Genomic DNA, 57671 nt, shown 5'->3' with positions numbered 1-57671 from the left:
GGGGCGACACAGGTCCCAGTGCATCTCGGGCACCAGGATGATGTCCAGGCTCTCCATGTTGCGGCGCAGCTGGGCGGCATTGGCCGCTTCGCGGACGAGATCGAGCTCGTCGTGCAGATACATGTCGAACTCGGCGACCACCTCGCGCGGCTTCAGGCGCCGGCCATCGGCGGAGAAGCGCTCGATCCACGCAGCGAGCTTGCGCATCAGTGCCAGGTCGTCGTCGATGACGTCCAGCATGCCCGGGCGAAGCACCTTGACGGCCACCTCGCGGCCGTCCTTCAGCGTCGCGAAGTGCACCTGCGCGATGCTGGCGCTGGCCACGGGCTCGGCGTCGAACGTGGCGAACAGCTCCTCCAGCGGGCGGCCGAAGGCGCGCTCCACCATCTCGCGCGACAGCGCCGCCGGAAACGGCGGCACACGGTCCTGCAGCCGGGCCAGCTCCAGCGCCACGTCGTGCGGCAGCAGGTCGCTTCGTGTCGACAGCACCTGGCCGAACTTCACAAAGATGGGGCCCAGGCGCTCCAAAGCGAGGCGAAGGCGCACGCCGCGCGAGTCCTGCCAGCGCCGGCCCAGCCGCGTCAAGCGGCGGATCAGCGCGAAGCGGCGCCGCCGCAGGCCCGACAGGGCCAGGTCATCGAGGCCGAAGCGCCAGACCGTCCAGAGAATGAACAGCAGCCGTGAGACAAACCTCATGCCGCGCCGCCAGCGCCTGCGGAGCCCATGCGTCGTGCCAGGCCAGCCAGCGTCATGCGCAACGCGCGCCCGAACTGGGCCAGTTGCCGCGCCGCCAGCGGGCCGGCCAGGCTGGCAAGATCGTCCTCGATGTCCCAGCGCAGGTTGTCCATCAGCCAGTGCATCTCGCCGGCAAAGGCCGCATCGCCCTGAACATTGACGGCGGGCGGCTGGCCGCTGACCGCGCCCAGCGCCAGGCGCGCCGGATTGGACGCATCGATCTCGATGCGCAGGTGGCCCGTGCCGCTCGGCGCGGCCTCCAGCCGCTCGAACAGTCCGGCAGGCGTGACGCCCAGTACCAGGTCGGGCAGTGCCGGCAGCAGCGAAGGCCAACCGGCCAGGTGCACGACCAGCCCCCGCCCGGCCAAGGGCCGCAGGCGCTGCGCTGCAATCGGTTCACGCGAGAGCACGTGGTTGATCAGCAGCACGATGCGGTCCTGCAAGGCGGGCACCAGCAGGGGCGACAGGGAGGGCAAAGGCCGAAAGGCAGACATGCAAAGGATTGTAGGCAGGGGACCATGAACAGGGGACGCCGCCGCCAGGACTGTCATTTTTGTTGGTGGACAATCCTGGATCGCTTTTTGCGTGCCTGCCCTGCACCCTGGGATGGCCAAAGTCAAGACCAAGATGTTTGAGGACCGCAGCTACAAAAGAACCTTCTACAGCGCACCGCAGTCGGTCGAGTCGCTGATCGCCGCGTTCCTGGAGCCCGGCATCATCGTGCTGACGTTCGTGCTCGTGAACGGGCACTTCGACGAACCTGTCATGCGTCCGGCGCTGACGCTGTGCCTGCTGATCTTTGCGCTGACCTTCCCGGGCCGCAACCGCTTCGGCGACCACCCGGCCAGCGCCTTCGTCGACGTGGTGTCGTCCTGGCTGGTGCTGCTGGGCATCCTGCTGCTGTGCGGCTACGCCACCAGCAGCCTGCACTATTTCGAGAACGAGGTGCTGATCTGGTGGGCCACGGTGACGCCAGTGCTGCAGATCATCGCCATCGAGGTGGGCCGACGCATCCAGAAATGGCGCGCCAGCGACCCCAGCGCCCGGCGCACCGCGGTCATCGTGGGCGCGGGCCCCCTGGGCCACAAGGTGGCGCGGGCGCTGCGCGACTCGCAGGGCGTCGTCTGCCTGGGCTATTTCGACGACCGCACGCCCGAGCGCCTGCACCCCGATGCGGGCAACGAACTGCTGGGACCGCTGTCCACGCTGGCCGGTTTCGTGCGCGAGAAGGGCGTGCGCGATGTCTACATCACGCTGCCGCTGGGCTCGCAGCCGCGCATCGTGCAACTGCTGGAACAGGTGCAGGGCACGACGGCCTCCCTCTTCTTCGTGCCCGACGTGTTCGGCATCAGCATCATTCAGGGCCGGCTGCAGGACATCAGCGGCGTGCCCGTGGTGGGCATCTGCGAGACGCCGTTCACTGGCACCAACCAGCTGATCAAGCGCATCAGCGACATCGTGCTGGCTTCCATCATCCTGGTGCTGATCTCGCCCATCCTGCTGTTGCTGGCCATCGGCGTGAAGATGAGCTCGCCGGGCCCCGTGATCTTCAAGCAGCGCCGCAACGGGCTGGATGGCGAGGAGATCATCGTCTACAAGTTCCGCTCGATGCGCGCGCAGGACAACGGCACCGTGGTGAAGCAGGCCACCAAGGGCGACTCGCGCATCACGCCTTTCGGCGCCTTCATCCGCAAGACCTCGCTGGACGAGCTGCCTCAGTTCATCAACGTGCTGCAGGGCCGCATGAGCATCGTTGGGCCGCGCCCGCATGCCGTCGCCCACAACGAGCAGTACCGCGAACTGATCAAGGCCTACATGGTGCGCCACAAGGTCAAGCCGGGCATCACCGGGTGGGCCCAGGTCAACGGCCTGCGCGGCGAGACGGACACCATCGACAAGATGGTCGCGCGCGTTGAATACGATCTGGAATACCTGCGCAACTGGTCGCTGGCCCTCGATCTGCAGATCATCCTGCGCACGGTGCGGCTGGTGGTGTTTGACCGTCATGCCTATTAAGAAGCCCCTCCCCCGCCTCCGCCCTGTGCGGGCCACCTTGCTGCTCGCCGCGGCGGCAGCGGGGCTGCCCTGCGCCCAGGCGCAGACCGACGACACCGCGCCGTTCTACGCCGGCGCGTCGCTGGGCGCCTCGCGCGTGTCCAACATCTACCGGCAGCCCAACGCCACGAACGACGACACCGTCGTCAGCACCGGCCTGCTGGGCGGCATCGACCAGCGGCTGGGTCGCCAGCATGTGACGCTCGACGGAACGTTGCAGGACAACCGCTATTCGTCCAACAAGGACCTGAACAACCGCTCCTACAACCTGCGCGGCGCGCTGAACTGGCAGACCATCGGCAACCTGTCGGGCACGCTCAGCGCCAAGTCTTCGCGGTCGCTGGCCGACTTCAACATCGGCAACGGCATCGACCCGATCTTCAGGAAGAACATCGAGCGCAACGACGAGTACCAGGCCAAAGCCCGGTTGGGTGTTCTGACCCGCTACACCGTCGAGGCGGGCTGGACGCACCGCGAGCGCGAGTTCAGCGCCGAGGAGTACGCCCGCTTCGTCTACCGGCAGGACACCGGCTCGCTGGGCGTGTATGCCACCCCCGGCGCCAACGTGCGGCTGGGCTTGGTGGGCCGCCACACCAAGGGGCTGAATCCGCGCTATCCCGTGGGCATCGCCGTGGACCCCGGCACGCAGCAACCCGTCATCGTCAGCGCCGCCAACGACTACACGCGTGACGACATCGACTTCACGACGAACTGGGCCACAGGCGGCAGCAGCACGCTGAACACCCGCATCAGCCGCAGCAAGACGAACAACAGCCTCGACGGCCTGCGCGACATCAGCGGCACGACCGGCGCGGTCGGCTGGAACTGGCGCCCCACCGGCAAGCTGCAACTCAACGTTCAGTATTCCCGGGACACCGGGCAGGAGTCCACGATCCAGGCGGCGGACCTGAACCGCGTCTACACCTCGTGGCAGTTGGGCGGCGACTACGCGCTCACGGGCAAGATCAGCCTCAGCGCCAAGGCCAGCAGCAGCCGCAGCCGCCGGGCCAGCGAATCTGGTGTCGTGGTGAGCGACGCGATGGACGACAGCAAGTTCTACAACCTCGGACTGCGCTGGACGATCTCGCGCGGTTTGAGCCTCGCCTGCCAGTACGACCGCGCCAGCCGCGACAGCAGCATCGCCCAGTACGTCTACACCGCCAGCAGCTATGGCTGCACCGGCCAGGCCATCCTTTACTGAACCCGATCCTATGACCACGACCGTCCTGCTGACCGGTGCAGCCGGCTACATCGCCTCCCACACCTGGCTGGCCCTGCAACAGGCCGGCTACCGCGTGGTGGGCGTGGACAACTTCTCCAACAGCTCTCCGCGGGTGCTGGAGCGGCTGGCCGAACTGGCCGCGGCGCCCATCGAGTTCGAGAAGGCCGACGTCTGCGACGGCGCGGCGCTCGATGAGATCTTCGACCGCTACCGCCCCGGTGCCGTCGTGCACTTCGCGGCCTTCAAGGCCGTGGGCGAGTCGGTCAGCCAGCCGCTGGCGTACTACCGCAACAACATTGGCGGCCTGGTCAACACTTGCGAAGCCATGCAGCGCCACGGCTGCACCCGCATCGTGTTCAGCTCCAGCGCGACCGTCTACGGTGCGCCCGAGCAGCTGCCGCTGCGCGAGGACGCGCCGACATCGGCCACCAACCCCTACGGTGCGACCAAGCTGATGGGCGAGCAGATCCTGCGCGACGTCGGCGTGGCCGACCCGGCGTGGCAGACCGCCTGCCTGCGCTACTTCAACCCGGTGGGCGCCCACGAGAGCGGTCGCATCGGCGAGGACCCGCGCGGCACGCCCAACAACCTGATGCCGTATGTCGCCCAGGTCGCCGTGGGCCGGCGCGAACGGCTGTCCGTGTTCGGCGACGACTACCCGACACCCGACGGCACTGGCGTGCGTGACTACATCCATGTGACCGACCTCGCCGAGGGCCATGCGGCCGCGCTGCGCTGGCTGCTGGACAATAGCGGCTCGCTCACCGTCAATCTCGGCACCGGTCGCGGCTACAGCGTGCTGGACCTGGTCCGCGCCTACGAAGCCGCCAGCGGCCGCAGCGTGCCGTATGAGGTCGCACCTCGCCGCCCCGGCGACATCGCCGCCTGCTGGGCCGACCCGGCCCAGGCGCGCGACACGCTGGGCTGGCAGGCCAAGCTCGATCTGGACCGCATGTGCCAGGACAGCTGGCGCTGGCAACAACTCAACCCCCAGGGATTCAATACATGACCCAAGTCCTGCCCGTCATCATGGCCGGCGGTTCCGGCACCCGGCTGTGGCCGCTGTCGCGCGCCGGCTATCCCAAGCAGTTCCTCGTGCTCTCGGGCAACGAGAGCCTGTTCCAACTCGCAGCCAAGCGTCTGGCGGCGCTCGCCGCGCCCGGCATCGAGCTGGGCGCGCCTTGCATCGTCGGCAACGATGAGCATCGCTTCCTGGTGCTGGACCAGCTGCGCGAGATCCGCCAGACACCCAGCAGCGTGCTGCTGGAGCCCACCGGCCGCAACACCGCGCCCGCGTTGACGCTGGCTGCGCTGGCGGCTCTCGAAGGCGGCCAGGACCCGGTGCTCGTCGTCACGCCCGCCGACCAGACGGTCACGCAGCCGGCCGCGTTCACTGCAGCGCTGCAGGAGGCCATCCAGATCGCCTCCGAAGGCGCCATCGCGCTGCTGGGCATCACGCCCGACCGTCCGGAGACGGGCTACGGCTACGTTCGCACAACAGCCGACGCAGGCGGCCTGGCCGTGGCGCAGTTCGTCGAAAAGCCCGACCTCGCCACCGCCGAGAAGTACCTCGCCGCGGGCGGCTACTTCTGGAACAGCGGCATGTTCGTGCTGCGCGCCAGCGTCTGGATGAAGGCCCTGGAGCGCTTCCGCCCCGACATCGCCGAAGCGACACGGGCGGCCTGGGCCGTGCGCAAGACCGACGACAAGTTCGTGCGGCCGGGCAAGGCCGAGTTCGCCGCCGTGCCCAGCGAATCCGTGGACTATGCGGTCATGGAACGCTGCCCCGGCACCGACATCCCGCTGCGCATGGTCGCGCTGGACGCCGGCTGGAACGACCTCGGCGCCTGGGAAGCCGTGTGGCAGGTCGCCGAGAAGGACGAAGCCGGCAACGCCTTCGTCGGTGACGCACTGATCGCCGACAGCCAGAACACGCTGGTGCACGCCACCAGCCGCCTGGTGGGCGTCGTGGGCCTGAAGGACATCGTGGTCGTCGAGACCGCCGATGCCGTGCTGGTCAGCGACCGTGCGCGCAGCCAGGAGGTCAAGCAGATCGTCAACCGCCTGGGCGCCGAGCAGCGCGGCGAGCACGCGCTGCACCGCAAGGTCCACCGTCCCTGGGGCTGGTACGACAGCATCGACAACGGCCCGCGCCACCAGGTCAAGCGCATCATGGTCAAGCCTGGTGCCTCGTTGAGCCTGCAGATGCACCACCACCGCGCCGAACACTGGATCGTCGTCAGCGGCACCGCCGAGATCGTCAACGGCGACAAGACCATCCTGCTGAGCGAGAACCAGTCGACCTACATCCCGCTGGGCCAGACCCACCGCCTGGCCAACCCCGGCAAGGTGCCGCTGGAAATCATCGAGGTCCAGTCCGGCTCCTACCTGGGCGAGGACGACATCGTCCGCTTCGAAGATACCTACGGCAGGGCCTGACATGACCATCCTCGTCACCGGCGGCGCCGGCTTCATCGGCAGCAACTTCGTGCTCGACTGGCTGCGCCAGTCCGACGAGCCCGTCGTCAACCTCGACGCGCTGACCTACGCCGGCAACCCGGAGAATCTGGCGTCGCTGGATGGCGACGCCCGCCACACCTTCGTCAAGGGCGACATCTGCGACCGCGCACTGGTGGATCAGCTGCTGATCACGCACCAGCCGCGCGCCATCGTGCACTTCGCGGCCGAGAGCCATGTGGACCGCTCCATCAGCGGCCCCGGCGCGTTCATGAGGACCAACGTCGACGGCACGTTCACGCTGCTCGAAGCTGCCCGCGCTTACTGGGGCGCGCTCGACGGCGAGGCCAAGGCGGGCTTTCGCTTTCACCACGTGTCAACCGACGAGGTCTACGGCTCACTGAAGCCCACGGACCCGCCCTTCGCCGAGACCAACCCCTACGAGCCCAACAGCCCGTACTCCGCCAGCAAGGCCGCCAGCGACCATCTGGTGCGCTCCTGGCACCACACCTACGGGCTGCCGGTCGTCACGACCAACTGCTCGAACAACTACGGCCCCTATCACTTCCCCGAGAAGCTGATCCCGCTGATGATCGTCAACGCGCTGGCAGGCAAGCCGCTGCCCGTCTACGGCGATGGCCAGCAGATCCGCGACTGGCTCTACGTGACCGACCACTGCAGCGGCATCCGCGCGGTGTTGGCAGGCGGCAAGCTGGGCGAGACCTACAACATCGGCGGCTGGAACGAGCAGGCCAACATCGACATCGTCAAGATCGTCTGCAAGTTGCTTGACGGAATGCGCCCCGACCCGGCCGGCCCCTACGAGCGCCTCATCACCTACGTGAAGGACCGTCCCGGCCACGACCGCCGCTACGCCATCGACGCACGCAAGATCGAGCGCGAGCTGGGCTGGCGCCCGGCCGAGACCTTCGAGACCGGCATCCGCAAGACGGTGCAGTGGTACCTCGACAACCCCGAGTGGGTTGCTCGCGTGCAGAGCGGCGCCTACCGCGACTGGATCAGCCAGCAGTACACGGCGGCGGCATGAAGATCCTTCTTCTCGGCAAGGGCGGCCAGGTCGGCTGGGAACTGCAACGCTCGCTGGCCGTGGCCGGTGAGGTCACGGCGCTGGATTTCGACGACGGCGGCGACTTCACCCAGCCCGACCAACTGCTGGCCCGCGTGCAGGCGCTGGCTCCTCAGGTCATCGTCAATTCGGCAGCCCACACCGCCGTCGACAAGGCCGAGAGCGAGCCTGATCTCGCCCGCCAGATCAACGCCACCACACCTGCGCTGCTGGCCATCGAGGCCCAGCGCCTGGGCGCGCTGCTGGTGCACTACTCGACCGACTACGTGTTCGACGGCAGCGGCGATCAGCCGCGTGACGAAGAGGCCCCCATTGCGCCGCTGAGCGTCTACGGCGCCACCAAGGCCGAAGGGGAGGATGCCATCCGTGCCAGCGGCTGCCAGCACCTGATCCTGCGCACCAGCTGGGTCTATGCCGCACGCGGCGGCAACTTCGCCAAGACCATGCTGCGACTGGCAGCCGAACGCGAGCAGCTCAAGGTCATCGCCGACCAGATCGGCGCGCCGACCGGCGCTGACTTGCTGGCGGACCTGACCACCCACATGCTGCGTGCCACGCGTGCCAATCCGGCGCTGAGCGGCACTTACCACGCGGTGGCCGGTGGCGAGACGAACTGGCACGACTACGCCCGCTTCGTCATCGAGTTCGCACGCCGGCAAGGCAAGCCCATCAAGGTCGCGCCGGACCAGATCCTGCCGATCCCGACCAGCGACTACGCGACGCCCGCCCAACGCCCGCTGAACTCGCGCCTGTCCACGGCCAAGCTGCAGCAGCGCTTTGGCCTGCGCCTGCCGCACTGGCAGCAAGGCGTGGAACGCATGCTCACTGAAATCCTCTGAGGCCATTCATGACCAATCGCAAAGGCATCATCCTCGCTGGCGGGTCCGGCACGCGGCTGCATCCGGCCACGCTGGCCATCAGCAAGCAACTGCTGCCGGTCTACGACAAGCCCATGATCTATTACCCGCTCAGCACGCTGATGCTGGCGGGCATCCGCGACATCCTGATCATCAGCACGCCGCAGGACACGCCGCGTTTCGAGGCACTGCTGGGCGACGGCGCCCGCTGGGGTCTGAACATCAGCTACTGCGTGCAGCCCTCCCCCGATGGCCTGGCCCAGGCCTTCATCCTGGGCCGCGACTTCGTCGACGGCCACCCCAGCGCGCTGGTGCTGGGCGACAACATCTACTACGGCCACGACTTCGCCGGTCTGCTCAGCAGCGCGACGAGCCGCACCGCCGGGGCCAGCGTGTTCGCGTACCACGTGCACGATCCCGAGCGCTACGGCGTCGTCGACTTCGATGCCGACAAGCGCGCGCTGTCCATCGAAGAAAAGCCCAAGGCCCCGAAGAGCAACTACGCGGTCACCGGCCTGTACTTCTACGACGAGCAGGTCTGCGACATCGCCGCCAACATCAAGCCCAGCCCGCGTGGCGAGCTGGAGATCACCGACGTCAACGCCGAGTACCTCAAGCGCGGCCAGCTCAATGTCGAGATCATGGGGCGCGGCTATGCGTGGCTGGACACCGGCACACACGACAGCCTGATGGAAGCCGGCCAGTTCATCGCCACGCTGGAAAAGCGCCAGGGCTTGAAGGTCGCCTGCCCGGAAGAGATCGCCTTCCGCTCCGGCTGGATCAACGCTGCGCAGCTCGAAGCGCTGGCCAAGCCCCTGGCCAAGAACGGCTACGGCCAGTACCTGCAGAAGCTGCTGGTCGAGAAAGCGTTCTGATGAGCCTGCTGCAGGTCACCCCTACCGCTTTGCCAGAGGTCCTGATCGTCGAGCCCAAGGTCTTCGGCGACGCCCGGGGCTTCTTCACCGAGAGCTGGAACGAGACCCGTTTCAATGAGGCACTGGGGCAGCAGGTCCACTTCGTGCAGGACAACCACTCCCGCTCGTCCCGCGGCGTGCTGCGCGGCCTGCACTACCAGCTCCATCCTCACGCGCAGGGCAAGCTGGTGCGCTGCGTCGCCGGCAGCGTCTTCGACGTGGCCGTGGACATGCGCGCGTCCAGCCCCAACTTCGGCAAATGGGTCGGCGTGGAGCTGACGGCCGAGAACCACCGACAGCTGTGGATTCCGCCGGGCTTTGCGCACGGCTTCGTCGTGCTCAGCGAGACGGCCGACTTCCTCTACAAGACCAGCGGCCGCTACGCGCCGGAGTGCGAGGGTTCCGTGCGCTGGGACGATCCGGCCATCGGCATCCAATGGCCGCTGGACGGCATCACGCCGCAGCTCTCGCCGAAAGACGTGAACGCTCCGTTGTTGAAGGCGGCCCGAACGTTTGACTGACCACAGCTGAGCACCGCTCAGCCATGAGTTGCTCGCGACGGTCCTGCTGACGGGACGGTTCGCACTACGTCCTGCCGCCTCGGCCTGTAGGTGCCTCAAGCGCCGCAGCAGTGAGCGCCGGGGGCCGCGTCCGCGGTGCCCGGACGACAGAACGCCGGCCGTTGCTTTCGCAGGCGGCCGGCGTTCTTCAAGACCCCGCGGGGTCAGCGGTGGCGTCAGCGGGTGTAGAAGCCGAGATCCCCAAGGTCGATTCGATAGCCGCTCTTGAGCTTGTCGTTCTCACCGGCGAAGTAATCGTCCAGGTAGGAATGGCCAAGGATGTATCGGTTCGGGTTCATCGTTCCGTAGTAGCCCGCATTGGCATTGCTGTTGCCGTCGAACAGCACATAGCTCCCCTGCCATCCTGAGCCGGCCACACCCCAGCTCAGCACATGATGGATGTACGGCGCGAACTTGGTGAACATCTTGTACATCAGCGCGTACTGATACCCGAGGGCGTCGGACTGCCGGATGTTGAGCGCCGCGGGAGCGGTCGCGCCGCCACCGGGCGCGCTGGTCGGCATCTGCAGGTCGAACTCCGAGAAGTCGATGCCGGACAGCAGGCGGTCGTCCACGAGCTTGGCGAACAGCGCCGTGGAGTACTGGGTGTCGCTGGCCTGGGTGCGGCCCACCGCATCGTGCGCCTGATTGCCAATGATCTCGATCAGAGGCCGTCCGTCGTACAGCGGATCTGTCAGCCACGCGGTGTTCAGCGCGCGAACCATGTTGTAGACGGTTCTCGCCTTGCTCCGAGCGGTGAAGCCGTAGTCGTTGTAGACCACCTTGGTGGGGTTGCTCGTGACGTAGGCATCGATGCTGCCGCTGTCGTCATGCCCATCGAGCTTCATGTAGCCGGGAAGCGAGGCGTAGTTGGCCTTGAACGCTGCGGCCATCTGGGCATTGGGAGCCGCGATATGGGCGTACTTGAACAGCAGGTAGACGTAGTGCTCCTTGAGGTCGCCGCCAATCAGGTCGTCCGACATCGCCGCCAGCCAGTTGGTGTGCTTGAGGCTGCTCCTCCAGCTGTTCGGGTCCTGCGGGATGTTGACGCTGTGGCGGCTTTCGTGGACCTCCTCGTTCAGGATGTCCCAGGTCGAGAAGGGAATGACGCCACGCGCCGCGCTGGAGCCGTACTTCGTCGACGTGGTCAGGAAGTGCCGCATCACATAGGTGATGTGGTTGAACTGCACCCGCCGGGCCATCTCCTTGCTCACCTGCGTCTGCCGTGAGACCCCATTGCCCAAACCGTAGAAGTACGGCGTGCCGTTGTACCCGGACGTCAGCGTGGCAGGCGTGATCTGGGTCATCCACCCGGGCGCCTGGTTGTACCAAGCCATCACGTGGCCATGCATCTTGTATTGGCCGGGCGTTCCGGAGTCGCGGATTCCCAGGTACGCGTTGTCCGGGAAGTTGTATTCACCCACACCCGGGGTGGTCGTGGCGCCGGTCAGCGCCGCCCCCGACACGCTGGTCAGCCAGTTCGGTCCGCGCGGGTGTGTGCCGTCGGCCTTCAGGTTGTTGCCATCGACGAAGATCTCGTAGTGCCGTGCCCGCGTTCCCGTGACGGGACCGGTGCCGATCGCGCCCATCATGAACAGGCCGTTGGCGGTGTTGTAGAGCCCCTTCAGCGGCGCGACCACACTCTGGTTCTGCGCATTGACGACATTGGGCAACGCGGCCGTGTTGGGGTCGGGTTGGGTGATCTTGAGGTTCTGCACCATGAGCGAGGTGCTTTCCGCAGGCCGACCGTTCTCGCCGTGCAATTCGAGAACGAAGGTCGAGGAAGCGCCCGTCTGGGGCACATTGACGCTGACGTGAGTCTTCAGCCAGGTTTCGCCGTTGTAGCTGCCGACCCAGGACGGATTGAGGTTGGTGTAGTCGTATCCGCGCAGGTAGCTGTCAATGGTGGTGCTGCGATTGGTGAGTCGCCAGCGCATCAACTTGCCTTGGGCGCTCTTCGGGTAGTACACGTCAAATTCCACCGTCGCGCCCGTCGGCACATTGACGGATGGGGACAGCGGCGACTGCATGCTGACGCCGCCGAACGTGGTTGCGCCGCGGTAGAAGTAGTCGATGAGCAGCACGGGCGCCTGGCCCTGTGCATCCGCAAAAGGGTACGGAACCATCCGGAAGGTGCTGCCGTCGAAGTCGGCCGGCACACGGTTGTCCAGCGGCGTGCGCGCGCTCCACACATTGGTGGGCGAGGTGACGGTCACCGGCGTCCGACCCGGACCCGGGTCCAGACGGAAATAAGGATCTGAGCCGTCCGACTTGATCTGCGCCTTGAAGGCCGCCATGGAGGCTTGAAGGTTCGCAATGGCCTGCGCATTCCACTGAATCAGCGCACTGCGCGCAGACTTGACGGCATCGTCGAGCGCTTTGAACTCGGCGGCGGTGACCCACGGCCAGGCCTTGTTCACGTCGGATCCGTTGCCGGCGCTGCTGACCTGGACCGGGAACTCCGCGTTGCCCGCCGCCAAAGCCTGGGCCTGGGTGATCAGACTGTTCAACTGACCGGACACCTCGGCCGTCGCCGGCAGCACCACGCGCAGCGATCCCCCGAACGTGCCGCCGTTGTAGGAGCCGCTGTAGCGTTCAACCACCGCCGCGCCGGATGACCCTGCGCTGGCAGGGAAAGTGAACACGGCCGACACCGCGCTGCGCGCCGCAATGGTGCCGATGGACTTCGGCAGCGGTGAACCCGCAGCGCTGCCCAACGTCGCGGCCGACACGACAACGTTCTGGGCCGCCGCCGTGCCGTTGTTGGTGAGGGACACCGTCGACTGGTAACTGCCGTCGCCCAGCTTGGTTCGAGTCGCGGTCGTGACGATCGCCACGGTGCCCTGCGCCAAAGCCCCGCCGCCTACGGAGAGCAGCGTGACCATGGCAACGGCTCGATAGCCGCCGAGTAGGAATTTCATGCAATTCATCTTGTCTCCATCTTGTTGGGGCCGTCGGTGACTGCGGACCACGCTTCACCGAGGGCCTTGTTATTCCTCAGCGCTCAAGCAGCCACCTGGCGTGCCTGCGGGCCGCGGTTCCTTCTGACACGGACGAGTCCAGCGAGGCAGCCGGTTGCCAGCAGCCACAGGGTCGACGGCTCCGGCACCACGTTGACGGTGAAGTCAACCGTCGCCAGGGTGTCCTGAGCGCCCAGGCCACCACCCAGGATCGAGAACGTGTTGGCATAGATGCCGGTCGCCATGCCAGCGGGCACGGCCAACTTGAACAGCACGCCGGTGAAACTCTCTCCGGGCGCCAGCGCGAGCGGGAAGTCCACGAAGAAGCCCGTGTCGTCCAGCGTCAGCGCGTCGGCGACGTTGTAGGCGTCACCGTTCAGATACACGCTGTCCAGATTGGTCACCGGGGCAAAGACCGTGGCCTCGAATTGCAAGACGCCTCCGGCGGGCGAAAGATCCTGGACAGGATTCGTCAGGGTCAAGGTCACGATGTCGGCACGCGCCGCCACCGAGGCCAGGCACAACGAGAACAAGGTCACCAAAGCAAAGATCAAGCGTTTCATAGGTTCCTCATGACGGACGGGTTGGACTGCAAATCAGAATCGGGAGGCTGTCCGGCCTGCCAGCGCCTCGGTCTGCCCATGGAGATACCGGGCAGCTGCGCTGGCGCGCAGGGTTCAGCGGATGTGTGGCCGCCGCCCGAGCAGCGGGGACTCACCCAGCTGTCGAGCGGCCCCGACGACGGAGGCCATCCAACTGGCCGCATCGGGCTGGGCGGCGGCCAAGTTCTTGTCGGTACGGGCGCAGGGGGCGTCGAGCGACATGGCCGGCACGCCAGGCCGAGCTCGCGCTGCCGCCGGCCTCAGTGCTGAAACTTGCAACAACGGCCCGCCATGGCGCGGCCAGAAGCGAGGGAGCTTCATGGTGCTTTGTCTCCTGGTTATGTTTTTCACTACCATTTTTTGGTAGCGCATACATTCAACAGTAACAAGCTCACAGCGCCAGTCCATAGGGGGCACTACCCATAGGGCGCCTTTACAGTCGTAACGGCACCCTCCGACCAATCATTGTTCGCTCGGATGGGTCAATTCACCTATGAATGAGGGCGCAGAGGCAATCAGCACCTTCTGATTGCGCTATCACTCACTCTGGAAATTTACAACTTTCAGCCTTCCCTCTCCACATCGGAAACGCGTCAGCCCGTTGAGGCGATGCTGTCGACGTAACGGCCAGCCTGCAGTGATGCAGTGTTGGCGCGGGTGAGTGCAGCCCAGCCATGCTGCTTGTCGGGCATCCACTTCGATGGCGCCGTACCGACAAAACGCGCAGGGATGCTGTGCCGCGCAGGCGGGGGCTTTCTAGATGTCGCTGCTTGGTTCCTGGCCTGCGTGCCATCGGCAATCACAGGCACATGCAGCAGCGCTCGCGGCCGCCGCTAAATGCTCACGCAAAGAGCTTGGCGGCCGCGACACGCGGCCGTCTCAACTTCGCTTCAGGCCCGGGCGTCGCCCCAGCGCAAAGGAGTGATCTCGTCGCCCACATAGGTCGTGTGACCGGACCGGTCGACACAGTACTGCGGCGAGATGATCATCTCGTGCACGGTCATGCCCTCGCCGATGCGCGTGTGCTCGATGAGGACCGAGCGCTCGACAGTGGCGCCGCTGCGTACGTGCGAACCGTGGCCGATCCAAGTCGGACCGATCACGCGCGCACCAGGTTCGATGCGCACGTTGGAGCCGATGTAGACCGGCCCCTCGATGTGCACCTTGTCCCAGTCGACCGAGGTGTTCAGGCCGACGCGCACCTGCGGGCGGACCTCGCGCCCCGGCATGTCCATCTGAGCGAAGCCGCCCGTCATCACCTGCTGGGTGACGGACCAGTAGTCCGTGACACGCCCGATGTCGATCCAGTTGAACGGGCGGTTCTGGGCGAAGAACGGCAGGCCCTTCTCGACCAGCAACGGGAACAGCTGGCTGCCGATGTCGAACTCGACGCCCGGCGGGATCAGATCGAGCACAGCAGGTTCAAAGATGTAGATGCCGGTGGAAGCGAGGGTGCTCTTGGCCTGATCCGGACTGGGCTTCTCCTGGAAGGAGGTAACCCGGCCATCGTGATCCGCGACCACGATGCCGTAGTTCTTGGTCTGCTCCCGCGGCACATCGAGCGTGATGACGCTGGCGATCGCGCCCTTCGCCTTGTGCTCGGCAAGCGCCGCTTCGATGTCGAGGTCGATGACGGCATCGCCGCACAGCACGATGAAGGTCTCGTCGAAAAATTTACCGAAATCCTGGATCTTGCGCATGCCGCCTGCCGAACCTACCGGTTTGCACACGACCTCTCCCTGCTCCCGCACACCTTCGTACGAGTACCCCAGCTCGACGCCCCAGCGCTGACCGGCGCCGAAGTAGTTCTCGATCTTCCAGTGCATGAACGCGACGTTGACCATGATCTGGCGCACGTCGTAGCGCGCCAGATGCTCGATCAGGTACTCCATCACCGGCTTGCCCAGGATCGGCACCATGGGCTTCGGCGTGTGCTTGGTCAACGGGCGGACCCGGGTGCCCTGGCCGGCGGCCAGGATCATTGCTTTCGCCATCTCTTACTTCCTCAGTCATTCACGCGAGATGGCAAGCAAGACTTACGCCGGCACAGTGGACAAGCACCTGCGACCGATGCCGCGGTAGTCGATGCCCAGCGCCTTCATCAGCTTGGGCTCGTACAGGTTGCGTCCATCCAGCACCACCGGCGCCTTCAGCACCGCCTTGATCGCATCGAAGTCCGGCGTGCGGAACTCCTTCCACTCGGTCACGATCAGCAGCGCATCCGCACCCTGCAGCGCCACCTCGGCGCGCTTCACCAGCGTCACATCGTCGCGCGGACCCAGCACGCGTGCCGCCTCGGCCAGGGCCACGGGGTCGTAGGCCGCCACGGTCGCGCCGCGCCGGGTCAGCTCGTCGATGATGACCAGAGACGGCGCCTCGCGCATGTCGTCCGTGTCCGGCTTGAACGCGAGGCCCCACATCGCGAAGCGGCGGCCCCGCAGGTCCTCGCCGAAGCGCTCGACCACCTTGTCGACCAGCACGCGCTTTTGCCGCTCGTTGGCGGCCTCCACCGCCGACAACACCTTCAGCGAGATGCCGTTGTCGGCCGCGGTGCGCACCAGCGCCTTCACGTCCTTGGGGAAGCAGGAGCCGCCGTAGCCCGCCCCGGCGTACAGGAACTGGTAGCCGATGCGCGGGTCGGAGCCGATGCCGCGGCGCACCAGTTCGATGTCGGCGCCCACCTTCTCAGCCAGCAAAGCCAGCTCATTCATGAAGCTGATGCGCGTGGCGAGCATCGCGTTGGCCGCGTACTTCGTGAACTCAGCGCTGCGCACGTCCATGATCTGCATGCGGTCCTGCGTGCGGTTGAACGGCGCGTAGAGCGCCCGCATCAGCAGCGTCGCCTGTTCGTCGTCGGCGCCGATGATGATGCGGTCGGGCTTCATGAAGTCCTCGACCGCCGCGCCCTCCTTCAGAAACTCCGGGTTTGAGACCACGGCATAGGGCATGTCCGGCAGACCGCGAGCGTCCAGTTCCTCGCGGATGGCGGCACGGACAGCGTCGGCAGTCCCGACAGGCACGGTGCTCTTGTCCACGACTACCTTGTAGTCCGTCATCACGCGGCCGATGGAGCGAGCGGCGGCCACCACGTGCCGCAGATCTGCCGAGCCGTCCGAGCCCGGCGGCGTGCCGACGCCGACGAACAGCAGCGTGCCGTGCTGCACGGCATGGGCTGCGTCGCTCGTGAACTGCAGGCGCCCTGCCTTCACGTTGCGCTGGACGATCTCCAGCAGTCCGGGCTCGTGAATGGGGATGTCACCGCTGTTGAGGATGCGGATCTTGTCCTCGTCCACGTCCAGGCACACGACATGGTTGCCCATCTCCGCGAGGCATGCGCCCGTCACCAGGCCAACGTACCCCGCACCGATTGCAGTCACCTTCATTCATGCTCCCCGCCATCAGGCTGACCCTGACGTTGTAGTGGCGGTGCATGACAGGACTGTGATCAGACCTTGTAGTAGTCCCGGTACCAGGCGACGAAGCGCTGAATGCCCTCGGGCACCGGCATGGCCGGGCGGAAGTCCGTCCACGCGGCGAGCTCTTCCACATCGGCATGCGTGGCCGGCACGTCGCCGTCCTGCAACGGCATGAAGTTCTTCACCGCCTCCTGGCCCACAGCCTGCTCGATGGCCTCGATGAAGCTCATCAGCTGGATGGGCGCGTGGTTGCCAATGTTGAACACGCGGTACGGCGCGCTGGAGCGAGCCGGGTCGGCGGTCGCCGGGTCGTAAGTCGGGTCGGCTGTCGCCGTGCGGTCCAGCACGCGCACGACGCCCTCCGCGATGTCGTCGACGAAGGTGAAGTCCCGGATCATCTTGCCGTGATTGAACACGTTGATCGGGCGGCCTTCGATGATCGCCTTGGTGAACAGGAACAGCGCCATGTCGGGGCGGCCCCACGGCCCGTACACCGTGAAGAAACGCAGGCCCGTGGTGGGCAACCCAAAAAGGTGCGAGTACGTGTGCGCCATCAGCTCATTGGCCTTCTTGGTGGCCGCGTACAGGCTGATGGGATGGTCGACGCTGTGATGCTCGGAAAACGGCATCTGCGTGTTGCCACCGTAGACGCTGGAGCTGGACGCGTAGGCCAGGTGCTGAACGCCGTTGTGCCGGCAGCCTTCCAGGATGTTGGTGAAGCCGACGATGTTGCTGTCGATGTAGGCGTGCGGGTTCTCGATGGAGTAGCGCACACCGGCCTGCGCCGCCAGGTGCACGACGCGGTCAAAGCGCTCCTCGGCAAACAGCTTGGCCATGCCTTCGCGGTCCGCCACGTCCATCTTCACGAAGCTGAAGCCAGGCTTGGGCGTCAGACGCGCCAGCCGGTCATGCTTCAACTGCGGCGAGTAGTAGTCGTTCAGGTTGTCCAGACCGACCACCTGGTCTCCACGCGCCAGCAGAATCTGGCTGACGTGCATGCCAATAAAGCCGGCGGCGCCGGTGACTAGAACCTTCACGTTGAAATCCCCATGCAGCCCCGAAACGGGCCGCGCATTCTCCTACATGCGTGCTGGAGCCATCTCCCACCGAGTCAAGTAATACCCGCCAAACGGCCACCGACACGCGTCGTGTGCCGATGTAACCAGCACCGATGCTGTGATCGCCTTCACGTACGCATTTTGTTACCCAGCCACGCAGCGAATCCAAACGCCTACATTGAGCGCATGGGGGCAGCCCCAGCCCGCGTCGCCTAGTTGGCGCACATTGCAGTCCCGTGCTCCATCACCATGAAAAACCTGCTCAACGTCTCGCGTCCGGCCCTCCTCGCCATGGCAACTTGCCTCACGCTCGCCGCGTGTGGTGGCGGCGGTGGCAGCAATGATCCGAGCACTGTGCCGAGCGCGGCCACTGCGGTCGCCGCAGTCACGATGACCGCGGCATCTGCACCTGAAGCTGCAGGAGCCCGCGTGATCCAGTCGGCGGTCACATCCGGCGAAGCTGGCACGCCCATGTTGACGCTGCGCGCCCACGCCGACCTGGCGGGGGGCATCGGCGCGATGGTGTCCGTGCGGGTGGACGGCGTGGTGACGGACAGCGTAGAAGTACGCGCCACCACGCCTACCGACTACCGCCTGGCCGTGCCCGCGCTCAAGCCCGGTAGCAAGGTCGATCTCGTCCATACCAACGACGGCGCCGTCAATGGCGTGGACCGCAATCTCTACGTTCAACAGGTCAGCACCGCCGACACCGCCGTGCTGTCCACCGCATCCATCGTCACCCTCGACAAGGGCAGCGGCGACGCTGCGTTCGACGGCCAGAACGTGGTCCCTGGCGCCGCAGCCCTGTACAGCAACGGCGCGCTGCGCATGGTCTGGCCTGCGCCCAACCTCACCGAGCGCCTCACCGTGCGTGCCAGCGCCAACAGCGCTGGCGGCAAGGGCGCGATGATGGTCGTGCGCGCCAACGGCATCGTCATCGGCTCGGCCGAGGTGACCGCCGCCGAGCCAACCGACTACGTGTTCCCCGCGCCGGCCCTGTCCGCCGACAACCTCGTGCACGTCGCCTTCGAGAACGCCGGCAGCGCTGATGGCCAGACCCGCGGCCTGCGCATGCATTACATGATGTCCGGCACCACCGTGCTGCAGCCCAGCGCCGGCACCATGTCTTTCGACGCCGGCAGCGGCCTGGCTGCCTTCGACGGTGCCAACGTCACCGCCACCACACAGAGCCTGATGACCGCCAACGGCGCGTTGCGTGGCCGCTGGCCCGCGGCCAACAGGACGGCCCCGCTGACGCTGCGCGCCAGCGCCCGGCTGGCCGCCAACGTGGGCCCCATCGTGCGGGTGCTGGTAGACGGCGTCGTCCTTGGCACTGTGGAGCTGCGCTCCACCAGCCTGACCGACATCCGCCTGCCCACGCTGCCCATCAAGCCCGGCCAGCGCGTTGAAGTCGTCTACACCAATGACGCCACGATCAACGGCGAAGACCGCGACCTGCAACTGGCCTACGCCATCTCTGGCAAGACCGCGCTGCGCGCGACCAACAACAAGCTTGACGCAGACTGGCCCCAGCCCAACCTCACCGACACGCTCACGGTGCGCGCCCGTGGCGCCATCGCTGGTGGTGTCGGCCCCATCATGCAGGTGCTGGTTGACGGCATCCTCGTTGGCAGCGCCGAGGTCAGGTCCACCGAGCATGCCGACTACCAGTTCGCCGTGCCGGCCATGTTCGCTGGCCGCAAGCTGGACATCGCCTTCGTCAACGATGACGTGGTGGGCGGGGTCGACCGCAATCTCTTCATCGCGTATGCCACCACGCGCAACACCGTGTGGCGTCCCGCCGATGCGGGCAACCAGTTTGACCGCGGCAACGGCGCGGCGGCCTTCGATGGCGCCGATGTCGCCACAGCCAGCACGTCGCTGTACGTCAACGGCGCGCTGCGCTCCACCTGGCCCGAGCCCAACATCACCAGCACCGTCACCGTGCGCGCCAGCGCCGTGCCAGCCGGCGGTGTGGGCGCCTTGATGATCCTGTGGGTCGACGGCGTGGCCATCAGCTCCGCCACCGTCACCAGCACCTCGCCCACCGACTTCGTCATGCCCACCACCGCGCTCAAGCCGGGCAGCCAAGTCACTGTGGCCTTCTCCAACCCCGGCTCCGCCGCTGGTGTCGAGCGCAAGCTCAACGTCCATTACCTCATCGCCGGATCTTCCTTCGTCACGCCCTCCACTTCTTACGCCGCCGGCACGCTGGCAAGTACCTGGCCCACGGCCAATCTGACCGATATCGTCACCGTGCGCGCCCACGCCGACCTGGCGGGGGGCATCGGCGCGATGGTGTCCGTGCGGGTGGACGGCGTGGTGACGGACAGCGTGGAAGTGCGCGCCACCACGCCTACCGACTACCGCCTGGCCGTGCCCGCGCTCAAGCCCGGTAGCAAGGTCGATCTCGTCCACACCAACGACGGCGCCGTCAATGGCGTGGACCGCAATCTCTACGTTCAACAGGTCAGCACCGCCGACACCGCCGTGCTGTCCACCGCATCCATCGTCACCCTCGACAAGGGCAGCGGCGACGCTGCGTTCGACGGCCAGAACGTGGTCCCTGGCGCCGCAGCCCTGTACAGCAACGGCGCGCTGCGCATGGTCTGGCCTGCGCCCAACCTCACCGAGCGCCTCACCGTGCGTGCCAGCGCCAACAGCGCTGGCGGCAAGGGCGCGATGATGGTCGTGCGCGCCAACGGCATCGTCATCGGCTCGGCCGAGGTGACCGCCGCCGAGCCAACCGACTACGTGTTCCCCGCGCCGGCCCTGTCCGCCGACAACCTCGTGCACGTCGCCTTCGAGAACGCCGGCAGCGCTGATGGCCAGACCCGCGGCCTGCGCATGCATTACATGATGTCCGGCACCACCGTGCTGCAGCCCAGCGCCGGCACCATGTCTTTCGACGCCGGCAGCGGCCTGGCTGCCTTCGACGGTGCCAACGTCACCGCCACCACACAGAGCCTGATGACCGCCAACGGCGCGTTGCGTGGCCGCTGGCCCGCGGCCAACATGACGGACACGCTGACGCTGCGCGCCAGCGCCCGGCTGGCCGCCAACGTGGGCCCCATCGTGCGGGTGCTGGTAGACGGCGTCGTCCTTGGCACTGTGGAGCTGCGCTCCACCAGCCTGACCGACATCCGCCTGCCCACGCTGCCCATCAAGCCCGGCCAGCGCGTTGAAGTCGTCTACACCAATGACGCCACGATCAACGGCGAAGACCGCGACCTGCAACTGGCCTACGCCATCTCTGGCAAGACCGCGCTGCGCGCGACCAACAACAAGCTTGACGCAGACTGGCCCCAGCCCAACCTCACCGACACGCTCACGGTGCGCGCCCGTGGCGCCATCGCTGGTGGTGTCGGCCCCATCATGCAGGTGCTGGTTGACGGCATCCTCGTTGGCAGCGCCGAGGTCAGGTCCACCGAGCATGCCGACTACCAGTTCGCCGTGCCGGCCATGTTCGCTGGCCGCAAGCTGGACATCGCCTTCGTCAACGATGACGTGGTGGGCGGGGTCGACCGCAATCTCTTCATCGCGTATGCCACCACGCGCAACACCGTGTGGCGTCCCGCCGATGCGGGCAACCAGTTTGACCGCGGCAACGGCGCGGCGGCCTTCGATGGCGCCGATGTCGCCACAGCCAGCACGTCGCTGTACGTCAACGGCGCGCTGCGCTCCACCTGGCCCGAGCCCAACATCACCAGCACCGTCACCGTGCGCGCCAGCGCCGTGCCAGCCGGCGGTGTGGGCGCCTTGATGATCCTGTGGGTCGACGGCGTGGCCATCAGCTCCGCCACCGTCACCAGCACCTCGCCCACCGACTTCGTCATGCCCACTACCGCGCTCAAGCCGGGCAGCCAAGTCACTGTGGCCTTCTCCAACCCCGGCTCCGCCGCTGGTGTCGAGCGCAAGCTCAACGTCCATTACCTCATCGCCGGATCTTCCTTCGTCACGCCTTCCACACCTGGCACTTCCTATGTCGCCGGCACGCTGTCAGGCAGCTGGCCCTCTGCCAACCTGACGGACACGGTGATCGTGCGGGCCAATGCCACTCTCGCTGCAGGCGTCGGTGCCATCATGCAGCTGCGCGTGGACGGGGTGATTGTGGGCAGCGTGGAAGTGCGCAGCACCACCCCCGCCGACTACCGTTTCGCCGTGCCGAAGCTGTCGGCCGGCAGCCGAATCGACGTCATTTACGCCAATGACGCCACTGTCAACGGCGTGGACCGCAACCTGTTCATTCAGTATGTGCAGACCGGGCTGGCGACGTTGGCGCCGTTCGCCACCAATGTAGTTTTCGACGCGGGCACGGGCGAGGAGGCGGTAGATGGCACGGCCATAAGCGCGAGCGACGGGGGGATGCACGCCAACGGCGCCCTGCGCTTTACCGTACCTGTTGCCAATTCGCCGATCAGCGCCACGCATCACGCCGCTTCGCGCCTGCTTCAGCAAGCCAGCTTCGGTCCGACGCTGGCTGATGTCGACCGCGTAGTGCAGATCGGACAGGCCGCCTGGATCGACGAACAACTGGCCCTGCCCTTCACGCCGGACATGGTGGACGCTGTTCAGGCACGCTACGACCTCGGCAACACCTACCGCCCCGGTGGCGCTAACTACACGTCGAACTGGGTGGGGCAGCGCTTCTGGGCCTCTGCAGCGACCAGCCCCGACCAGTTGCGTCGACGCATGGGCTTCGCCCTGCATCAAATCCTGATGGTTTCGCAGGCCGACTCCAACCTTGAAAGTCACGCACGCACTTACGCCCAGTATGTAGACACGCTCAACCGCCATGCGCTCGGCAACTACCGCACCCTGCTGGAACAGGTGGCCCTGAGTCCGGCGATGGGTATCTACCTCTCCCACATGCGCAACCGCCCGGAAAACGCCGCGTCGGGCCGCATGCCCGACGAGAACTTTGCGCGCGAGGTGATGCAACTGTTCACCATCGGCTTGCATGAGCTGAACGCCGACGGCAGCCTAAAGCTAAATGGAAACGGGCAGCCGATTGAAACGTACACCAACGAAGACGTGATGGCCATGTCCAAGGTGTTCACCGGCTGGAGCTGGGCGTTCCCGGACGGTCAGCTCACGGAGCAGAATTTCCGTTTCGGCAATCCTGACCTCAGCGCGACTGGCGACCAACGCATTGACATCCTGCCGATGAAGGCGTACCCCGGTCAGCACTCGAACAGCGAGAAGCGCCTTTTCAGCGGCAAGTCGCAGGCGGTAGTGATCCCCGCCGGCAGCAACCCGCAAGCCAGCCTAAAGCTCGCGCTGGACGCACTGTTCAACCATCCCAACGTAGGTCCCTTCGTTAGCCGCCAACTCATTCAGCATCTCGTGAGCAGCCACCCCAGCAGTGCTTACGTGGCTCGCGTGTCCGCCGTATTCAACAACAACGGCAAGGGCGTGCGGGGTGATTTGGCAGCCGTGGCGCGCGCCATCCTGCTTGATAGCGAAGCGGTCAACCCGCCGAGCAACGGCGTGGGCAAACTGCGCGAACCAGTGATGCGCGTGGCGCACTGGATGCGCAGCCTCCAGGCCACGTCGGTGAGCGGCCAGTACGCCATCGACGGTGACATCCTGCCGTTGGGGCAACGCCCCATGCACGCCTCTTCAGTGTTCGGCTACTTCCGCCCCGGCTACGTGCCGCCAAACACGGTGCTCGCCGCCGACAAGATCACGGCGCCGGAAATGCAGATCGTCAGCGAAGCCACCACTGCGCAATGGGTAAATCTGGCACAGCGCATGGCCAGCAACGGCCTCGGCTGGGTCGGCCCGCAGAACGACGTGATCGCGCGGCTCCAACCACTTGCCGACCTGGTGGCCGCCGGCCAACTTGCCGCAGTTGTGGAACGTCTGAATCTGCTGCTGTACGCCGGCCGCATGAGCAGCACGCTCAAGCAGGACCTGATGGACGCCATGCTCAGCGTTAGCGGCGCCGACGCCGCCAGCCATCTCAACCGCGCCCGCGTCGCATTGTTCGTAGCGCTGGCCTCACCCGAATACCTGGTGCAACGATGACACGACCGATCCGCACGGGCGCTTCGCGCCGCAGCTTCCTCCGCGCCGTTGGCGGCTTGGCCGCCAGCGCAGCCATCCCTCAGCACGGCCTGCCGCTTGTCACGGGCCTCGCCGGCATGGCAGCACTGGCCAGCCAGAGTAGCCATGCAGCCACCACATCGGGCTACAAGGCGCTGGTGTGCCTGTACATGAACGGCGGCAGCGACAGCCACAACTGGGTCGTGCCCACCGATGCCACGGGCTATGCCGAGTACGCCCGCTCGCGGGGTGAGCTGGCCTTGGCGGCAGAGCGCCTGCAAGGTATTACCGTCGCTGGACAGGCAAACGGCCGCAGCTTCGGCATGCCAGCAGAGCTGGGCCCGCTGCGCACTTGGTACGAGGCTGGGCAGGCTGCCATCCTGGCCAACGTAGGCCCTCTCGTGCGGCCCATCACCAAGGCCGAATACAACGCTGGCGTGGGCGTACCCGCCAAGTTGTTCTCCCATAACGACCAGGCGTCCACTTGGCAGAGCCTGGCACCAGAAGGTGCCGCCTCGGGCTGGGGCGGGCGCATGGGTGACATCCTTATGTCGGCAAACGCACAGCCCGTATTCACCGCCGTGTCCGCAAGTGGCAATGCCGTGTTCCTGTCGGGCAGCAGCGTTAGCCAATACCAAGTCGGGCTTGAAGGTCCTGTTTCGGCCAGCGGCATGAACGGCGGCAGCGTGTTCGGCTCCAGCACGGCCGGGAGTGCACTGCAGCGCGCATACGCATCAACCAGCACGGACCGGCTGCAGGCGGAGTACGCACGGGTGATGCAGCGTGGCATGGGCGCCAACGCGGCGCTGCAGGCGGCTCTGTCCGGCGTGAACGTACCAGCGATCCCCGGTACCGCCATCGCTCAAGTGAACACCGTAGGCACGACGCTCGATAAGCTGAGCCTAGCTCGCCAACTGCGGATCGTGCTACAGATCATCGCGGCGAACCAGGCCCTCGGCATGCGTCGCCAGGTGTTCATGGTCCAGATGGGCGGATTCGACACGCACGCAAACCAAATGCGCGACCAGCCCGTGCAGATGGCGCAGGTGGCGCAGTCGATCAACTATTTCATGTCAGCGCTGAACAGTTTGGGTCTACAGAACAACGTGACGCTCTTCACCGCCTCAGATTTCGGCCGCACCCTGTTGAGCAACGGGGATGGCAGCGACCATGGCTGGGGTGGCCACCAATTCGTCGCGGGTGGCGCTGTGCGTGGCGGCACGATGTACGGACAGTTTCCAACCACTGCACTTGGCACCAGTCAGGACGTCGGCTCCGGCCGGCTCCTACCTACAATGGCGGTGAGCCAGATGGCCGGGAGCATGGCAGCGTGGATGGGGTTGAACGCCTCCGAGCAGATGCAGGTGCTGCCTTCGCTGGCCAATTTTTCCGGGCTGCCCGCGTTCATGAAGGCCTGACGGAGCCGTCGCACGCCACCCGCTTGCGCGCCCCGTGTGTCGCCAACAAGCGTGCCGCCTGACGACGAACTCAGCAGGTTTGATTCAAGGGTGCCCCGTGATGCTCGACTCGATCTCCTCTCCCGCATCACGTCGCGCTTGGCTTGCTCGCTCGGGCTGGGCCTTGTTGGCCGGACTCGGCAGCTGTTTGCCGACAATGGCTCAGTCCGACGCGCAGACACGCATGCGCCGCATCAGTGATGACATGCAGCGCCCGCACGAGTTTCAGTTGCAGGGCATACAACCGAAGGGAGGCTGGCATGTCGGCCCCTTCATTGCCATGGGCGCAGAGCCCTATGGACGCTCAGTTCCCAAATGGTGGCGCGAGGGTAATCGCTTTGACGAATGGCGCTCCGTGGCCGGCTGGTTCACCGTCTACCTCGACGCCCGTGGGAGCCCAGCAACCAATAGCGGCGTGGAGATCAGCGGGTTGGAGGTCTGGGTCTTACAGCGCAGCAATCGACGGTGGGTGTCACTGAGGGCCCAGCGCCAACCGGCCTGGCAAGGGGCCTACCATCCGAACGCCACGGATTCCTTGCGCAAGAGCGGCGGCCGCATGTTGGCGAAGGAGGAAGGCTTTGTCGCCGTCCCCAAACCCGAGTACATGGTGCACGGCGGCGCCGGGCAGGTGGCGTTGCCCTGGAATGCCGAAGGCGCGGACATGCTCGCGCTGTTGGTTTCGATCCGCCACCGGCTCGTCACCGTCGACCCAGCGCTTCCAGATGATCGTTCGAGCGCGCGCATGGGAGTAATTGCAGGCGCTGACTACTACCCCTGGGTCGGTGCGGGTCTGGCGGATCTTCAAGCGAAGTACAACCCCGGCGCCGGATCGGGGCGGCTCATCCAGTCAACACCCGAGTGGAAATACTCCACCGTGTTGCTCCGCGTGCCCTCAATGAAGGCAGAAGAGTTGCTGCAGCTGCCGCCGCCGGCCTTCGTCTACTGAACGTACCTGCGCGATGGCCTCACCGCTGAGGTAGCCACTTTTCAAGCAGCACCTGGTACTCGTTCAGCACCTGCTGCCATGTGAACCGCTGTTGGAACTGCACCCGACTGGCTGCACGCATTGCATCAACGCGATCAGGCGCGGCCAACAGTGCGGCCAGCGTGTCGTCAAACTGCGCCGCGTTACCGAAGAACGCGGCACCGTCACCTGCTACCCAGCGATTGAACTGGTTGTCGTGCGCGACTACCGCATTGCCTGCTCCCAACGCTTCTACCAGTGACGGGTTGGTGCCGCCCACCTGGTGCCCGTGCACGTAAGCCAGGCTGTGCGCCCGCAACGCTTGCACCACCGTCTTGTCGTAGATCGCACCGAGGAAAGCCACTTCCGGCCCGGCCGCCGCCTTGACCGCTCGGTGGTAGGCATTGCCGTCGTCGTACTTGCCCAGCACCGCCAGTTGCACACCGCGCGGGCGCGCGCTGAATCCGGCCACAACCTCCAGTAACGAGTTCTCCGGCTCGGCGCGTGCAATCACCGTCAGATAACGCCCCGGCTCCAGGCCCAGCGCCAGCACGGGCTCCTGCGGAAGCGCCGTTGTCACCTCGGTCGCCCCGTACGGAATCATAGTGATCTTGCTGGCCTTCACCCGCGTTTGCAGGTGCCGCGCAATGCCCGGGTGGTCAGCCACCAGGTGATTGCCGAGCCAGCAGCCCATCCAGTCGTTCATCCAAAACCAGGTCTTGGCCACGCCGCCCCACTTGGCGCGCGCCCACTCGATGCCGTCCATGTTGATGACGTTGGGCACACCCTTGAACCTCAGCAGGGCGCAGAACACCGCGGTGTTGTAGCCCAGGGTCAGACACAGGTCATTGAAGCGAGAGGCATGGCGCGTGGCCTGCCAGTCAAAGGCAATGGTGCCCTTGGGGCCGTCCAGCGCGATGGGGAAATTCACCCGCTCCACGCCCTCCCACTGATCCTCGTAGACCGGGCCGCTGCCATCGACCTGGCAATACACCACCACTCGCCAGCCCTGCTCCACCAGATGCAGCGCCAGGTACTCGGCAAAGGTCTCGAAGCCGCCATGGGCCGCCGGCACGCCACGGGTGCCCAGGATTCGTATCGTCTTGCGTTCGGTCAACATCAACTCCGCACGCCGAGACCGGCGTAAAGCTCAAGCATGGCCGCCAGGTAGCGGTCCTTGGTGAATTCGGTTTCAACCATCGCGCGGCCAGCCCGTCCTGCCTCGGCCAACGCCTCGGCCGGCATCGCAGCCGTGCGTGACAACAGCGCGGTCAGCGCCTGCACGTTGCCGGGCTCGAACGTCCACCCCGTCACGCCATCCCGCACCAGTTCTGGAATTCCGCCGATGGCCGCGCCGATCACCGGCTTGCCAAAGCCGAAGCTCTCCAGCACGCTCATAGGCGCGTTCTCATACCACTGTGACGGCAGCACGACGACGCGCGCCTGCTGGATTAGCGTATGCAGCGCGGCGCCCGACTGGAAACCCAGGAACTCAATGCGCGCCCCGGTATCGGCACCGAGTTGTGCGACGAGCGCGCGCAGCGCCGCTTCCTCGGGGCCCGTGCCGGCAATCTTCAACACCACGCCCGCCGCGCCGGCGGCGCGGATCAGCGTGTCCACACCCTTCTCGAGCGCCAGTCGGCCGAAGTACAGGAAGTAGTCGCCCGCCTCGTAACGCGGCACCTGCGTCGACGCGTCGACGTAGTTGGGGATGTAGACCACCTTATCCGCAGGAAAGCCCCATTCAACGATCTTGTCGCCGAAGAACCGGCTCGGCACCACCAGCTTGTCCACGTGCTTCTGATACGTGCCCAGCGCGCGGTGCAATCCGCTCTCGGCGGCGACGATGGCGCTGGCCGCCAGAGAATCGCGGATGCAGCGGTTCTTGATGACGTTCAGCACCGAGCCCGTGCGGCAGCTCTCGCACACGCCGTTGCGGTTGAGCATCTTGTAGGCCGGGCATGCAACCTTCAGATCGTGCGCCGTCATCACCACCGGCACGCCCGCCTTCTTCAACACCGGCAGGATCGACGGCGAGTGATGGTGGTAGATGCAGTGCAAGTGCGCCACATCGGCCGGGAAGTCGCTCAGCAAGGCACGCAACTTGCGTTGAGCCTCGAACGAGTAGATGACCTTGGATGCCATCTTCAGCTTGTCCAGCGTGGAGTAGGCGTTACCGAACTCGAGTTCGTCGATGAAATAGCGCGACCAGGGTGTGGGCAAGTTCTTCGGATGCTGCATCGCGAAGAAGCCGTTGTCCCAGCCCTGCGCGGCCATCAGCGCCGAATGTTCTAGGTACACGGCATCGGAGCCGCCACGGCGGTAGTGATAGGTATTGATGTTCAGCAGTTTGGGCATCACGCACTCTTGGCGGCAGGCAGCATGAAGGCGGCGTACTTTTCCGCGATGTCGGTCCAGTTGCATTGAGCTGCAGCACCACGCATGGCGCGTGCCAGTTCGGCGCGCTCCGCCAGCGCCTGGTTAACACCTGCTTCTAACTCATCGGCCATCCTCGTCCCGGGATTCACCCACACACCCGCACCTTCAGGCACCTGCTCGGGGAAGTCGCCCACGCGAGACGCCAGCACCGGCTTCTCAAAGGCAATGGCCAGCTTCAGCACGCCGCTGGTCGATCCCTCCTGATATGGCATCGCCACCAGATCGCTGGCACAGAAGTAGTTTTCCACTTCTTCGAACGGAATGCGTTCATTGCGCAGCAGCACGTTGGGCAAGGCCGATGCGCGTTCGACAAGTGCCGCCAGTTCTTGCGGATGGTGGCGAGCATCGAAATGACCGGCGAGGACAAACACCACGTCCTCACGGTGCTGCATCCGCTCGGCCACCTGCAGGAACTCGACCAGCCCCTTGCGCGGCTCCAGATGGCCGAAGAACAGCACCGCGAATGCATCGGCGCGCGCCTTCCAGCCAATCAGTGAACGTGCCCGGGCTTGGTCTGGCGAGAGCAGCCGGAACAGGTCATACGCGCCGTGAGGGACCACCAACATCGGCCGCTTGACGCCCATCTCTCGAAGCGAGACATGTGCCGCCTCGGAATGGACAACTAGTCGGTCGAAGCGTTTGTAAAACCAGCTGAACTCAGTCTTGCTCCAGGCCCTTGGGTAGTGTGGCAACACGTCGTGCACTGTCAGTACGCATCGAATACCCAGCCACCTGAACAAGGTGACCATCAATCCTTCGATCACCGGCAGCTTTAACGGCGCCTGCAAAAGCAAAACGTCAGGTCGCTGCAGTAATATCCTAAAAATGAATTTGAATATATCGACCGCATACCAACGCGTACGTCGAAAAAGCCTGATCACTCCAAACCCAAGATGATCGAAACGCGCCGGGAGGGAAGCAGCGGTTATCAGCTCGACTTGCGCTATTGATCCTAGGACACGACACAGCGAAACACTGTAATCCGTTAATCCGGAGTCCCCCGTAAAACAAGCAACGACAACCTTTTTCACATCATCTTCCAGCGCGAACCTACAGTTGCACGAGCGCGCCCAAGCGCCATGAATGGTCGCTCAATACACTTATAACCGATCATTGCTGCGAGCACAGAAAGGGGCAGCACCAGACCCAATAGAAGTAGATAGTTTCCAACCACGCCCATGTTCAAATATCCCTGCCGAATCAGCAACCAGCCAATCGCATCCAAGACAAAAACATGAAGAAGGTAAAGAGAGTAGGAAGAGTCACCGATCCTTCGCAACCAACCCACTGATAGGAAACCATTGATTTTCACCTGAAGCGACCGCCAAGCAGCGATTCGAACCGCCGGACAACACGCAGCCCAAAATGCAGCCATCCAGATACACAACGAAAAAACGGTAGCGCGAGCGTCAGAGGCGCCGAATAAAGTCGAGACAGCCCCCAACGCAACCAAGAAAATCATCCAGCTCAAACTCTTGTAGAGATCTTTCCCATCGCTAATTGCCGCCAAGAACCTTGAGCAGGCCCAGCCGACAAAAAAGTATCCCCAACTATTAATAATTGCTGCGTTAGTCAAGCTCGGAAGCAAATGCTGTCCCAAAATCTGCGTTCCAGCAAAAACGGCGGCCACACCGAACACACCCCACCACTGCCTAGTAACTCCTGCATATATTGCGGGGGCCAGGAGGTAAAACTGCCACTCAAGAGACAGACTCCATGCTGGAGCCAGCAGCGCCTGCGCAGCATGGGGAAGTAGCGCTTCTGGCACCAAGCCATGAATCATCAATGCATGCGCAGCCACATGCGCGGCGTAGTCCACCCGGACATCCGATGCACGCTGACTGATGAAGGCCAATTCCGCAAGAGAGCGCCAGGGCTGACTTTGCAGTACCTCAAGCCGAAATTCATTCAACAGGAGCGCTAGGACTAGGGCGAAAAAATAGATCGGAAAAATTCTAGCGGCGCGAGATCTTATGTACTGCGGGTAGTTAACAGGCCTTCTTCGAATCATCTCAAAGACCACAAACCCGCTCAACGCGATAAAAACGTTAACTGGGACACTTGTGAGCAATACCAGCTTCATCCAGGCTGGCGCATTGACGCCCAAATAGAACCCGAGGAAGTTCCCTACGTGGCCAAACACCACCCAAATAGCCATAAGTGCTCGCAGGCCTTCGAGCCCTTCGTATCTTGCAGTTTTCTGAGTAGCACTCATTTCGAATTCAACATTCGCCGCTGAGATGCCAACCGACATCCAACTGCGAAACCAAAACTACGCTCTTCCGACTTATGAGCTGCCGAGCAAGCACGCCGCATGTATTCAACGTACCCGACCACACACCAGAATACGAACTGCATAGCACTACCGCCAAGAACGGACATCTGATAGGGCAGCATGAGAAACATCGATGTGGCTGCAACCAACGCAAAAGTCAGGCCCGCCCTATCCTCCGAAGCGATTGAATCCTTCTTTCTAAGCTTCGACGCAACATAAATCGTCCGTACGCAGAGCATCGCAAAGAGCGAAAAAACCAACATCCCACCATCCCATAGCAATCGGGACATTCCATGAGCATCCAAGCCGAGTCCAAATTGTCGGACTGCCGATCCCAAGCCGATCGTTGAGCTGCCCTCCAAGCTGGATGCCATGCCGTGCCCAATCAAAGCTCCGACGTAATTCCCTTCTTGAAGATTCGTCTGGTACCAATGAACAATCGTACCTACCCGCCCTCGATGATCGGGCGTGACCATGAAGTCAGGATCGAAGGAATACAAGAGTTGACTCGCCGCCTGATCACTTGACTGCCAGTACTTAAGCGCATAAACGCCACCGACCGCAGTCATCAGTAAAGCGACACCAATTAGCCCTACAACTGCGGTGGCTGGAGATTTTTTGATGTCTGAGCCAAATGCGATCAGTGATAGAACTGGCAATAGCAACAGAGCAATCTTCGTTTCCGCCAACAAAACCGGAATCAACAGAGCGATGGAGAAAACTGCCGCTAGCCAGCCCTTCAGCTTACGCTCCCTCCAAAGCGCGATCACGAACATTACGGCCATCACGAGAAATGACGCCATCTCTCCCGTGTAACCGCCCGTCACTATGCTGCCGCCAAAAGTACCAACGATAGCTTCGTCCTCTCGACCAACCGCACCTCGCATCGCGACTCGCGCTGGACCTACAACTATATGTTGATAGATCGCGACAGGGATTTGAATTAGCGCAATAAACAATAGGGCGCGCAGAACCTTCCTCACAAATCCAATTTCGAACCCGCCATAAACAATTAGCATGGCCACGCCAATATATGGCAAATAGTTTCGCACTCCGACAATCACTTGCGGGACAGGGATACGATTGATTACGCTGGAAGCAAGAAGACCAACAATATAGGCAACCAGAATTGCCGCAAAAGCTGAAACCCCGTCCCTCTCTTGCGACATTCCCAACAAACGCAGAAGGGCAGGCAACATCATCGATGCGACGATGACTGAGCTAAGCCAATTCGCCTGACCAAAGTAAAAGAAAAACTCCAACACGCCGGTAATCACTAGCGCAAAGATCATTCCGAAGAGGATATGCAGCTTCGGAAAAAGCATAATGCCGATGCCAACGGCAACGGCGGCAATCACCCCCACGATCAAAACAGCGCCCACTGCTGCTGCCAACCCTCCAATGACCGCAAGCGCCAAAGTTGCCATCAATATCATGATTGATGATGCAGGGATGGAAGAACCACCCCCGCCTCGCGTGCGGACCATTCCTAAAGCCATCTCAACCCCGCAACATGCCCGCTGATTCCAGCGCCGCCTCGCGCAGCAAGCGCGCCTTTTCGCGCAAGGTCGCGCTGATTCCCGCGCGCTCCTGCTGGATCCGGTTGAACGTCTGCTGCATGCGAGCCAAAGTCAGGTCCTTGGTCTCTACGAGGTAGTCGATAGAGCCGAACAGGTCCTCGTTCAAGCCACGCGCCTTGCGGCTGTAGCCGATGGACAGCGTGGGCACGGCTTGGGAGAAGGCGGCCACCGTCGCGTGCGTGCGTGCCGCTACGAGCGAGTCCAGCGTGGCAATGACGCCTTTCAGTTCACACGCGTTCAGGCCCGGCGGCAGCACATAGCAGCGGTCGGGGCGGCTCAGGCTCGCAGCCAGCTGACGCAGATAGGCCAGGTCGCTGTTGTCGGGCTTCTCAGTCTGGTCGACGTGATAGATCAGGCAGATCTTGCGCCCCTGGTCGTCGATCAACCAACGCAGGAAGTCGAGCACCGTGTCTTCCAGGGAACGGCCACCTCCTTGCTCGCTGAAGAGCTTGCGGATGAGCGGGCTGACGTTGAAGCCGACAGCGCCGCGGCAACGCTCCATGTCGACACCCAGTTCACTTCGCGGCTGAACCGAGGCGAGCCGGTAAGCGGGATCGCCCACAACCTTGACGGGCAGGCCGTAGTCTTTGGCGAGCGAGGCAGCAGACGTGGTTTCGCGAACGGTGATGCCCTTGTAGCCACGAAGGTGTGAGCGCATGGCGGTGACGACGTTGCCGTTCGCCTCGAACGGGCCCACCGAAGCCGCCCACAGATAGGTGGGCTTGCCCAGCGCGCGCGCGCGATCGATCAGGCGAGACCACATGTAGAGCGAGTGGATGCCGTAGTCCAGCGAGATGATGTCGCCACCAATCATCAGCACTGCGTCGACGGATGCGAGGTCGGCTTCGACGGCGGCGCTGTAGTGCGGCAGCGGCGGCTGGGTGCCGGCCATGCCGGGAAGGCGCTGCATCAGCGAGCACCACCACTTCAGGCTGGAGGGCATGGTGGGCGCGGTGACGAAGCGAACGCCGTAGTCGGCGTGGTCGGGCCACTGCCTGCGGTCCTCGTCGGCATCGACCGAGGGCACCAGGAACTGCGTCGTCGGGCCCACGGTTTCACGCAGGATGTCGATGGTGCCGCGCACGAGCGCTTCGCATCCACGATTGCCGAAACTGGTTTGACCGGCGAGATAGAAAAGCATGAAGTACTGACTCCTAATTAACGTGGGGCTGCCTCGTGGCCTGAGGTCGCGGCTTCATTTACCGTCGGGTGCAACCCGTGTGCCGAACACGCGGCCGCGCTGGTCACCCTGCATGGCGCGCGCCAGGTCTGCAACGAATTGGCCATGCAAGTTGAATGCCGCCTGATCATCGCGGTCGATGCTGGAGACACGCACCAGCATGCCGTCCGGCACCAGTCCCTGAGAACCGTAGCGAAGCTGTGCGAGCTTTTGCTCGACACCCGTGGCGGTGACCTGCTCACCGACCACAATCCAGTAGGTGATCGGCTCGTAACGCCCACCCAGTTGCGCCACCAGCCTGCGGACTTTCAGGGTTTCACCGTTCAGTTGCAGCGTGTTCTGGGACGACGCCAGCATCTGGAAGCCCTGCGCCGGATAGCAGACCTCGGGCCGGTGCGCACGTGTGGCGTCCGACTGGTCTCCACCGTAGGCGACCGAAAGCATCACCCGGCGGCCCTCAGGGCCTACGTAGGTGCGGCTGAGGGTCTGGTTATATAGCTTCTTCAGCAGCGCTTCTGAGTCGGGCGACACCAGCTGCACAGGCTGCGTGTCGTCGACGCGCCAATCCCCAAATGTCTTGGGGAACAAGGTGTCCAGCTGCAGCTTTGGCATCTCGTCGGCCAAGTGCCGCGTGGGCTTCAAGGCAGCCGTGGCCCCCAGCGTCACGGCCATCAGCAAGACGACAACGATGGCGCGGATTCGGGCGGCCGTCATGACGCCCTCCGATTGGCGAGGCTGCGTGTCAGGCCGCACGCGGTCACGCGAACGCACAGGGAGCTGCAGACCACTGCAGGCAAGCCTTCTGGATGGGGTGCTTTGTAGCGGCGCAACATGCTCAGGCCCTTCCGCCTTTGCTCCAACGAATCACATCGTCGGCGTGACGCCGTGGAGACAGAGGCACCGTCACCGCTTCGGGCGGGTAACCGATGGCGAGCATCATCATGATGGTCTCCTGGTCCTTCACATGCCCGAGCTTGCGGAATGCCCGGTCAGTGGCGGGCGTCACGCACCAGTTCAGCGAGCAGCTTCCGAGACCGAGCGCGCGCAGCGCGAACATCAGACTCATCGCAAACAGGCCGCCATCGACGTAGGCCTGATTTCTTTCAGAACCGTCAAAGTACCCCGTGCTGTCGACCACCAGCACGGCCAGCAGCGGGACTTTGTGCCCGAAGCCGCGATTCCCGTTCTGAAACGCGAGTGCACGATCGATTTCCTCGCGGCCCTCGATCAGGACGACCTTGTTCGGCTGTCGGTTGCATGCGGAAGGACTCAGTGCCGCCACTCGGACGGCCTCCTGCACCAGTTCAGCCGGCACGGTCTGGGACGAGAAGTCGCGAACACTGCGGCGGGCCACGGAGAGTGCTTCAAACGCCTGCCACGATCCGGCAGCGGCAGTCCCCGGAGCCGCAAGGGGCACGGGTGTGGTCATCGGGTCGACCGCCAAAGTCGACTGGCGCTCGCTAAGGAACTTGTCGATCTGGGCGAGGGCGGGCGATTCCCGCTCCAGCCCGCGCGCCTGCAGACCAGCCCGGTAGCACGACACGGTGGCGCACGCGCCGCGATAGATGGGATCGGAGGTGGGGTGGCCCGCCGCCTCCCATCGACGCATCAATGCCATCGTTGCACGGACGGGATCGGTGCCGAAGAGCCGAGGCTTGCCAGGCATGACCAGCCCCTTCTCCAGCTTGTGGTACTGGAAGAGCAGTTCAGAGCTCAGAGCCCATCGGGCGTCATTCGTTGGACGCCAGATCATGTAGCGCCAGCTGCGCCCCGCGTCATACCGGTAGAAGGCCGCTGTACGAAGGCGATTGACCTGCGCTTTGACCGTCTGGTAGGAACCCCAGACCAGGGTGCTCTTCTGCACCTGTTGCTTCAATGACTGTTTGATACCCATGACTAGCAGCCCCGATGCACCGACGCGCTGCCCGCGCGCGTTGCGACATTTATCAAGCCCTCGCAAACCTTGAAGGTCACCATACAAACACCTTCAGCGGCAGCAGCTTGTTGATCAGCGCACGTTCGTCGCCGGTGAATGGCCGGAGCACGGCGCAGAACAGCAGACAGACCATGACGGCCGCCGCAAGCGCCAGGAGCAGTTGAGCTAGCCCACCACGGGCCAGGTCTGCAACCCCGAGAGCATGCAGCGTTGATGCGGTCAACGCGATGGATGCGGCAAACTTCGCCAGACTCAGCCACGGCAGCCGGAATGACATGCCGGAAGCCCGCAGATACACCGCCATCACGACGCCCCATATCAGCTCCGACGCAGCCAGCCCCCCGCAGAGCGCCCAGATGCCGAGGCTCGAATAGCCCGCCAAGCCAAGACCGATGCCAAGCACGGAGACCAGGGTCGCCACGAGGCTGCCGGAACCGACCTCCATCGTGAAACCCAGCAGCGCGATCACGGTGCGGGCGGACTGGATGAACAGCAGGAACACGAAAAAGTACAAGTACACGAGGCCGTCGGTCATGCGACCGCCGGAGATCAGCGCCAGGAGCGGCTCGCCGGCAATGAGCAGCGCTGTCGTGATGGGCGCAAGCATCAGCACGTTGATCTTGATGACCGTTCCCGCCAGTTGCACCAAATCGGCTGTGGAGCGGCCGCTGGCCCGCGCGGAGATGAACAGCGGACGCACCCAGCCGATCAACAAGTAGCTCGGCAGGTACTTCTGGACCGTGGCAGACAACGCAGAGGCGAAACCGAAGGCGGCGATGACCTGCGCACCCAGCAGGCGACTCACCAGCAGCTTGACCATCTCCGCGCCGGTCAGCAGGAAGAGCACCTGCGAGAAGTAGGTGGGAACCGAGAAGCGCAGCAGCCGGGCCATGGTCGGCATATGCAATGTTTGCGCCACGGACTCGCGGGCACGCTTTGCACCGTAGTGCAGCAATAGCCCGCTGGAAACCACGGCACCAAGTGCGGATGTCGCCACTTCGATGCTCAGCCACAGTTCCAGCGTGACCTCATGACGGCCGGCACCGCCGACCAGCAGCAGGCCCAGCAGCTTTGCGCCATTCCTCAGCAGCGCCGACACCTGCGCCCGCCCCTGCTGCAATAGCGACTCGAACTCCACGTCGATGAAGCGCGCAGTGCCTTCGAAGCAAAGCAGCAATGCAAATAGACGCACAACGGAGGTCGTGTACGCGCCGCCCGCCAGTTCGGCTACCGCGGGGGCAGCAATGAAGAGCCCCGCCGCGCACACCATGAGCGTCGCGATGCGATAGGCCGTGAGTCGTTGCACCAATGCTTTCAGACCAACGCCGCCGCCGGCCGGCCGCAGTTCCGGCAGATAGCGAAACGCGACTGCGTATGCTCCGGGGCTCGCCGCCAGTTGCAGAATCTCGAAGGCCGCAAACAGCGTGATGTAGACGCCGTAGTGGTCTCGACTCAGCGAGCGAACCAGCAGCAGCAGCGTCGCGATGCCGACCAGCGCGGCCAGCACCTTTCCGATCGCGAAGTGGCTCAGGCTCTTCTTCGCGACGGCTGCCGTGCTCGGGGACGTCTCATTGGTCATCGATGATCCGGGGGCGACGTCTGCCACGCGTCAGACGGCATCGCCGCAGGAGCGCCACGCGCAGACGACTACCACCGGCCACGCCATCGCAGCCGGGCTCGATGCAACTGCAGTCATTGCCCCGACTCCTTGCGATGCGCCGGCAAAAAGAGTCCCAGCAGCTTGTCCAGCACCAGCATCAAGCCCAGCGCCACGATGAACAGAACCATGCCCGCGAATCCATGGACGAAACCCTGGCCTGCCTCATCGCCGAAGTGATAGGTCACCAGCACCAGGATCATGACGCGCACGATATTCGCGACGAACGCCGTCGGCACAAGCAGCAGAGCCAGCGCCACGTTGCGAACCGGGTTGGTGTACCTCATCAAATTCATGTACAGCATGCCCAGGGCTTCCAGCGTGAACATGCTGTTCAAGCCCGCGCAGGCATCAGCCACCAGCAGTTGGTACGGGCCTACCGTCATGATCACGCCGCTGCGCCCCACAGGGTAGCCAACGGCGTAAAGCAACGAGCTCGCCAGGGCCGAAACCGCCGACTTGAGCGGCGCGGTGACGGCGGCCACGAGGGCCTCTGGCAGCGGCACCATGAACAGCATGAAGAACAGCGGGAACCACATCAGCCGCAGTGCTTTGCCGCCCTTGAAGAGCAGCAACAGCGAGATGAGCACGCCGATCTGCGACCCTACCGCAAACATGATGATGTCCTGGGACCGTCCAATCGCATACAGCGCCAAGCTGACGACGAGCACCGGCCAACCCAACCAGCCCACCGGCCGCGCAGTCAACGAGGCCAGATCGAGACGACGGACGTACAGCAACCAGCAACTCACCGCCAGGATGATCGGCCCGTGACCCTGTTCGTCGGTGGACCACACCGTCCTGCCCAGTTCCATCCAGGCCGGCACGTACAACAGCGAAAACCCGGCCACCAGCAATGCGAGAACCACACGGTCCACGCCGGCCGGCACGATGGGTTGGTGCGGACGCGAGGCGGAAGGCGCCGCGCCGCTGGGGTCGGTGGCAGCAGCCATGGGCGAGGTCAGAACTCGTTGAACACCACACCCGCCAGCACGGCCGGGGTTTCAGCCAGATTGGCGACCAGGTCCTGAAGGGTCGCGACGCGGCCCTGATCCTTGCGAGCCACCACGAGCGTTGCACCGCAGCGCGCCGCGATCACCGCGCTGTCGCTGCCATAGCAGGCCGCGGGCGTATCCACGACCACGTGATCGAACTTGGACACCAACTCGCGGATCAGCAGGCCGAATGCCGGGCGCTCGACCAGCTCCAGCGGGTTCGGAGGCGTGGTGCCAACCGGCAGGACGAACAGGCTGGGCACGCCGGCCACTTGCTGAATGACCTTGTTCTCGGCACGACCGCTGAGAATGCTCGACAGCCCGGCCTTGTCTCCGACACCGAAAACTTCGTGCTGCCGCGGGTGACGCATGTCGGCGTCGACCAACAGCGTGCGACCACCCAGTTGGGCCAGCACGACGGCCAGGTTAGCAGCGAAGAATGTCTTGCCGTCACCCGAGTCCGGGCTGACCACTGCAATGGCACGCCGCTCCTGGCCTTCGTTGAACAGCCGCATCATGAGTTGGCTTCGGATGGCGCGGAGACTCTCAGCCTGCACACCGAACGGTTGGTTCAGTGCCACCAACTCGGGACTCGCCTTGCGGTGTTCTTCAGACGCGTAGGGATAGTGAAACTGCTGGCTGAGTGCAAACAGCACGTCGTCGTTGCTGGCAAAACCCAGCGCCACGGCAGCCTCACCGAAGCGCACGCTCCTGTCACGCTGATGGCGGACGATCCTCTCCACCTGGTCGGCGGAGAGGTTGCGCAGGTCGGCCAGGATGCTGCCGATCGAACGATCAGCGATGTTGGAGGCTTGGGCGTCGACGGTCACGGGGTCTGTCTTTCTGTACGGCAGATGCGTTAAGCGGGCGGCGACTCAGACGCCTGATGAGGAGCCGGGGGCTCCCAGGCTCGCAGCGCGCTGCAGACCCAGCGCGACGGGACGCGCAGGATTGAAACGCTTGGCGTTGGGCACTGGCAGCGACCCCAGCACAGGTAGGCCAAGCGCGGCCACGACATCCTCTGGACTGCGCACTCGCCGGTCAGTCAATTCCATCAGCAGTGCGACACCCACGGCCAGCAAACCACCAAGGAAAACAGCCAGCAGCGTGTTCAGCAGCATCTTGGGGCTGCTGTGCTTGGTCGGCGCCTGGGCTTCAGTGAGCACGCTGGCATAGCTCTGCGTGTTCTGTGCTTCCAGCGAAGACTGGTTCATGCGCGCCACCAGGTTGTCGAACACGCGCTGCGCGTTCTCCACGTCCCGTTGAAGCACCAGACCTTCGTCACGCACGGCCTTCATCTGAAGCACCTTGGCCCGCTGGGCCTCCAGGGAGGCGCGCACCTGGCCCTCGCGCGACTTGTTGATCGTGTTGCTCATCGTCACGCCACCCGTCACGCGACGCGTTTCCGCTTCGATCCTGCTGCGCAGTTCGGCGTTGTTGGCACGCACTTCGAGAACTTGAGGGTGCTTGTCGCCCAGCCGCTGGGACAGCTCCTGCAGGCGTGCCTCGTTGCGCGTAAGGTCTGCCTTCAGGCCGCTGATCAGCGGGTTGTTAAGCACTTCCTGCAAGCGATCACTTTGGCTGCCCTGAGCCTGGGTCTGGCGGCTGGTGCTTTCCGCCGACAGCGCCTGCGACTGCGTCAACTGGCTGTTCAGCTCGGCAAGCCGAGCGCCCTCGATATCCAGCCGCTCATCCGTCGCGATGATGCCGTTGGCCTGCTGGAATGCGGAGAGGCGCTGCTGTGCGGTCTCCAGCGAGTCGCGGGCTTCCTTGGTCTGCGCCTGGAAGAAGCTGTTGAACTGCTTGGCCGGGCCGGAACGCAACTCCAGCGTGGTGTTGATGTAGGCCTGCGCGAAGGCATTTGCCAGACCCGCGGCGAACTGCGGCGACGGGCTCCGGAACTCGATGCTGATGACGTTGCTCAACTGGCTGGGCTTCACGTCGAGATACTTCTGCAGGAACTGAACCAGGTACTGCTCCAGCGTGCCCTCGCCGCCTGTCTCGGTCTGCCACTGCTCACGGATGCTCGCGTTCTCAGTCAGCTTCAGGTCGCGGATGACCCGCAAGGCCACGCGCTCGCTCTGCAGGATGTCGACTTGCGTCGCCATGAAGCCCGGAGCGGTCAGGCCCGAAAGGGCGTTCGCAGACACGGGATCCGGCTTGACGTCGACCACCACGCTGGCGGCACCTGCGTATTGCTTGGGCAGCAGCAGGCTGACCGCCACCGTCGTCACGACCACCAAGGAAAACACCAGCAATGCTGCCCACTTGCGCGCACGCAAGATCGACAGAAACTGTGCAAACGTCATTCAAAAACTCCCTCTAAGCGTCGGCCGCAGCCAGACGCCATTCACGCGTCAGAACAGGCTTTCCTTGACATAAACGACGTCGCCATCGCGCACGCTGTCGTCCATGCCAAGTTGCACCACCTGCACCTTGCCGTCCGCGCCCTTGCGGTGCACGCGGATGCCGCGCTCAGTGCCGCGCTGGGTCAGGCCGCCACCGGCTGCCAGCACTTGCATGACCGTCATGCCGCGCTCCAGCCGCGTCGGGCCGGGGCGCTGCACCTCGCCGTAGATGTAGACCAGCGGCGCGCGGTCCACCCACAGGACGTCGCCGTTCTGGATCAGCACGTCATTGGGGCGACCCTGTTCCGTGTTGGGGCCGAACACGCTGGGCAGGTCGATCACCAGCCGCAAGGGCTGGCCGTTGCGCATGCCGGTGAGCACGAGTTGGTCGCCGCCCGTCGTCGCGACACCGCCGGCGTTGGCCAGCAGGTCGGTCATGCGCATGTCGGCGGTCTCGATGGGGTAGCGCCCCGGGCGGTTGACCTGGCCCAGCACGCTGGCCTGGTTGCCCTTGACCTGCACCAGCGTCAGCGTGACCTGCGGCTGCTTGACGAAGTTGCCGTTCTTCAGACCATCGGCAATGAGCTTCTCGGCCGCGCTGACGCCCAGGCCGCCCAGCCGCACGTTGCCCAGCAGCGGAAAGCTGACGACACCGGTCTCACTGACCCGCGTCTCCAGCGTCAGGTCGGGGTTCTGGTAGACCACGATGCGGATCACGTCGCCCGCGCCGAGGCGGTATTCGGCGGCCACGGTCGCCGCCGGCTTGGGCGCGGCGGTCTGGGCCTGGGCCTGGGCGGACACAGCGCCCAGGGCGAGCGTGGTGGAGATCAGCAGTGCGGTGAGACGCGTCATCTTCAACTTCATTTCAGACCCATGCCCTTGGAGATGGAAGCAGGATCCAGGCCACTGGCTGCAGAGGCAGGCGTTTCGGCGACGGCGGGGGCTACCGGTGCAGTGCCAGCAGCCGGCGCGCTGGCAGCAGCCGGCGCGGCTTCTGCGAACTTGCCGACGTACTCGATCTTGGAGCTGTCGCGCAGCGCCTTGATGTCCTTCTGCACCACCTCGGCTTTGCGCTGGTTGACCAGGAAGGCCTCGATGGCCGGGCGCGCGCGCGCCTCGTCGGCCGGCTGCGGACGCGAGCCCATCAGTGTCACCACCGTCAGGCCGTTCGCGTTCTGCGTGACGGCGGACTGGCCGTCGGTCATGCGTGCGATGTTGTCCAGGCTGGCCAGCGGCAGTTGCTCGGCAGCGCGCACGGCCTGGTTGCCGGTGAAGCGCATGTCGTTGGCCTTCAGGAACTCCAGGAACTCCGGCATGCTCTTGGCGGAAGCCAGCTTGGCGCGGACGGCATCGAACTGCTCGGGCTTGGCCTCGATCTGCAGCTCCTGCAGGGTGTAGATGCGGCGGTCGCGGAACAGCGCAGGCTTCTCGGCGTAGTACTTGGCAATCTCGTCGCTGGTGGGCTTGGCGACGCTCTCGCCGACGCGCTCGATGTAGGCTCGGGCGATGATCTCGCGCTTGGCAGCCTCGATCTGCTGCACCACGCGCGGGTCGCGGTCCAGCTTCTGCTCCTGGGCCTTTTGCACCGCGAGTTCCTGGTCGATCAGGCGCTCCAGCACCTGGCGGCTGGCGGCCTCGGCCTGCTCGGGCTTCAGGCCCGGCTGACGCTGCAGCACGAAGTTGATCTGGTGGACGGTGATCTCTTCCTTGTTGACCTTGGCGGCCGTCTGGGAAGCCTTCTCACCCTTGTCGCCACCGCATGCCGCCAGCAGCACGGCTGCCGCAACGGCAGCCAGCAGCGAAACGCGGGGATTGATCAGTCGCTTTGCCATCTTTTCGTGGTCCTTGTCGTGCTTGGAGGGTGCCCTGCCCCAGGGAGCGGACGAGTTTAGCGGCGGCATATGTCGCTTCTATGGGTGCCACGACCCCGTTAAAGGGTTCGTGAACACTGCGCCGTTAGAGCGTTTTCAAGGGCGAAGTTCCACGCACCCCCGCATTCACGGGGGAAACAGGGCGTGGCATCAGGCGCGCCGCGCTCAGGCGGCGACGCCCCCAGTCAGCACTTGATGCCGGCGTGCAGCGCGACGAGGCCAGCGCTGAGGTTGTGCACGTCCACGTGGCCGAAGCCGGCCGTCTTCATCATGGCCTTCAACGTCGCCTGGTCGGGGTGCATGCGGATGGATTCGGCCAGGTACTTGTAGCTGTCTGCGTCGCCAGCGAACAGCGAGCCCAGCTTGGGCAGGATGTTGAAGGAGTACCAGTCGTAGGGCTTGCGCAGCGGCTCGGCGATCTTGGAGAACTCCAGCACCAGCAGGCGGCCGCCAGGCTTGAGCACGCGGCACATCTCGGCCAGCGCCAGGTCCTTGTGCGTCATGTTGCGCAGGCCGAAGGCCACGCTGACGAGGTCAAAGCTTTCGCTCTTGAACGGCAGCTTCTCAGCGTCCGCCAGGCTGGTGGGCAGGATCAGGCCTTCGTCCAGCAGCCGGTCGCGGCCCTGGCGCAGCATGGCTTCGTTGATGTCCGTGTGCACCACCAGGCCGCTCTCGCCCACCTTGCGGGCAAAGGCGCGCGACAGGTCGCCCGTGCCGCCGGCAATGTCCAGCGCGCGCTCGCCCGGCTTCAGATTGGCAACCTGCACGGTGTACGCCTTCCAGCCGCGGTGCAGGCCGGCCGACATCAGGTCGTTCATCAGGTCGTACTTGGACGCGACCGAGTCGAACACGCCGCGCACCTTGCGGGCCTTCTCGTTCTCGTCGACCTGCTGGAAACCGAAGTGGGTCTGGCTCATGGAATTCAGTGTGAGTGGCAGTTGCCGCCGCCCTTGACGGGCATCGCATCGTCGCGCGCCTTGCCGGCGGCGGCCAGCTTGGCGCCATACTCAGCCCAGAGCGCGTCCTGCTGGCTGCCGAGCTTGTGAAGGTAGTCCCAGGTGAACAGGCCGCTGGCGTGTCCATCCGAGAACTCGGGACGCACGGCGTAATGGCCCACCGGCTCCAGGCCCGTGATGAGCACGTCGCGCTTGCCGGTCTGCAGCACCTCCTGGCCCGGGCCGTGGCCCATCACCTCGGCAGAGGGGCTGTAGACGCGCATGAGCTCGAACGGGATGCGAAACCGCGCGCCGTCGTCGAAGGCGATCTCCAGCACGCGGGACTGTTGGTGGACGGTGATCTCGGTGGGGGCACGCATGTCGGTGGGGAGTGTAGGTGGCGCGCGGCGCCACGCCACGGCCGCACCGACGTCGCAGGAAAGCCCCGGCCCGGCGCAAGGGGAGCGCTTGACGTGACGAATGTCACAGCCCATACTTGCGAACGATTCTCATTCGCGAGCTCATCCAACACCGTGCCATTCCCGCAGACCGTCATCCAGCAGCACATCGCGCAGATCTTCGACGAACTGCTGCGCCATGACGGCTATGGGGAGTTCAAGGTGGAGCTGCGCATCCTGAAGCGCGGGCAGAAGGAAGTGCTCGTGCACTACGGCAAGCAGTACCGCTACGTCATCGACTTTCCCGCCGGGCCGGACGCCCCCGTCCGCCCCGGCAACACAGCCCCGGCCCCGGCCTGAGGCTGAGCACCGCCGCCCTGCCGGGCGGCGTCTCGGAGGCGGCAAGGGGCCGCTCCCGACACAACCGATGTTTCGCAGTCCGAACGCTTCTTTGGGTGAAGGTGACGACGCTCTCAATATAGGAGTGATCATGCACCTGTCCATCCGGACCCCACTGGCCGCCGCTGCGCTGCTCGTCTTCGCCGGCCACGCCGCCGCCAACACCACCCACGACGCCTTCGTGGACGTCGCCGGATCCGCCGCGTTCGATGGATTCAATGAACTGCGCGCCGGGCGCATCACCACGGCCAACCTGGTGGCCGGCATCGGCAGCAACGTCGCCGATTCCGACAACACCGCCACGCTGAAGCGCCTGAACGGCGGCTTCTACCCCGCCAGTGGCGGCCTGTACTCGTGGAGCACGGACTCGGCCTTCAGTCTCAACGTCGCGTCGGCTGTGGCCAACCTGAGCTCGGTCACGCTCCAGACCTTCGTCACGGTCGACACCTCGCAGGGCGTCGACGGCCTGTTGCAGGCCGGCTACCTGCCGACGCTGAGCTACAACGGCGGCACCCAGCAGCTGGCTGCCGTCTACACGGTGACCCCCGTGGCCGGCGGCCTGGGCATGGACGGCACGCCGCTGGAGGCCAGCCCCAACAACCCCAACTACGGCTATTTCAGCTGGGACCTGTCCAGCCTCTCGGCCCCCGTGACCTCCTTCAATGTGAACTTCGGCCTGGACACGCATTCCAACGCGCTGGCCTTCCAGCTCGACCAGTCCGTCGCCGCCCCGGTGCCGGAGCCGGGCACCTACGCGTTGATGCTGGCCGGCATGGGTGTGGTGGCCTTCCTGGCCCGCCGCCGCAAGGCCGCGCACTGATGCACTGAACGTCCTGCGGCGGCTGCCCCTGACATGCGCACCACGGGCTGGTGCGCAGCAGCCGCCGCGGCGTGCGGCCCAGGCGCGGGCCGTTCTCTTGGGCGCGACCAACTTACGGTCGGTCGCGCCCCTTTTTCCTCCTCACTTTCCCGATACGGAGCTTCCGATGCGCCCCGCCCTGCTGGCGTGCGCCGCGGCCCTTGCCCTGCTGAGCAGCGGCGCGGCCCTGGCCAACGCAACCGATCCCGCCTTCAGTGACATTGCCGGCGCCGCCGCCACCGACAGCTTCAACCAGCTGATCGCCGGCCGCATCAGCGCCGCCAATCTCGTGGCCGGTATCTCCGGCAACGTTGCCAACGAAGGCGGCGCGACGTTCAAGCGGCTGACCGGCGGCTTCTACCCGGCCAGCAGCGGCCTGTACTCATGGAGCACCGACTCGGCGTTCTCGTTCTCGGTCGGCAGCGCCGCCGCTGGGCTGACGTCCGTCAATCTGCAGACCTTCGTCTCGATCGACACCTCGCAGGGCGTGGACGGCCTGCTGCAAGCCGGCTACCTGCCCACGCTCAGCTACAACGGCGGCAGCCAGTCGCTGGCGCCTGTCTACACGATGACTTCCGTTGGCGGCGGCGTCGGCATGGACGGCACCCCGCTGACGGCCAGCCCCAGCAACCTCAACTACGGCCAGTTCGCCTGGGACCTGTCCGGCCTCGGCACCTCCATTTCGTCGTTCAGCATCAGCTTCGGGCTGGACACGCACTCCAATGCGCTGGCCTTCCAGCTCGACCAGGTCGCCGCGGTACCCGAGCCCGCCACCTACGCCTTCGCCGCCATCGGCATGGCCTTGTGCGCCGGCGCCGCGTGGCGTCGCCGCCGCACGCTGAGGGCGGTCCCCGCGTGAAACACCTCCCCTTGCTCGCGGCCGCGCTGCTGCCACTGTTCGCCGCTGCCGCCGACGAACCTGTCGTGCCGCCACCGCCGCCCGACGACACGCTGCCGCTCGTGCGCACCAAGGCCGCGACCGTCGGCGAGAAGCTGGGGCTGCCGGCTGACAAGCCCGTCACGCGGCTGGAGGCCGAGGCCATCGAGCGGCGCCAGGCCGAGAACATCTTCGACGTGCTGAAAGACGTGCCCGGGGTCGGCGTCGTCGGCGGTCCGCGCGCCAGCGGCATGCGCTTCACGCTGCGCGGCTTCACCGACAACGAGGACGTGCTGTTCAAGATCGACGGCGCGGTCAAGGGCTTCGAAAAGTACCGCTTCGGCGGCGGCGTGTTCCTGGAGCCGGAGCTGCTGAAGGCGCTCAGCGTCGAGCGCGGTCCTTCGGTCACCTCCGGATCTGGCGCGCTCGGCGGCACGATCTCGGCCACCACCAAGAACGCTTCCGACCTGCTGGCGCCGGGTCAGCGCGTGGGCGCGCTCGTGAAGCTGGGCTTCAACGACAACAACCGCGAGCGCCTGCGCATGGGTGCCGTGTTCGGCAGGCCCACCGAGCGCATCGAGCTGCTGGCCGCTGTCGTCAGGCGCGACTCACAGGACCTGCGCCTGCCCGACGACTCGCGGCTGGTGCTGTCGTCCACGCACTCGCAGAGCCGCCTCGCCAAGATCGGCTTCACACCCATCGACGAGCTGTTCATCGAGCTGGGCCATGTGCAGTACATCGCGGGTCCCGAGCGCCAGCCCTACGATGCGACCGGCGGCTTGGTTGGCGTGGGCGGTATCGTGCACCGCGCCATCGACGACGCGACGACCAACTTGCGCGTCACCTGGGAGCCCGGCGCGAACTTCAAGCTGCGCGGCACGCTGGCGCGCGAGCGCACCTACCTGCACGACCTTCACAAGTTCGGCGAGACGCGCTTCCAGATCTGCGCGAACAACGTCAGCATCCAGTTCTGCGACGACCACTGGCAGTACGACATCGTCAACGGCGAGCTGTTCGCCGACATGACGACGAAGCTCGGTGCGGTGGACGCCGCGCTGACCGTCGGCGCGCAAGGCCTGCGCAACCGGCGCAACGTGCGCCGCGTCAGCTCCAACGCCACGATGAACGACCTCGTCTGGCCCGGCGGCTTCAACGCCGCCCAGCCACCCGGCGACAAGCACTCCCACGCCGTCATCGCCGAGGGCCGCTTCACCTGGCAGGACTGGACGCTGACGCCCGGCATGCGCTGGGACCGCTACACCGTCATCGCGCAGGGCGGCACGCGCGAAATCATGGCGCGCGAAGGCCAGACGCCCGAGATCAGCTTCGCCAAGGCCCAGCCGTCGCTGGCGCTGACCTGGCGCATCCCGCGCAGCGACTTCGCGCTGACCGGCCGCTACAACGAGGGCTTTCGCCCGCCACTGATCGACCAGTACTTCGCCGATGGCAGCGCGAACGCCGCCCAGCGCAGCGGCCTGTGCATGCGCACCTGGGGCCAACCGCTGCAGGGCAACGTCGTCACGGCCCAGACCATCCAGCCGCTGTACGACCGCGCAGGTCTCGGCCAGATCTACAACCCCGCGCTGGACCACGCTCCGCTCAACGGCATCTGCGGCGACCTGTACGTGCCACAGGAGTCCGTCAGCAAGGAGACCACGCTGGCCTGGGAGCCGCCGCAACGCAACGGCCAGCAGTGGTTCGGCCGGCTGACGTTCTTTCGCATCAAGACCGACAAGCTGCTGGGCTCGCTGCGCTGGCTGGACGGCCGCGTGCAGCAGCCCGGCATCGAGCACCGCCGCGGCACCGAGCTGGAGCTGCGCTACGGCAGCCGCCATTGGTTCGGCGAGTTCAGCCTGGCGCGCGTGAAGCGCAGCGCCGTCAACGACGCCGCGCCCGGCCAGAGCGACATTGAGAGCTACTCGGTGCCACCGGACAGCACCAGCCTGATGCTGGGCGGGCGCGCCTTCGGCGGCCGGCTGGAAGGCGGCTGGCGCTGGCGCCACCTCAGCGACCGGCGCGCCTACATCTCGGGCGCGCCGGCCGTGTGCGCCAGCACGGCCGATGCCGCCGGCGTCGGCACGCACTACGGCGCCGACATCCACGAGCTGTTCGCAACCTGGCAGGCCACGCCGTGGGCGCTGGTGCGCGCCGGCATCGACAACCTGGCCAACCAGGACTACTGCCTCAGCAGCAGCTTCGCCGGCGGTGTGGGCTTTCACGCCCCGGGCCGCGCGGCCAAGGTGTCCATCACGTTGCAGTACTGATTTCCAACCCCGGCCTCCGCCGTTTCCCCACCCAAGCACATCATGCAAATCAAACCGACCGCCCTTGCCGCAGTCCTGCTCGCCACCGCCTCGCTGGCGCAGGCCAACACCACGCACGAGTCGTTCAGCGACGTCACCGGCTCCGCGTCATTCGACGGTTGGAACCAGCTCAACCGCAGCGGCCTGGGCTGTGCCGACAGCACCTGCTCGACGGCCAAGCTTGTGGCCGGCATCACGGCCAACGTGGCGGGCTCGGGTGACGCAGTGTTCAAGCGCGACTCCGGCGACCACTACCCCGCCGGCTTCGGTCTGTATGGCGGCAATTCGGTGCTGAGCTTCATCGACACCACGCTGGTGGGCAACCTCGGCACGCTGGTGTTCCAGGGCATCGTCAACGATTTCAGCGGCGCCGGCTTCGGCCTCACGCTGAGCTACAACGGCGGCACCCAGGCGCTGGCGGCCAGCAACGTCAGCAGCGTGCTGACCGGCGGGGTGGCCGACTACTACCGCTACACCTTCGACCTGTCCGGCCTGGGCGCGGTGAACAGCTACTCGCTGTCGCTGAACGCAGGCTTCTCGCAGATGCTGGCTTTCCAGGTCGACCAGGTCGCCACCGCACCCGTGCCGGAACCCAGCACCTACGCGCTGATGGCCGGCGGGCTGGGGCTGGTGGGCTGGCTGGCGCGCCGCCGCAAAGTCACGCAGGCCTGATGTCCGTACCGGCGGCGCAGACGGCGAGGCACGGCACGGCGGCGCTGCAGGGGTTCGCACCCCTGCTGGCGGTCGGCGGCGCAGCCCTGCTGCTCTACGCCCCGACGTTCACCACGCTGGCCGGCCGCTACTGGCAGGATCCGACCCATTCGCACGGGCCGCTGGTTCTGCTGGCCTGCGTGGCGCTGTTCGTGACGAGCTGGCAGCAAGCGGCCGCCATGGCCGACGCCACGCCCCCGTCGTCGGGCGGCGTCGCGTTGCTGATGGTGGCGGCGCTGCTGTTGCATGCGCTGGGCGAACTCAGCGGCACGGTGCAGCTCAGCGTACTGTCGCTGCCGCCGCTGCTGGCCGCAATGACGCTGTGGGCCGGCGGCGGCGCGCGGCTGCGCGCTCAGGGGCGCTTCCCCTACGTCTTCCTGCTGTTCCTGGTGCCGTGGCCGGTGTGGATGACCGATCCGGTCACGCAGCCGCTCAAGACCCTGATCAGCCTCTGCACGGAGCAGTTGCTGCACAGCTGGGGCTACCCCATCGCACGCGACGGGGTCGTGCTGCACCTGGGCGGCTACCAGCTGCAAGTCGCCGACGCTTGCTCCGGCATCAACTCGCTGTTCATGCTGGAAGCCTTCGGGCTGCTGTACATCCACCTGCTGCGCGCGCCCTCGCCGCTGCGGCAGACCACACTGGCAGCGCTGATCCTGCCGATCTCGTTCAGCGCCAACCTCCTGCGCGTCATCGCGCTGGCGCTGCTGACCTTTCACGGCGGCAACGACCTGGGCCAGGGCCTGCTGCACGAGGGCTCGGGACTGCTGCTGTTCACGCTGGCGGTGCTGATGCTGGCGCCGATGGACGCGCTGCTGCGACGCTGGGCGCCCACGAAGCGCGCGGGCACTGCCTCGCCATCGGCACCGATGCGTTGGAAGCCGCCTGGCTGGCTGCGCGCCGCACCGTTGCTGCTCGCATTCATCGCCTTGCACGCCGCGCTGCAATCCTCCGCCAAACAGCCCACCGCGTCACCAGCGGCCGACCTGCAGCACACACTGCCCGACCGGGTCGGCGACTGGCATTTGGTGGGCGGCGGACCCGACCTGATCGTGTTGACGTCACCGGGCGAGGCCCAGGTCTACGACCAGCAGGTCGTGCGCACCTACGAAGACTCGCAGGGCCGGCTGCTGATGCTCAACATCGCCTGGGTGCACCAGGCCATGCGGATTGCCGATACCGCGCACGACCCGCGCGCTTGCTACCCCGGCCAAGGCTTCCAGCTCGTCGAGGCGGAGCCGGCCACCTTCGCCGGTGTCCAGGGCCAGCGGCTGCTGGCGCGTCGCGGCGCCAGGCTCGAAGTGGTGAGCTACTGGCTGCGCACCGGCAGCCGCTATGGCGCCGTCACGACCGGCACCCGCTTTCATCTGCTGTCCGAGCGCATCGCCAACCGCGTGCCCGACAGCCTGCTTGCACGCGCCTCGATGCTCATCCGGCATCCCGACGAAGCCGCCGACGCGCACAAAGCAGCCGAAGGCTTCCTGGCAGCACTGGTGGACGCCAGCCCGACCGCCACCCGCGCACTGCTGCGACCGTGAAACGCATCGGCTGGCGCTTTGGCACCGCACTGTTCGCGCTGCCGATTGGGGCGGCGCTGCTGACGGCCGTGGCGTGCGTGCTGTTCATTGCGCCCGTGTACACGGCTCGCCTCAGCCTCGCCTTGCAGGCACCGCCGGGCAAGCTACCCATGTACGGCGCGCTGCTGCAGAGCCGCCGCCTGGCCGATCGCGCCATCGACCATTTCGCACTGCAGGCGCTGTGGGGCGAGCGCACGCGTGCCGACGCTCGCGAGAGGCTGGCCCGCTCCGTGCGCGTGGGCAGCGACAAGGGCGGCCTGCTGGTGGTGGAAGTGGACGCCCCGCTGCCCTGGCTGGCGGCCGACCTCGCCGCCTTTCATCTGCAGGAACTGCAGGCTCTTCTCGACACGATGCGTGCCGAGGCCGCTGCCGAGCGGCGCGCCCGCCTTGCTGACGCGCTCCGATCGGCACAGTCGGGTGCCATCGAAGCAAGACAGGCGTTGGCCCGCAGCGGCATTGACGAGGCCTCGCTGGCCAGCGACCTGCACTTCATCGGCGCGCAATGGCAGGCACTGCATCAGACGCTGCGCCAGGCCCAAGCCCGCCTGGCGGCGCTGGCGGTGCGCTTCGCGCCGGCCAGCGCCCCCTACCAGGCCGAGGCCGCGCGCGTCACCGCGCTGCGCGAGCAGCTCGCCCGCCTTGAGGCCGCCCGTGCGCCCGCCCCAGCGCACTACGCCATGGCCTGGCGGGAACAGCAGCGTCAGGAGCGGCTGCTGACGCGGCTGCGGCTCGCCGATGACCAGCTTCAGCAGGACGCAGGCAGACGAGAGGAGGCGTTGCTGGTGGTGGACCGCGCCAGCCTGCCAGAGCGCGCCGGCCGACCCTATGCGCTGCTGCTCATCGTCGCTGCTTGGGCGGGCACGGTCGCCGCCCTGCTGGCCTGGCGCCGGATCAGAAGCCCTGGTAGGCCGGCAGCTGCCCGTCCTTCGACCTCACCTGCGTGAAGCGCACGGCCAGCCGCGACTGCACGCTGACGGGGAGCGGCGCAAAGCCGGTGCCACGCGTCAGCTCGTCGCCGTGCATGAAGCACCAGTACAGGAAGCGCAGCGCACCCTGCGCCTTTGCCGCGGTTGCCGGCTCCGCGTCGATCAGCACGAAGCTGGTCTGCGTGATGGGCCAGGCGTCGTTGCCGGGTCGGTCCAGCAAGGTCGCCAGGTCATCGCCCTGGCGATGCATCTGGCTGTCCAGGATGGCGGCCCGGAACCCCGACTCCGCCGGTGTGACAAAACGGCCCGCGGCATTGCGCAACCGCACAGCCGCCAGCTTGTCGTGCAGCACGCGGTCAAAAGACACGTAGGCTATGGATCCCGGCGTGCTGCGCAGCGCCTGCACCATGCCGTCGTTGCCCTCGGCCTTCATCGGCCCGGCCGGCCAGTTGGGCGCCTGCCCGGCCCCCACCTCGGCCTTGAAGCGCGGCGACGCGCCGGCCAGGTAGCGGGTGAAGCCCTCGGTCGTGCCCGACTTCTCGGCACGCACGAGGCGACGGATGGGCAGCACCGGCAGGCCTACGCCCGGGTTCAGCGCAGCGATGCGCGCGTCGTTCCAGACCTTCACGCGGCCCAGGAAGATCTCGGCCAGCAGCTCGCCATCCAGTTGCAGCGGCGCGGCCACGCCAGGCAGGTTGACCACCGGCACGATGCCGCCCACGAGCATCGGGATCTGCACCAGCTTCTGCCGAGCGAGCTCGGCCGCCGGCAGCGGCGTGTCGGTGCCCCCGAAGTCCACCTGGCGTGCGCCGATCTGCTTGACGCCGTCGCCCGAGCCGGTGCCCTTGTAGGCCACGGCGGCACCGCCGGCCTTGGCATAGGCGCGCGCCCAGGCGTCGTAGACCTTGGACGGGAACGTCGCGCCCTGGCCCTGCACGGCCTGCGCTGCAGCGGCCGTGGACAGCAACAGTCCGACAAGGAGCAGCGGCAGGCGATAGAAAACAGACATGACCGGCAAACTGGTGAAAACCCGCGATCATGCCCGTGTCTTCCTTCAGTTTGAGGACAGAGGGCTCTAATGGTTGCTTTCCAAGCCTCCGCCCCCCTGCCATGAACCGCTCTCCCCTGCACCGCCTGGCCGCCGCTGCGCTGGTCGCGCTGGCGTCCTCGTCTTCCCCGCTCACCGCCCAGGCGCTGGACCTGGCCGGGCTGTCCAAGGACGTCCGGCCCTGCGACGACTTCTACGCCTTCGTCAACGCGAACTGGGAGGCCGCCACCGAACTGCCCGCCAGCCGCGCGCGCATCGGCAGCTTCGAGCAACTTCGCCAGGCCAACGACGCACTGCTGAACCAGGCGCTGAAGGAGCTGGCCGACAAGCCCGCGCTGCAGACGACGCCGGGCCTCAAGCTGATTGCCCTGTACTACAGCAGCGGCATGGACGAGTCCGCCATCGAGGCACGCGGGCTCACGTCGGTGGCGCCGCTGCTGAACCGTATCGACACGCTGCAGCGCCGCGAGGACCTGCCGGCGCTGATGGCACTGCTGAACCGCAGCGGCGTTGCCGCTCCGCTGGGCTGGTCCGTGCAGGCCGACCGCAAGGACACGCGACGCAATGTGCTGAACCTGATGCAGTCGGGTCTGGGCCTGCCCGACCGCGACGACTACTTCCGCGACGACGAGCGCACCCGCACGCTGAAGACCGCCTACCGCACCTACGCCCGCGCGCTGCTGACGGCCGCCGGCCGCCCGGCGGGCGATGCCGAGCTGGACGCGCTGCAGGTGTTCGAGACCCACCTGGCCGAAGCCTCGCGCGAACGCGCCCAGATGCGCGACCCCAACGCCAACTACAACCCCTTCAGCCACGCCGAGTTGACCGCCGCCGCCCCGGGGCTGGACTGGACGTCCTACCTCGCCGTGCTGACCGCCGGCGCCAAGCTGCCCCAGCGGCTGCTGGTGGGCCAGCCCGCGTTCGCCACACGCGTGGCGCAGCTCGCGGCCGACACACCGCTGGACGTGTGGCGCAGCTATCTCGCCCTGCGCGTGCTGGACACCGCCGCACCGCGCCTGCCCAAGGCGTTCGCCACCGCGTCGTTCGAGTACCGCGGCAAGGCCATCACTGGCCTGCAGGCGCCCGCGCCGCGCAACGAGGACGTCATCCGTCAGATCGGCGGCGCCTACGGCAACGAGCCGGTCGCGCTGGCGCTCGGCGAGCTGTTCGTTGCCCGCGCGTTCTCGCCCGAGGCACAGAAGCGCTCGCTGCAGCTGGTCGACGACGTGCGCGCGGCGATGAAGGCGCGCATCGAGAAGCTGGACTGGATGACCGCGCCCACCAAGGCCAAGGCCCTGGACAAGCTGGCGCGCATGCAGCCCATGATCGGCGCGCCCGCCAAGTGGCCACAGTTCGACGGCCTGCAGCTCAGCGGCAACGACTACGCCGGCAACTGGCTGCGCGTGGCGCTGTGGCACAGCGGCCAGCAGATGAAGGACCTGGACGCGCCGGTGGAGCGTGACCGCTGGCGCACCAGCCCGCACATCGTCAACGCGTTCGCGGGCGGGCTGAACCAGATCACCTTCCCGGCGGGCATCCTGCAGCCGCCGTTCTTCGACGCCAAGGCGGACGACGCGACCAACTACGGCGGCATCGGCATGGTCATCGGCCACGAGATCACGCACCACTTCGACGACAGCGGCCGCAACTTCGACGCCGGCGGCTCGCTGACCGACTGGTGGACGCCCGCCGACGCGGCCGGCTACAAGGCGCGCGCCGACAAGGTGGCCGAGCGCTACGGCGCCATCAGCCCACTGCCGGGCTACACGATCAACGGCCGGCTGACGCTGGGCGAAAACATCTCGGACGTGTCCGGCCTGCCGATCGCTTACGAAGGCCTGCAGCGCGCCCTGAAGCGCAACGGGGTGGCAGCCGACAAGCCCGTCGACGGCTACACGCCGGCGCAGCGGTTTTTCATCAGCAACGCGCTGGTGTGGCGCAACAAGGTGCGCACCGAGTTCCTGATCAACCAGCTGCGCACCGACTCGCACTCGCCGGCCAAATACCGCGTGCTGACGCCGATGAGCAACACGCCGTACTTTGCACAGGCGTTCTCGTGCAAGGCGGGCAGCGCGATGGTGGCCAAGGACCCGCTGACGGTGTGGTGAACCGCCCCGCCAGGTAGCGCCTCCCGCGGTGCCCTGGTTTTGTGAGCGGCCAACAAGCTCAGCTCGCCCGGGTGCCCGATCCACACCGCGCGCCACCTGACCGGGATGGCGCCTCGCTCGGGTCGAATTCAAGCCAACAACGACGCGGCGTGACGTCACCATGCGCCGGCGATGAGCCCGCACGATTGCATGCAGCGACTCGCCGCGCATGCGATAGGCCCAACGGTTGCCGGTGATGGCGGACCCAACGCTGACATGCAGCCGCCCCGCCAAGTGCGGGTGACGGAATCTGGCGCAAGTCCAGCGACCGTCAGCGGTAGTCGTGCTGATGATGAACTCTCGCGGCGAGCACGACGACATGGGAGTCTCGGATGGCAAACAGCACGACGCTGCCGCCATGACCGAATGGGATGACCAACTCCCTAAATTCCCGGCGTTCCTCTGATCGGCGACATGTGTGCGGCGCAAATGAGAGGATTCCCATCGCGCGCTCGACCGCCTCTTGGAATCGAAAGATGCAGGTGTCATCTGGCGTTTCGCTGGTCAGCTCGCGCTCGATGATCTATTCCTCAAGACGCTCGATGTCCTCCTGGAACGTGACGGTGGGAACGACGTGATACCGACCTGTTTCTTCTTGGCCGCCATTGCTGCACGGATGCGACGCTGTGCAGCCTTGGCGCGCTGCTGCATGCCGGCCAGGACGTCGTCGGCTGTCATCAGACCGATACCCTGGTCGGCCGAGCGCAATGGGCGGTCTCAACCTGAAGCGCAACACCAGCCCAGCGGGTAAGGTCACTCAATGCCCAGCCGAAGCTACCAACAACTGCAACCCGAAGAGCGCGGGACGCTCGCCGCACTCAGCCTTCAAAACAAAAGCCTGCGCGACATCGCGCAAGTGCTCGCGCGCAGTGCCTCCACCCTCAGCCGCGAGCTTCGGCGCAACGTCGGCCCGCAGGGCTACGCCGCAGACTGTGCCAAGCCTCAGGCCGCGCAGCGCCGCATTGACCAGCGCCCCTGGCCCAAGCTGCATCCCTTGAAGTCGCTGTGGCTGGTCGTCCAAGCAGGGCTGCGCCGCCAATGGTCGCCCCAGCAGATCAGCGCCACACTGCGCCGCATGTTCCCGGATCAGCCCGACATGCACGTCAGCCACGAGACGATCTACACGGCAATCTACGCCCAGCCTGCGGGCGAGTTGCGTCGCGAACTCGTCAAGTGCCTGCGCCAGGCCAACAACACGCGCCGGCCTCGCAGCGCCGGCGACGACCGCCGAGGCCAGATCCCGGACATGGTCAGCATCCACGTGCGCCCGCCCGAGGTGAACGAGCGCACGCTGCCTGGGCACTGGGAGGGCGACCTCATCAAGGGCGCGATGAACCGCTCGGCTGTGGGCGTGCTGGTGGAGCGCACGACGGGCTTGCTGCTGCTGGCCAAGATGCCGGATGCCTCGGCGGCGAGCGCGCTGGCGGCGTTCACTGACAAGCTCAGCCACATCGCAGAGCCGGTGCGCCGCTCGATGACCTACGACCAGGGGCGCGAGATGGTGCGCCACGCCGAGCTGACGCGCAGGACCGGCGTGAAGGTGTACTTCTGCGACCCCCACAGCCCTTTGCAGCGGGCCGCCTGCGAGAACACGAACGGGCTGATCCGCCAGTACCTGCCCAAGGGCACGGACTTGTCGGTGCACAGCCAAGAACAGCTCGACTTCATCGCCGACGAGATCAACAACCGACCTCGCAACCGCTTGGGTTGGGACAGCCCGCTCTAGCGCTTCCGGGCGATCATGCAGGCGCTGCAAGAATCCCCTTCCTCACCACTTCAATGACCGCTACGCCAGTGTTGCAGTTGGGATTTGAAACCGCCCTTTGTGATCTATATTTCCCTACTATGCTGTTAACGTCCCGGAAGGTCGGGTTTTTCAGCAGGATTTTCCGCCACTGCTGCGGGAAACCTCATGCCAACCTCATATAGGATAGCTTCATCCGAAGTCGTGCTAAGTTAACGAAAATCTCTCATGGCTGCCAAACGGGTGCTATCTCCAATAAAATGAAATGGAAGCGCTGATACGTTATGAGTGATGCCCCTATTTTGCTTCGTGTGGAAGCACAAAGAAAGCTAGGTTGGGTCGCCGCCCTGTTCAATCTCTTCCTACCCGGTGCAGGGTACCTTTATTGCGGCCGATGGTTTCTTGGTTTGGTCGCATTCACCATCTGGGGCGCCATTTGTGTAGCGACGCAAGGCGCCCTGTGGCTTCCAATTGCTCTTCTGCTCTTTGTCGACGGATTTCGCTGTGTAGCCAAATACAACAAGCGCGTCATAAACGAAGTGCTCGCTGATGAGGCTGCTAGGATTAAGCGCGCCGCTCAAGATGCACGCTCCGAGTAGTTGATTGTTTCGCGCGCGCGGGGAGCGCTCTTCGAAAACTTCCTACCCGTGGTTCGGCGGTCTCAAACCTGAAGTGCAACACCAGCCCAGCGGGCAAGGTCACTCAATGCCCCGCCGAAGCTACCAACAACTGCAACCCGAAGAGCGCGTGACGCTCGCCGGACTCAGCCTTCAGAACAAAAGCCTGCGCGACATCGCGCAAGTGCTCGGGCGCAGTGCCTCCACCCTCAGCCGCGAGCTCCGGCGCAAAGTCGGCCCGCAGGGCTACGCCGCAGACGGTGCCCAGGCTCAGGCCGCGCAGCGTCGCATTGACCAGCTCCCTTGGCCCAAGCTGCATCCCTTGAAGTCGTCAGACCTGCAAAATCCATTTCCAGGCAACTCGCTGTGGGCACGGCCCCGGCGACCAGCGGCGGGTCATGTCGGGTTGAGCAGCGGCTGACGCGATCGTTCGGGATTGAAGTTCATGACGCTGTTG

General features: G+C 65.5%; 46 protein-coding genes (1 of these 46 running past the window's edge). 22 read left to right on the top strand and 24 right to left on the bottom strand.

All coding sequences use genetic code 11. The annotated features are described in order from the left end of the window. Both ubiB and ACG02S_RS24465 read right to left on the bottom strand, forming a co-directional pair. Window positions 1–696 carry the beginning of a ubiquinone biosynthesis regulatory protein kinase UbiB gene (gene ubiB, locus ACG02S_RS24470; protein WP_394473116.1) on the bottom strand. 867 nt of this gene lie to the left of the window's left edge, so the window shows 696 of its 1563 coding nt (coding positions 1–696); it begins with the start codon at window positions 694–696; its stop codon lies off the left edge, out of view. Continuing rightward, window positions 693–1229: a hypothetical protein gene (locus ACG02S_RS24465; protein ID WP_394473115.1), complete on the bottom strand. Its 537-nt coding sequence runs from the start codon at window positions 1227–1229 to the stop codon at window positions 693–695. Before ACG02S_RS24465 ends, ubiB begins: the two co-directional genes overlap by 4 nt. 112 nt (window positions 1230–1341) lie before the next feature. Between ACG02S_RS24465 and ACG02S_RS24460 the strand changes: the two genes are divergently transcribed. Genes ACG02S_RS24460 through rfbC form a run of 8 tightly spaced genes read left to right on the top strand, consistent with a single transcriptional unit; the run spans window position 1342 to window position 9848 of the window. Then, window positions 1342–2751 (top strand): undecaprenyl-phosphate glucose phosphotransferase, encoded by a 1410-nt coding sequence (locus ACG02S_RS24460; RefSeq protein ID WP_394473114.1) that lies wholly within the window; start codon window positions 1342–1344, stop codon window positions 2749–2751. A 25-nt stretch (window positions 2752–2776) separates the two neighbouring features. Then, complete coding sequence (locus tag ACG02S_RS24455) at window positions 2777–3991, top strand: hypothetical protein (RefSeq protein ID WP_394473113.1); 1215 nt, start codon at window positions 2777–2779, stop codon at window positions 3989–3991. Between the two features lie 10 nt (window positions 3992–4001). Continuing rightward, window positions 4002–5021, top strand: a complete 1020-nt coding sequence (gene galE, locus ACG02S_RS24450; RefSeq protein WP_394473112.1) for a UDP-glucose 4-epimerase GalE — start codon at window positions 4002–4004, stop codon at window positions 5019–5021. Further along, window positions 5018–6451 carry a mannose-1-phosphate guanylyltransferase/mannose-6-phosphate isomerase gene (locus tag ACG02S_RS24445; protein ID WP_394473111.1) on the top strand — a complete coding sequence of 478 codons (1434 nt, stop codon included), beginning with the start codon at window positions 5018–5020 and terminating at the stop codon, window positions 6449–6451. Before galE ends, ACG02S_RS24445 begins: the two co-directional genes overlap by 4 nt. A gap of 1 nt (window position 6452) precedes the next feature. After that, on the top strand, window positions 6453–7517 hold the full coding sequence (gene rfbB / locus ACG02S_RS24440; RefSeq protein ID WP_394473110.1) for a dTDP-glucose 4,6-dehydratase: 1065 nt from the start codon (window positions 6453–6455) through the stop codon (window positions 7515–7517). After that, entirely contained in the window at window positions 7514–8395 is an 882-nt protein-coding gene (gene rfbD, locus ACG02S_RS24435) for a dTDP-4-dehydrorhamnose reductase (protein WP_394473109.1), read from the top strand. The genes rfbB and rfbD overlap by 4 nt, the downstream gene beginning before the upstream one ends. 8 nt (window positions 8396–8403) lie before the next feature. Continuing rightward, the gene (gene rfbA, locus ACG02S_RS24430; protein ID WP_394473108.1) at window positions 8404–9288 is read left to right on the top strand and encodes a glucose-1-phosphate thymidylyltransferase RfbA; all 885 of its coding nucleotides are present in this window, start codon (window positions 8404–8406) and stop codon (window positions 9286–9288) included. A gap of 8 nt (window positions 9289–9296) precedes the next feature. Next, window positions 9297–9848 carry a dTDP-4-dehydrorhamnose 3,5-epimerase gene (gene rfbC, locus ACG02S_RS24425; RefSeq protein WP_394473131.1) on the top strand — a complete coding sequence of 184 codons (552 nt, stop codon included), beginning with the start codon at window positions 9297–9299 and terminating at the stop codon, window positions 9846–9848. Between the two features lie 215 nt (window positions 9849–10063). Here the strand turns inward: rfbC and ACG02S_RS24420 are convergent, their stop codons facing one another. The 5 genes from ACG02S_RS24420 to ACG02S_RS24400 all read right to left on the bottom strand — a co-directional run bounded on the left by ACG02S_RS24420 (window position 10064) and on the right by ACG02S_RS24400 (window position 17902). Next, window positions 10064–12859, bottom strand: coding sequence for an endo-1,4-beta-xylanase (locus tag ACG02S_RS24420; protein WP_394473107.1), 2796 nt, complete (start codon window positions 12857–12859; stop codon window positions 10064–10066). A 32-nt stretch (window positions 12860–12891) separates the two neighbouring features. Continuing rightward, complete coding sequence (locus ACG02S_RS24415) at window positions 12892–13410, bottom strand: PEP-CTERM sorting domain-containing protein (RefSeq protein ID WP_394473106.1); 519 nt, start codon at window positions 13408–13410, stop codon at window positions 12892–12894. 929 nt (window positions 13411–14339) lie between these two features. Next, complete coding sequence (locus ACG02S_RS24410; RefSeq protein WP_394473105.1) at window positions 14340–15443, bottom strand: nucleotidyltransferase family protein; 1104 nt, start codon at window positions 15441–15443, stop codon at window positions 14340–14342. A gap of 42 nt (window positions 15444–15485) precedes the next feature. Next, complete coding sequence (locus ACG02S_RS24405; protein WP_394473104.1) at window positions 15486–16832, bottom strand: UDP-glucose dehydrogenase family protein; 1347 nt, start codon at window positions 16830–16832, stop codon at window positions 15486–15488. Between the two features lie 62 nt (window positions 16833–16894). Continuing rightward, window positions 16895–17902 (bottom strand): NAD-dependent epimerase, encoded by a 1008-nt coding sequence (locus ACG02S_RS24400; protein ID WP_394473103.1) that lies wholly within the window; start codon window positions 17900–17902, stop codon window positions 16895–16897. 492 nt (window positions 17903–18394) lie between these two features. Between ACG02S_RS24400 and ACG02S_RS24395 the strand changes: the two genes are divergently transcribed. The 3 genes from ACG02S_RS24395 to ACG02S_RS24385 all read left to right on the top strand — a co-directional run bounded on the left by ACG02S_RS24395 (window position 18395) and on the right by ACG02S_RS24385 (window position 26374). After that, the gene (locus ACG02S_RS24395; RefSeq protein ID WP_394473102.1) at window positions 18395–23953 is read left to right on the top strand and encodes a DUF1800 family protein; all 5559 of its coding nucleotides are present in this window, start codon (window positions 18395–18397) and stop codon (window positions 23951–23953) included. Continuing rightward, entirely contained in the window at window positions 23950–25389 is a 1440-nt protein-coding gene (locus ACG02S_RS24390; RefSeq protein ID WP_394473101.1) for a DUF1501 domain-containing protein, read from the top strand. The genes ACG02S_RS24395 and ACG02S_RS24390 overlap by 4 nt, the downstream gene beginning before the upstream one ends. A gap of 100 nt (window positions 25390–25489) precedes the next feature. After that, entirely contained in the window at window positions 25490–26374 is an 885-nt protein-coding gene (locus tag ACG02S_RS24385) for a hypothetical protein (RefSeq protein WP_394473100.1), read from the top strand. Between the two features lie 19 nt (window positions 26375–26393). Here the strand turns inward: ACG02S_RS24385 and ACG02S_RS24380 are convergent, their stop codons facing one another. The 16 genes from ACG02S_RS24380 to ACG02S_RS24305 all read right to left on the bottom strand — a co-directional run bounded on the left by ACG02S_RS24380 (window position 26394) and on the right by ACG02S_RS24305 (window position 43988). After that, window positions 26394–27509 (bottom strand): DUF1972 domain-containing protein, encoded by a 1116-nt coding sequence (locus ACG02S_RS24380; protein ID WP_394473099.1) that lies wholly within the window; start codon window positions 27507–27509, stop codon window positions 26394–26396. A gap of 2 nt (window positions 27510–27511) precedes the next feature. After that, window positions 27512–28816 carry a glycosyltransferase family 4 protein gene (locus ACG02S_RS24375; protein WP_394473098.1) on the bottom strand — a complete coding sequence of 435 codons (1305 nt, stop codon included), beginning with the start codon at window positions 28814–28816 and terminating at the stop codon, window positions 27512–27514. Continuing rightward, window positions 28750–29862, bottom strand: a complete 1113-nt coding sequence (locus tag ACG02S_RS24370; protein WP_394473097.1) for a glycosyltransferase — start codon at window positions 29860–29862, stop codon at window positions 28750–28752. Before ACG02S_RS24370 ends, ACG02S_RS24375 begins: the two co-directional genes overlap by 67 nt. Continuing rightward, window positions 29859–31046 carry an acyltransferase family protein gene (locus ACG02S_RS24365; RefSeq protein WP_394473096.1) on the bottom strand — a complete coding sequence of 396 codons (1188 nt, stop codon included), beginning with the start codon at window positions 31044–31046 and terminating at the stop codon, window positions 29859–29861. Before ACG02S_RS24365 ends, ACG02S_RS24370 begins: the two co-directional genes overlap by 4 nt. Beyond that, window positions 31043–32542, bottom strand: a complete 1500-nt coding sequence (locus tag ACG02S_RS24360) for a hypothetical protein (protein ID WP_394473095.1) — start codon at window positions 32540–32542, stop codon at window positions 31043–31045. The genes ACG02S_RS24365 and ACG02S_RS24360 overlap by 4 nt, the downstream gene beginning before the upstream one ends. A gap of 64 nt (window positions 32543–32606) precedes the next feature. Continuing rightward, window positions 32607–33827 (bottom strand): polysaccharide pyruvyl transferase family protein, encoded by a 1221-nt coding sequence (locus ACG02S_RS24355; RefSeq protein ID WP_394473094.1) that lies wholly within the window; start codon window positions 33825–33827, stop codon window positions 32607–32609. 54 nt (window positions 33828–33881) lie between these two features. Continuing rightward, window positions 33882–34580, bottom strand: a complete 699-nt coding sequence (gene epsI / locus ACG02S_RS24350; RefSeq protein ID WP_394473093.1) for an exosortase-associated protein EpsI, B-type — start codon at window positions 34578–34580, stop codon at window positions 33882–33884. 121 nt (window positions 34581–34701) lie between these two features. Next, window positions 34702–35760, bottom strand: coding sequence for a nitroreductase family protein (locus tag ACG02S_RS24345; RefSeq protein WP_394473092.1), 1059 nt, complete (start codon window positions 35758–35760; stop codon window positions 34702–34704). 76 nt (window positions 35761–35836) lie between these two features. Continuing rightward, the gene (locus ACG02S_RS24340) at window positions 35837–37381 is read right to left on the bottom strand and encodes a lipopolysaccharide biosynthesis protein (protein WP_394473091.1); all 1545 of its coding nucleotides are present in this window, start codon (window positions 37379–37381) and stop codon (window positions 35837–35839) included. Between the two features lie 113 nt (window positions 37382–37494). Continuing rightward, on the bottom strand, window positions 37495–38412 hold the full coding sequence (gene xrtB, locus ACG02S_RS24335) for an exosortase B (protein WP_394473090.1): 918 nt from the start codon (window positions 38410–38412) through the stop codon (window positions 37495–37497). Window positions 38413–38420: 8 nt separating this feature from the next. Beyond that, window positions 38421–39284: a polysaccharide biosynthesis tyrosine autokinase gene (locus ACG02S_RS24330; protein WP_394473089.1), complete on the bottom strand. Its 864-nt coding sequence runs from the start codon at window positions 39282–39284 to the stop codon at window positions 38421–38423. A 45-nt stretch (window positions 39285–39329) separates the two neighbouring features. Then, window positions 39330–40763: a chain length determinant protein EpsF gene (epsF, locus tag ACG02S_RS24325; protein ID WP_394473088.1), complete on the bottom strand. Its 1434-nt coding sequence runs from the start codon at window positions 40761–40763 to the stop codon at window positions 39330–39332. Window positions 40764–40811: 48 nt separating this feature from the next. Beyond that, entirely contained in the window at window positions 40812–41654 is an 843-nt protein-coding gene (epsE, locus tag ACG02S_RS24320) for a polysaccharide export protein EpsE (RefSeq protein ID WP_394473087.1), read from the bottom strand. Between the two features lie 8 nt (window positions 41655–41662). After that, the gene (locus ACG02S_RS24315) at window positions 41663–42634 is read right to left on the bottom strand and encodes an EpsD family peptidyl-prolyl cis-trans isomerase (protein ID WP_394473086.1); all 972 of its coding nucleotides are present in this window, start codon (window positions 42632–42634) and stop codon (window positions 41663–41665) included. Window positions 42635–42858: 224 nt separating this feature from the next. Next, on the bottom strand, window positions 42859–43590 hold the full coding sequence (ubiE, locus tag ACG02S_RS24310; protein WP_394473085.1) for a bifunctional demethylmenaquinone methyltransferase/2-methoxy-6-polyprenyl-1,4-benzoquinol methylase UbiE: 732 nt from the start codon (window positions 43588–43590) through the stop codon (window positions 42859–42861). A gap of 5 nt (window positions 43591–43595) precedes the next feature. Beyond that, window positions 43596–43988, bottom strand: a complete 393-nt coding sequence (locus tag ACG02S_RS24305; RefSeq protein WP_394473084.1) for a gamma-butyrobetaine hydroxylase family protein — start codon at window positions 43986–43988, stop codon at window positions 43596–43598. 153 nt (window positions 43989–44141) lie between these two features. On the opposite strand from ACG02S_RS24305, the gene ACG02S_RS24300 reads away from it, so the two are divergent. The 7 genes from ACG02S_RS24300 (at window position 44142) to ACG02S_RS24270 (ending at window position 51676) form a co-directional block, all read left to right on the top strand. Further along, the gene (locus ACG02S_RS24300) at window positions 44142–44366 is read left to right on the top strand and encodes a hypothetical protein (protein WP_394473083.1); all 225 of its coding nucleotides are present in this window, start codon (window positions 44142–44144) and stop codon (window positions 44364–44366) included. 130 nt (window positions 44367–44496) lie between these two features. Beyond that, complete coding sequence (locus ACG02S_RS24295) at window positions 44497–45225, top strand: PEP-CTERM sorting domain-containing protein (RefSeq protein WP_394473082.1); 729 nt, start codon at window positions 44497–44499, stop codon at window positions 45223–45225. A 166-nt stretch (window positions 45226–45391) separates the two neighbouring features. Beyond that, window positions 45392–46123, top strand: coding sequence for a PEP-CTERM sorting domain-containing protein (locus ACG02S_RS24290; RefSeq protein WP_394473081.1), 732 nt, complete (start codon window positions 45392–45394; stop codon window positions 46121–46123). Continuing rightward, the gene (locus tag ACG02S_RS24285) at window positions 46120–48405 is read left to right on the top strand and encodes a TonB-dependent receptor domain-containing protein (RefSeq protein WP_394473080.1); all 2286 of its coding nucleotides are present in this window, start codon (window positions 46120–46122) and stop codon (window positions 48403–48405) included. Before ACG02S_RS24290 ends, ACG02S_RS24285 begins: the two co-directional genes overlap by 4 nt. A 42-nt stretch (window positions 48406–48447) precedes the next feature. Next, a complete protein-coding gene (locus tag ACG02S_RS24280; RefSeq protein ID WP_394473079.1) occupies window positions 48448–49116 on the top strand; it encodes a PEP-CTERM sorting domain-containing protein in 669 nt (222 codons plus the stop codon). Beyond that, entirely contained in the window at window positions 49116–50693 is a 1578-nt protein-coding gene (locus tag ACG02S_RS24275) for an exosortase C-terminal domain/associated protein EpsI (protein ID WP_394473078.1), read from the top strand. The genes ACG02S_RS24280 and ACG02S_RS24275 overlap by 1 nt, the downstream gene beginning before the upstream one ends. Then, complete coding sequence (locus ACG02S_RS24270; protein ID WP_394473077.1) at window positions 50690–51676, top strand: hypothetical protein; 987 nt, start codon at window positions 50690–50692, stop codon at window positions 51674–51676. Before ACG02S_RS24275 ends, ACG02S_RS24270 begins: the two co-directional genes overlap by 4 nt. Here the strand turns inward: ACG02S_RS24270 and pstS are convergent. Next, window positions 51624–52667 (bottom strand): phosphate ABC transporter substrate-binding protein PstS, encoded by a 1044-nt coding sequence (pstS, locus tag ACG02S_RS24265; protein WP_394473076.1) that lies wholly within the window; start codon window positions 52665–52667, stop codon window positions 51624–51626. The two genes, ACG02S_RS24270 and pstS, sit on opposite strands and share 53 nt — an antisense overlap. 101 nt (window positions 52668–52768) lie before the next feature. On the opposite strand from pstS, the gene ACG02S_RS24260 reads away from it, so the two are divergent. The 4 genes from ACG02S_RS24260 (at window position 52769) to ACG02S_RS24245 (ending at window position 57635) form a co-directional block, all read left to right on the top strand. Then, on the top strand, window positions 52769–54814 hold the full coding sequence (locus ACG02S_RS24260; RefSeq protein WP_394473075.1) for a M13 family metallopeptidase: 2046 nt from the start codon (window positions 52769–52771) through the stop codon (window positions 54812–54814). Between the two features lie 799 nt (window positions 54815–55613). Further along, window positions 55614–56579, top strand: coding sequence for an IS30 family transposase (locus tag ACG02S_RS24255; RefSeq protein WP_394473074.1), 966 nt, complete (start codon window positions 55614–55616; stop codon window positions 56577–56579). A gap of 302 nt (window positions 56580–56881) precedes the next feature. Continuing rightward, entirely contained in the window at window positions 56882–57196 is a 315-nt protein-coding gene (locus ACG02S_RS24250; protein ID WP_394473073.1) for a hypothetical protein, read from the top strand. Between the two features lie 106 nt (window positions 57197–57302). Then, entirely contained in the window at window positions 57303–57635 is a 333-nt protein-coding gene (locus ACG02S_RS24245) for a helix-turn-helix domain-containing protein (RefSeq protein ID WP_394473130.1), read from the top strand. Window positions 57636–57671 lie beyond the last annotated feature (36 nt).

Origin of the sequence: Pelomonas dachongensis (assembly GCF_043555865.1) — a bacterium.
In the GTDB taxonomy this organism is placed as follows: domain Bacteria; phylum Pseudomonadota; class Gammaproteobacteria; order Burkholderiales; family Burkholderiaceae_C; genus Pelomonas; species Pelomonas dachongensis.
Note: the sequence above shows the minus strand (reverse complement) of the source record. Positions and strands in the feature narration are given on the sequence as shown.

Bases quoted from the DNA above. Each gene is read 5' to 3' on its own strand.
- ACG02S_RS24465 (WP_394473115.1), bottom strand. From the start codon at position 1,229: ATGTCTGCCTTTCGGCCTTTGCCCTCCCTGTCGCCCCTGCTGGTGCCC.
- ACG02S_RS24460 (WP_394473114.1), top strand. From the start codon at position 1,342: ATGGCCAAAGTCAAGACCAAGATGTTTGAGGACCGCAGCTACAAAAGA.
- galE (WP_394473112.1), top strand. From the start codon at position 4,002: ATGACCACGACCGTCCTGCTGACCGGTGCAGCCGGCTACATCGCCTCC.
- ACG02S_RS24445 (WP_394473111.1), top strand. From the start codon at position 5,018: ATGACCCAAGTCCTGCCCGTCATCATGGCCGGCGGTTCCGGCACCCGG.
- rfbB (WP_394473110.1), top strand. From the start codon at position 6,453: ATGACCATCCTCGTCACCGGCGGCGCCGGCTTCATCGGCAGCAACTTC.
- rfbD (WP_394473109.1), top strand. From the start codon at position 7,514: ATGAAGATCCTTCTTCTCGGCAAGGGCGGCCAGGTCGGCTGGGAACTG.
- rfbA (WP_394473108.1), top strand. From the start codon at position 8,404: ATGACCAATCGCAAAGGCATCATCCTCGCTGGCGGGTCCGGCACGCGG.
- ACG02S_RS24415 (WP_394473106.1), bottom strand. From the start codon at position 13,410: ATGAAACGCTTGATCTTTGCTTTGGTGACCTTGTTCTCGTTGTGCCTG.
- ACG02S_RS24410 (WP_394473105.1), bottom strand. From the start codon at position 15,443: ATGGCGAAAGCAATGATCCTGGCCGCCGGCCAGGGCACCCGGGTCCGC.
- ACG02S_RS24405 (WP_394473104.1), bottom strand. From the start codon at position 16,832: ATGAAGGTGACTGCAATCGGTGCGGGGTACGTTGGCCTGGTGACGGGC.
- ACG02S_RS24395 (WP_394473102.1), top strand. From the start codon at position 18,395: ATGTTGACGCTGCGCGCCCACGCCGACCTGGCGGGGGGCATCGGCGCG.
- ACG02S_RS24390 (WP_394473101.1), top strand. From the start codon at position 23,950: ATGACACGACCGATCCGCACGGGCGCTTCGCGCCGCAGCTTCCTCCGC.
- ACG02S_RS24385 (WP_394473100.1), top strand. From the start codon at position 25,490: ATGCTCGACTCGATCTCCTCTCCCGCATCACGTCGCGCTTGGCTTGCT.
- ACG02S_RS24375 (WP_394473098.1), bottom strand. From the start codon at position 28,816: ATGCAACTGGACCGACATCGCGGAAAAGTACGCCGCCTTCATGCTGCC.
- ACG02S_RS24365 (WP_394473096.1), bottom strand. From the start codon at position 31,046: ATGAGTGCTACTCAGAAAACTGCAAGATACGAAGGGCTCGAAGGCCTG.
- ACG02S_RS24360 (WP_394473095.1), bottom strand. From the start codon at position 32,542: ATGATATTGATGGCAACTTTGGCGCTTGCGGTCATTGGAGGGTTGGCA.
- ACG02S_RS24355 (WP_394473094.1), bottom strand. From the start codon at position 33,827: ATGCTTTTCTATCTCGCCGGTCAAACCAGTTTCGGCAATCGTGGATGC.
- epsI (WP_394473093.1), bottom strand. From the start codon at position 34,580: ATGACGGCCGCCCGAATCCGCGCCATCGTTGTCGTCTTGCTGATGGCC.
- ACG02S_RS24345 (WP_394473092.1), bottom strand. From the start codon at position 35,760: ATGGGTATCAAACAGTCATTGAAGCAACAGGTGCAGAAGAGCACCCTG.
- ACG02S_RS24340 (WP_394473091.1), bottom strand. From the start codon at position 37,381: ATGACCAATGAGACGTCCCCGAGCACGGCAGCCGTCGCGAAGAAGAGC.
- xrtB (WP_394473090.1), bottom strand. From the start codon at position 38,412: ATGGCTGCTGCCACCGACCCCAGCGGCGCGGCGCCTTCCGCCTCGCGT.
- epsF (WP_394473088.1), bottom strand. From the start codon at position 40,763: ATGACGTTTGCACAGTTTCTGTCGATCTTGCGTGCGCGCAAGTGGGCA.
- epsE (WP_394473087.1), bottom strand. From the start codon at position 41,654: ATGACGCGTCTCACCGCACTGCTGATCTCCACCACGCTCGCCCTGGGC.
- ACG02S_RS24315 (WP_394473086.1), bottom strand. From the start codon at position 42,634: ATGGCAAAGCGACTGATCAATCCCCGCGTTTCGCTGCTGGCTGCCGTT.
- ubiE (WP_394473085.1), bottom strand. From the start codon at position 43,590: ATGAGCCAGACCCACTTCGGTTTCCAGCAGGTCGACGAGAACGAGAAG.
- ACG02S_RS24305 (WP_394473084.1), bottom strand. From the start codon at position 43,988: ATGCGTGCCCCCACCGAGATCACCGTCCACCAACAGTCCCGCGTGCTG.
- ACG02S_RS24295 (WP_394473082.1), top strand. From the start codon at position 44,497: ATGCACCTGTCCATCCGGACCCCACTGGCCGCCGCTGCGCTGCTCGTC.
- ACG02S_RS24290 (WP_394473081.1), top strand. From the start codon at position 45,392: ATGCGCCCCGCCCTGCTGGCGTGCGCCGCGGCCCTTGCCCTGCTGAGC.
- ACG02S_RS24280 (WP_394473079.1), top strand. From the start codon at position 48,448: ATGCAAATCAAACCGACCGCCCTTGCCGCAGTCCTGCTCGCCACCGCC.
- ACG02S_RS24275 (WP_394473078.1), top strand. From the start codon at position 49,116: ATGTCCGTACCGGCGGCGCAGACGGCGAGGCACGGCACGGCGGCGCTG.
- pstS (WP_394473076.1), bottom strand. From the start codon at position 52,667: ATGTCTGTTTTCTATCGCCTGCCGCTGCTCCTTGTCGGACTGTTGCTG.
- ACG02S_RS24260 (WP_394473075.1), top strand. From the start codon at position 52,769: ATGAACCGCTCTCCCCTGCACCGCCTGGCCGCCGCTGCGCTGGTCGCG.
- ACG02S_RS24255 (WP_394473074.1), top strand. From the start codon at position 55,614: ATGCCCAGCCGAAGCTACCAACAACTGCAACCCGAAGAGCGCGGGACG.
- ACG02S_RS24250 (WP_394473073.1), top strand. From the start codon at position 56,882: ATGAGTGATGCCCCTATTTTGCTTCGTGTGGAAGCACAAAGAAAGCTA.
- ACG02S_RS24245 (WP_394473130.1), top strand. From the start codon at position 57,303: ATGCCCCGCCGAAGCTACCAACAACTGCAACCCGAAGAGCGCGTGACG.